General features: G+C 32.0%; 59 protein-coding genes, 6 tRNA genes and 2 riboswitches (2 of these 67 running past the window's edge). Of the genes, 58 read left to right on the plus strand and 7 right to left on the minus strand.

Annotated features, from left to right (window positions below):
* Together EBB51_RS00830 and rho are read left to right on the plus strand one after the other, a co-directional pair.
* A protein-coding gene (locus EBB51_RS00830) for a CTP synthase (protein ID WP_123052708.1) crosses the window boundary here: on the plus strand, positions 1 to 951 show its 3' portion. The gene continues 651 nt to the left of window position 1, outside the view; only the last 951 of its 1,602 coding nucleotides appear in the window; its start codon lies beyond the left edge, outside the window; the stop codon is at positions 949 to 951.
* Between the two features lie 276 nt (positions 952 to 1,227).
* Positions 1,228 to 2,712 (plus strand): transcription termination factor Rho, encoded by a 1,485-nt coding sequence (rho, locus tag EBB51_RS00835; protein WP_123052709.1) that lies wholly within the window; start codon positions 1,228 to 1,230, stop codon positions 2,710 to 2,712.
* Positions 2,713 to 2,778: 66 nt separating this feature from the next.
* On the opposite strand, the gene rpmE is transcribed toward rho, so the two are convergent.
* The gene (gene rpmE / locus EBB51_RS00840; RefSeq protein ID WP_123052710.1) at positions 2,779 to 2,997 is read right to left on the minus strand and encodes a 50S ribosomal protein L31; all 219 of its coding nucleotides are present in this window, start codon (positions 2,995 to 2,997) and stop codon (positions 2,779 to 2,781) included.
* 221 nt (positions 2,998 to 3,218) lie between these two features.
* Between rpmE and EBB51_RS00845 the strand changes: the two genes are divergently transcribed.
* On the plus strand, positions 3,219 to 3,785 hold the full coding sequence (locus EBB51_RS00845; RefSeq protein ID WP_123052711.1) for a ferritin family protein: 567 nt from the start codon (positions 3,219 to 3,221) through the stop codon (positions 3,783 to 3,785).
* Positions 3,786 to 3,874: 89 nt separating this feature from the next.
* On the opposite strand, the gene EBB51_RS00850 is transcribed toward EBB51_RS00845, so the two are convergent.
* The 5 genes from EBB51_RS00850 to EBB51_RS00870 all read right to left on the minus strand — a co-directional run bounded on the left by EBB51_RS00850 (position 3,875) and on the right by EBB51_RS00870 (position 8,130).
* On the minus strand, positions 3,875 to 4,657 hold the full coding sequence (locus EBB51_RS00850) for an ABC transporter permease (RefSeq protein ID WP_123052712.1): 783 nt from the start codon (positions 4,655 to 4,657) through the stop codon (positions 3,875 to 3,877).
* Positions 4,658 to 4,660: 3 nt separating this feature from the next.
* The gene (locus tag EBB51_RS00855) at positions 4,661 to 5,446 is read right to left on the minus strand and encodes an ABC transporter permease (protein WP_123052713.1); all 786 of its coding nucleotides are present in this window, start codon (positions 5,444 to 5,446) and stop codon (positions 4,661 to 4,663) included.
* A complete protein-coding gene (locus EBB51_RS00860; protein ID WP_123052714.1) occupies positions 5,439 to 6,362 on the minus strand; it encodes an ABC transporter ATP-binding protein in 924 nt (307 codons plus the stop codon). Before EBB51_RS00860 ends, EBB51_RS00855 begins: the two co-directional genes overlap by 8 nt.
* 130 nt (positions 6,363 to 6,492) lie before the next feature.
* A complete protein-coding gene (locus EBB51_RS00865) occupies positions 6,493 to 7,425 on the minus strand; it encodes a HAMP domain-containing sensor histidine kinase (RefSeq protein ID WP_123052715.1) in 933 nt (310 codons plus the stop codon).
* 3 nt (positions 7,426 to 7,428) lie between these two features.
* Positions 7,429 to 8,130 (minus strand): response regulator transcription factor, encoded by a 702-nt coding sequence (locus EBB51_RS00870; RefSeq protein ID WP_123052716.1) that lies wholly within the window; start codon positions 8,128 to 8,130, stop codon positions 7,429 to 7,431.
* A 279-nt stretch (positions 8,131 to 8,409) separates the two neighbouring features.
* Between EBB51_RS00870 and EBB51_RS00875 the strand changes: the two genes are divergently transcribed.
* The 29 genes from EBB51_RS00875 to EBB51_RS01015 all read left to right on the plus strand — a co-directional run bounded on the left by EBB51_RS00875 (position 8,410) and on the right by EBB51_RS01015 (position 33,676).
* Positions 8,410 to 9,027 (plus strand): thymidine kinase, encoded by a 618-nt coding sequence (locus EBB51_RS00875; protein WP_123052717.1) that lies wholly within the window; start codon positions 8,410 to 8,412, stop codon positions 9,025 to 9,027.
* A complete protein-coding gene (locus EBB51_RS00880) occupies positions 9,024 to 9,968 on the plus strand; it encodes a DUF1385 domain-containing protein (RefSeq protein WP_123052718.1) in 945 nt (314 codons plus the stop codon). The genes EBB51_RS00875 and EBB51_RS00880 overlap by 4 nt, the downstream gene beginning before the upstream one ends.
* On the plus strand, positions 9,961 to 10,836 hold the full coding sequence (gene prmC / locus EBB51_RS00885) for a peptide chain release factor N(5)-glutamine methyltransferase (protein ID WP_123052719.1): 876 nt from the start codon (positions 9,961 to 9,963) through the stop codon (positions 10,834 to 10,836). Before EBB51_RS00880 ends, prmC begins: the two co-directional genes overlap by 8 nt.
* A gap of 98 nt (positions 10,837 to 10,934) precedes the next feature.
* Complete coding sequence (gene prfA / locus EBB51_RS00890; RefSeq protein ID WP_123052720.1) at positions 10,935 to 12,008, plus strand: peptide chain release factor 1; 1,074 nt, start codon at positions 10,935 to 10,937, stop codon at positions 12,006 to 12,008.
* Between the two features lie 197 nt (positions 12,009 to 12,205).
* Positions 12,206 to 12,658, plus strand: a complete 453-nt coding sequence (locus EBB51_RS00895) for a hypothetical protein (RefSeq protein WP_347560938.1) — start codon at positions 12,206 to 12,208, stop codon at positions 12,656 to 12,658.
* A gap of 112 nt (positions 12,659 to 12,770) precedes the next feature.
* Positions 12,771 to 13,454 carry a ZIP family metal transporter gene (locus EBB51_RS00900; protein ID WP_123054942.1) on the plus strand — a complete coding sequence of 228 codons (684 nt, stop codon included), beginning with the start codon at positions 12,771 to 12,773 and terminating at the stop codon, positions 13,452 to 13,454.
* Between the two features lie 70 nt (positions 13,455 to 13,524).
* Positions 13,525 to 14,577 carry an L-threonylcarbamoyladenylate synthase gene (locus tag EBB51_RS00905; protein ID WP_123052721.1) on the plus strand — a complete coding sequence of 351 codons (1,053 nt, stop codon included), beginning with the start codon at positions 13,525 to 13,527 and terminating at the stop codon, positions 14,575 to 14,577.
* A gap of 19 nt (positions 14,578 to 14,596) precedes the next feature.
* Positions 14,597 to 15,055: a low molecular weight protein arginine phosphatase gene (locus tag EBB51_RS00910; RefSeq protein WP_123052722.1), complete on the plus strand. Its 459-nt coding sequence runs from the start codon at positions 14,597 to 14,599 to the stop codon at positions 15,053 to 15,055.
* Between the two features lie 73 nt (positions 15,056 to 15,128).
* A complete protein-coding gene (rpiB, locus tag EBB51_RS00915; RefSeq protein WP_123052723.1) occupies positions 15,129 to 15,578 on the plus strand; it encodes a ribose 5-phosphate isomerase B in 450 nt (149 codons plus the stop codon).
* Between the two features lie 16 nt (positions 15,579 to 15,594).
* The gene (gene upp / locus EBB51_RS00920) at positions 15,595 to 16,224 is read left to right on the plus strand and encodes a uracil phosphoribosyltransferase (protein ID WP_123054943.1); all 630 of its coding nucleotides are present in this window, start codon (positions 15,595 to 15,597) and stop codon (positions 16,222 to 16,224) included.
* Between the two features lie 114 nt (positions 16,225 to 16,338).
* Complete coding sequence (locus EBB51_RS00925) at positions 16,339 to 16,827, plus strand: deaminase (protein WP_123052724.1); 489 nt, start codon at positions 16,339 to 16,341, stop codon at positions 16,825 to 16,827.
* A 100-nt stretch (positions 16,828 to 16,927) separates the two neighbouring features.
* A complete protein-coding gene (locus tag EBB51_RS00930; protein WP_123052725.1) occupies positions 16,928 to 17,956 on the plus strand; it encodes an MraY family glycosyltransferase in 1,029 nt (342 codons plus the stop codon).
* A 61-nt stretch (positions 17,957 to 18,017) separates the two neighbouring features.
* Complete coding sequence (wecB, locus tag EBB51_RS00935) at positions 18,018 to 19,166, plus strand: UDP-N-acetylglucosamine 2-epimerase (non-hydrolyzing) (protein ID WP_123052726.1); 1,149 nt, start codon at positions 18,018 to 18,020, stop codon at positions 19,164 to 19,166.
* 174 nt (positions 19,167 to 19,340) lie between these two features.
* Positions 19,341 to 20,519: an acetyl-CoA C-acetyltransferase gene (locus EBB51_RS00940; RefSeq protein WP_123052727.1), complete on the plus strand. Its 1,179-nt coding sequence runs from the start codon at positions 19,341 to 19,343 to the stop codon at positions 20,517 to 20,519.
* A 518-nt stretch (positions 20,520 to 21,037) separates the two neighbouring features.
* A complete protein-coding gene (locus EBB51_RS00945) occupies positions 21,038 to 21,403 on the plus strand; it encodes an ATP synthase subunit I (protein WP_123052728.1) in 366 nt (121 codons plus the stop codon).
* 28 nt (positions 21,404 to 21,431) lie between these two features.
* Positions 21,432 to 22,121, plus strand: coding sequence for a F0F1 ATP synthase subunit A (locus EBB51_RS00950; protein WP_123052729.1), 690 nt, complete (start codon positions 21,432 to 21,434; stop codon positions 22,119 to 22,121).
* Between the two features lie 30 nt (positions 22,122 to 22,151).
* Complete coding sequence (atpE, locus tag EBB51_RS00955) at positions 22,152 to 22,397, plus strand: ATP synthase F0 subunit C (RefSeq protein ID WP_123052730.1); 246 nt, start codon at positions 22,152 to 22,154, stop codon at positions 22,395 to 22,397.
* A 60-nt stretch (positions 22,398 to 22,457) separates the two neighbouring features.
* Positions 22,458 to 22,937, plus strand: a complete 480-nt coding sequence (locus tag EBB51_RS00960) for a F0F1 ATP synthase subunit B (RefSeq protein ID WP_123052731.1) — start codon at positions 22,458 to 22,460, stop codon at positions 22,935 to 22,937.
* A gap of 2 nt (positions 22,938 to 22,939) precedes the next feature.
* The gene (locus EBB51_RS00965; protein WP_123052732.1) at positions 22,940 to 23,473 is read left to right on the plus strand and encodes a F0F1 ATP synthase subunit delta; all 534 of its coding nucleotides are present in this window, start codon (positions 22,940 to 22,942) and stop codon (positions 23,471 to 23,473) included.
* 16 nt (positions 23,474 to 23,489) lie between these two features.
* Positions 23,490 to 25,004 (plus strand): F0F1 ATP synthase subunit alpha, encoded by a 1,515-nt coding sequence (atpA, locus tag EBB51_RS00970; RefSeq protein ID WP_123052733.1) that lies wholly within the window; start codon positions 23,490 to 23,492, stop codon positions 25,002 to 25,004.
* 21 nt (positions 25,005 to 25,025) lie between these two features.
* Entirely contained in the window at positions 25,026 to 25,877 is an 852-nt protein-coding gene (atpG, locus tag EBB51_RS00975; protein ID WP_123052734.1) for an ATP synthase F1 subunit gamma, read from the plus strand.
* A 12-nt stretch (positions 25,878 to 25,889) separates the two neighbouring features.
* A complete protein-coding gene (atpD, locus tag EBB51_RS00980; protein WP_123052735.1) occupies positions 25,890 to 27,281 on the plus strand; it encodes a F0F1 ATP synthase subunit beta in 1,392 nt (463 codons plus the stop codon).
* Positions 27,282 to 27,399: 118 nt separating this feature from the next.
* Complete coding sequence (locus tag EBB51_RS00985; protein WP_123052736.1) at positions 27,400 to 27,798, plus strand: F0F1 ATP synthase subunit epsilon; 399 nt, start codon at positions 27,400 to 27,402, stop codon at positions 27,796 to 27,798.
* Positions 27,799 to 28,065: 267 nt separating this feature from the next.
* The gene (locus tag EBB51_RS00990) at positions 28,066 to 28,776 is read left to right on the plus strand and encodes a YwmB family TATA-box binding protein (RefSeq protein WP_123052737.1); all 711 of its coding nucleotides are present in this window, start codon (positions 28,066 to 28,068) and stop codon (positions 28,774 to 28,776) included.
* Positions 28,777 to 28,808: 32 nt separating this feature from the next.
* A complete protein-coding gene (gene murA / locus EBB51_RS00995; protein ID WP_123052738.1) occupies positions 28,809 to 30,068 on the plus strand; it encodes a UDP-N-acetylglucosamine 1-carboxyvinyltransferase in 1,260 nt (419 codons plus the stop codon).
* A gap of 171 nt (positions 30,069 to 30,239) precedes the next feature.
* Positions 30,240 to 31,295, plus strand: coding sequence for a stage II sporulation protein D (spoIID, locus tag EBB51_RS01000; RefSeq protein ID WP_190285297.1), 1,056 nt, complete (start codon positions 30,240 to 30,242; stop codon positions 31,293 to 31,295).
* 108 nt (positions 31,296 to 31,403) lie between these two features.
* Positions 31,404 to 32,123, plus strand: coding sequence for a M23 family metallopeptidase (locus tag EBB51_RS01005; protein WP_123052739.1), 720 nt, complete (start codon positions 31,404 to 31,406; stop codon positions 32,121 to 32,123).
* Positions 32,124 to 32,295: 172 nt separating this feature from the next.
* Positions 32,296 to 32,550 (plus strand): sporulation transcriptional regulator SpoIIID, encoded by a 255-nt coding sequence (spoIIID, locus tag EBB51_RS01010; RefSeq protein WP_119969920.1) that lies wholly within the window; start codon positions 32,296 to 32,298, stop codon positions 32,548 to 32,550.
* Positions 32,551 to 32,647: 97 nt separating this feature from the next.
* Positions 32,648 to 33,676: a rod shape-determining protein gene (locus tag EBB51_RS01015; protein ID WP_123052740.1), complete on the plus strand. Its 1,029-nt coding sequence runs from the start codon at positions 32,648 to 32,650 to the stop codon at positions 33,674 to 33,676.
* 35 nt (positions 33,677 to 33,711) lie between these two features.
* Here the strand turns inward: EBB51_RS01015 and yyaC are convergent, their stop codons facing one another.
* On the minus strand, positions 33,712 to 34,251 hold the full coding sequence (gene yyaC, locus EBB51_RS01020; protein ID WP_123052741.1) for a spore protease YyaC: 540 nt from the start codon (positions 34,249 to 34,251) through the stop codon (positions 33,712 to 33,714).
* Between the two features lie 184 nt (positions 34,252 to 34,435).
* Here yyaC and EBB51_RS01025 point away from each other — a divergent pair, with 184 nt between their 5' ends.
* The 26 genes from EBB51_RS01025 to grdD all read left to right on the plus strand — a co-directional run.
* Complete coding sequence (locus EBB51_RS01025; RefSeq protein ID WP_123052742.1) at positions 34,436 to 35,035, plus strand: hypothetical protein; 600 nt, start codon at positions 34,436 to 34,438, stop codon at positions 35,033 to 35,035.
* A gap of 161 nt (positions 35,036 to 35,196) precedes the next feature.
* Positions 35,197 to 35,272, plus strand: a tRNA-Thr gene (locus EBB51_RS01030).
* Between the two features lie 5 nt (positions 35,273 to 35,277).
* Positions 35,278 to 35,363: transfer RNA gene (locus EBB51_RS01035), tRNA-Tyr, on the plus strand.
* Between the two features lie 8 nt (positions 35,364 to 35,371).
* Positions 35,372 to 35,447 (plus strand) — tRNA-Val (locus EBB51_RS01040).
* Between the two features lie 85 nt (positions 35,448 to 35,532).
* Positions 35,533 to 35,618: transfer RNA gene (locus EBB51_RS01045), tRNA-Tyr, on the plus strand.
* A gap of 80 nt (positions 35,619 to 35,698) precedes the next feature.
* Positions 35,699 to 35,802: riboswitch (SAM riboswitch) on the plus strand.
* A 69-nt stretch (positions 35,803 to 35,871) separates the two neighbouring features.
* A complete protein-coding gene (gene metK / locus EBB51_RS01050; protein WP_123052743.1) occupies positions 35,872 to 37,047 on the plus strand; it encodes a methionine adenosyltransferase in 1,176 nt (391 codons plus the stop codon).
* 145 nt (positions 37,048 to 37,192) lie between these two features.
* Positions 37,193 to 39,451: an ATP-dependent RecD-like DNA helicase gene (locus EBB51_RS01055; RefSeq protein ID WP_123052744.1), complete on the plus strand. Its 2,259-nt coding sequence runs from the start codon at positions 37,193 to 37,195 to the stop codon at positions 39,449 to 39,451.
* Positions 39,420 to 40,412: a hypothetical protein gene (locus EBB51_RS01060; protein ID WP_123052745.1), complete on the plus strand. Its 993-nt coding sequence runs from the start codon at positions 39,420 to 39,422 to the stop codon at positions 40,410 to 40,412. The genes EBB51_RS01055 and EBB51_RS01060 overlap by 32 nt, the downstream gene beginning before the upstream one ends.
* Positions 40,385 to 41,065 carry a ComF family protein gene (locus EBB51_RS01065; RefSeq protein ID WP_123052746.1) on the plus strand — a complete coding sequence of 227 codons (681 nt, stop codon included), beginning with the start codon at positions 40,385 to 40,387 and terminating at the stop codon, positions 41,063 to 41,065. Before EBB51_RS01060 ends, EBB51_RS01065 begins: the two co-directional genes overlap by 28 nt.
* Before the next feature lie 1,047 nt (positions 41,066 to 42,112).
* The gene (locus EBB51_RS01070; protein ID WP_123052747.1) at positions 42,113 to 42,325 is read left to right on the plus strand and encodes a DNA-binding protein; all 213 of its coding nucleotides are present in this window, start codon (positions 42,113 to 42,115) and stop codon (positions 42,323 to 42,325) included.
* A gap of 263 nt (positions 42,326 to 42,588) precedes the next feature.
* Positions 42,589 to 42,663, plus strand: a tRNA-Asn gene (locus EBB51_RS01075).
* Positions 42,664 to 42,937: 274 nt separating this feature from the next.
* Entirely contained in the window at positions 42,938 to 44,329 is a 1,392-nt protein-coding gene (locus EBB51_RS01080; protein ID WP_123052748.1) for a glycine--tRNA ligase, read from the plus strand.
* 470 nt (positions 44,330 to 44,799) lie between these two features.
* A tRNA-Leu gene (locus tag EBB51_RS01085) sits at positions 44,800 to 44,886 on the plus strand.
* Positions 44,887 to 45,141: 255 nt separating this feature from the next.
* Entirely contained in the window at positions 45,142 to 46,056 is a 915-nt protein-coding gene (locus tag EBB51_RS01090) for a MoxR family ATPase (protein WP_123052749.1), read from the plus strand.
* Positions 46,053 to 47,762 carry a hypothetical protein gene (locus EBB51_RS01095; protein WP_150131711.1) on the plus strand — a complete coding sequence of 570 codons (1,710 nt, stop codon included), beginning with the start codon at positions 46,053 to 46,055 and terminating at the stop codon, positions 47,760 to 47,762. Before EBB51_RS01090 ends, EBB51_RS01095 begins: the two co-directional genes overlap by 4 nt.
* 253 nt (positions 47,763 to 48,015) lie before the next feature.
* Positions 48,016 to 48,744 (plus strand): N-acetylmuramoyl-L-alanine amidase, encoded by a 729-nt coding sequence (locus tag EBB51_RS01100; protein ID WP_123052751.1) that lies wholly within the window; start codon positions 48,016 to 48,018, stop codon positions 48,742 to 48,744.
* A gap of 130 nt (positions 48,745 to 48,874) precedes the next feature.
* The gene (locus EBB51_RS01105) at positions 48,875 to 49,342 is read left to right on the plus strand and encodes a tRNA (cytidine(34)-2'-O)-methyltransferase (RefSeq protein WP_123052752.1); all 468 of its coding nucleotides are present in this window, start codon (positions 48,875 to 48,877) and stop codon (positions 49,340 to 49,342) included.
* 15 nt (positions 49,343 to 49,357) lie between these two features.
* Complete coding sequence (locus tag EBB51_RS01110; RefSeq protein WP_123052753.1) at positions 49,358 to 50,197, plus strand: DegV family protein; 840 nt, start codon at positions 49,358 to 49,360, stop codon at positions 50,195 to 50,197.
* 183 nt (positions 50,198 to 50,380) lie between these two features.
* A riboswitch (glycine riboswitch) is annotated at positions 50,381 to 50,546 on the plus strand.
* Between the two features lie 133 nt (positions 50,547 to 50,679).
* Positions 50,680 to 51,057: a GrdX family protein gene (locus EBB51_RS01115; protein ID WP_123052754.1), complete on the plus strand. Its 378-nt coding sequence runs from the start codon at positions 50,680 to 50,682 to the stop codon at positions 51,055 to 51,057.
* Between the two features lie 46 nt (positions 51,058 to 51,103).
* Positions 51,104 to 52,036 (plus strand): thioredoxin-disulfide reductase, encoded by a 933-nt coding sequence (gene trxB / locus EBB51_RS01120; protein ID WP_123052755.1) that lies wholly within the window; start codon positions 51,104 to 51,106, stop codon positions 52,034 to 52,036.
* Positions 52,037 to 52,046: 10 nt separating this feature from the next.
* Positions 52,047 to 52,379, plus strand: a complete 333-nt coding sequence (locus EBB51_RS01125) for a thioredoxin family protein (protein WP_123052756.1) — start codon at positions 52,047 to 52,049, stop codon at positions 52,377 to 52,379.
* Between the two features lie 20 nt (positions 52,380 to 52,399).
* Positions 52,400 to 53,686: a glycine/sarcosine/betaine reductase component B subunit gene (locus tag EBB51_RS01130; protein ID WP_123052757.1), complete on the plus strand. Its 1,287-nt coding sequence runs from the start codon at positions 52,400 to 52,402 to the stop codon at positions 53,684 to 53,686.
* A gap of 171 nt (positions 53,687 to 53,857) precedes the next feature.
* Entirely contained in the window at positions 53,858 to 54,328 is a 471-nt protein-coding gene (gene grdA, locus EBB51_RS01135; protein WP_123054945.1) for a glycine/sarcosine/betaine reductase complex selenoprotein A, read from the plus strand.
* Between the two features lie 21 nt (positions 54,329 to 54,349).
* On the plus strand, positions 54,350 to 55,654 hold the full coding sequence (gene grdB / locus EBB51_RS01140) for a glycine reductase complex selenoprotein B (protein ID WP_123052758.1): 1,305 nt from the start codon (positions 54,350 to 54,352) through the stop codon (positions 55,652 to 55,654).
* An 82-nt stretch (positions 55,655 to 55,736) separates the two neighbouring features.
* Positions 55,737 to 57,269: a glycine/sarcosine/betaine reductase complex component C subunit beta gene (grdC, locus tag EBB51_RS01145; protein ID WP_123052759.1), complete on the plus strand. Its 1,533-nt coding sequence runs from the start codon at positions 55,737 to 55,739 to the stop codon at positions 57,267 to 57,269.
* Positions 57,270 to 57,317: 48 nt separating this feature from the next.
* On the plus strand, positions 57,318 to 57,671 hold the beginning of the coding sequence (grdD, locus tag EBB51_RS01150; RefSeq protein WP_123052760.1) for a glycine/sarcosine/betaine reductase complex component C subunit alpha. Its footprint extends 804 nt past the window's final position; only the first 354 of its 1,158 coding nucleotides appear in the window; it begins with the start codon at positions 57,318 to 57,320; the stop codon falls past the right edge of the window.

The following is a 57,671-nucleotide window of genomic DNA, read 5'->3' on the forward strand; positions in this document are numbered from 1 at the left end:
CTTTCTGATGAACTTAAGGGCAAAATAGGATTATTTTGTAATGTAGATGGTGATTCTGTAATTCAAAATTTAGATGCAGAAAATTTATATGAAGTACCTCTAATGTTACACAAAGAAGGATTAGATGACTTGGTTTGTAAAAAATTAAGTTTAGTTTGCGGTGAAAGTGATAATACAGAATGGTCCAGTATGGTAAGTAAGATAAAAAATTTATCTAAAACTGTAACCATAGGATTGGTTGGAAAATATGTTGAACTTCATGATGCATATATTTCTGTAGTAGAGGCATTAAACCACGGTGGATATGCAAATGATGCAAATGTCAAAATAAAATGGATAAATGCTGTTGAAATTACAAAAGATAATGTAGGCGAATATCTTAAGGATGTAGATGGAGTACTAGTTCCAGGTGGATTTGGTGATAGGGGAATAGAAGGTAAAATAGAAGCAGTTAGATGGGTTAGGGAGAATAAAGTACCATTCTTTGGAATATGCCTTGGAATGCAGTGTGCTGTAATTGAATTTGCAAGAAATGTACTTGGCTATAAGGGTGCACATAGTTCGGAAATAGATCCAGATACTAAATTTCCTGTAATAGATTTAATGCCAGATCAAAAGGATATAGATGAAAAAGGTGGAACTATGAGACTTGGACTATATCCATGTAAATTATCTAAAGATACAAACGCATATAATGCATATAATGAAGAAATAATATACGAAAGACATAGACATAGATATGAATTTAATAACGAATATAGAAAAGCACTTACCGATGCTGGACTCATTTTAACCGGTATAAGTCCTGATTCAAAGCTTGTTGAAATAGTTGAAGTAAAGGATCATCCATGGTTTGTAGGTGTACAATTTCATCCAGAATTAAAATCAAGACCTAATAGACCTCATCCACTATTTAGAGATTTTATAAAGTCATCTTTGAATAATAAATAAATTAATTTTTAGTATATGGTGCTTAAATATGCACCATATACTTGTTTTAAATGTCCTTTCATAAAGTCTGCTCTCTTTGGTTCAAGCTGTTTAATTTTAAAATCATGAAGCATCTTATATGCGAACTGCATGCTATAAATTAAAGAATTTTAATAAATTTTATGGATTAAATTAAAAAAAAGAGGTATAATGTATTTTAATAATGTAGCCTTTCAAAAAAATTCTTTAAATATTCCCCAAAAGGTTATATAAACTAAATAATGTGAGGTGTTATTGTTGAGTAATAACGATATTGAAAGTATGACGTTGGTGCAATTAAGACAAATTGCCAAAGGCTTAGGGGTTAAGAATATTTCTAAATATAGAAAATCGGAATTGATTGATGAGATAAAGAAAGTTTCTCCAGCTTACATAGAAAAAGATGGTGTAGTACTTAGAGAGAAGATAATTTCTAAAGCGGATACCGAAGATACTAATAAGGAAAGTGTGAACGTTTCAAAAAATAAAACACATATTGTAAAAAATAATAATAATCAAGAAAAAGTCAGACATCAGCGAGAAGATGAGCATAATAGGAGCAGTGATGAAGACAAAAAAGAAAAGCTCAAGGAAATGATAAATGAATCAGATTCAGCTAAAGGGGTATTAGAGATAATAGAAAATAATAATTATGGTTTTCTAAGGGGTAAAAATTATCTCACAGGACCTGATGATATATATGTATCTCCTTCTCAAATAAGAAGATTTAATTTAAAAACAGGAGATGAAGTTCAAGGAAAAGTCAGAACACCAAAAGAAGGCGAAAAGTTCAAGGCTCTATTGTATGTTGAAAAAGTTAATGATGAAAATCCAGAAAAAGCAGTAGGAAGAAAGCCTTTTGAAACGCTTGTTCCAATTTATCCAAATCAGAGATTAAATCTAGAAACTAATCAATCAGACTTATCTACAAGGCTTATGGATATAATATCTCCTATAGGAAAAGGACAGAGGGGAATTATAGTTGCACCACCTAAGGCCGGTAAAACAACTCTTCTAAAGAAGATAGCCCAGAGTATATCTAGAAATCATTCTCAAGTAAAATTAATAGTCGTTTTGATAGATGAAAGACCGGAAGAAGTTACTGATATGCAAAGATCAATCAAGGGAGAAGTAATCTATTCTACATTTGATGAGGAACCTGAACACCATACTAAAGTTGCGTACATGGTTCTTGAGAGAGCTAAAAGAATGGTTGAGCAGGGACAAGACGTAATTATATTGCTGGACAGTTTGACTAGATTATCTAGAGCATATAATTTGACAATAAATCCTACAGGAAGAACTCTTTCCGGCGGACTAGATCCTGGAGCTTTAATAATGCCAAAGAAGTTTTTTGGAGCTGCAAGAAACATAGAACAAGGTGGAAGTCTTACTATACTAGCTACAGCACTTATTGAAACTGGAAGCAGAATGGATGATATGATATTTGAAGAATTTAAAGGTACTGGAAACATGGAAGTACATTTAAATAGAAAACTTCAAGAGAGAAGAATCTTCCCGGCTATAGATATATATAAGTCTGGAACTAGAAGAGATGATTTATTGTTTAAAGATCAAATGGAAAAAGATGCAGCATTTAATATAAGAAAAGTATTATATGATGAAAACAATACTCAAAACGTTACAGAACAACTTATAAATCTCTTGTCAAAAACCAAAAATAATGAAGAACTTGTAAGTTTAATTAGTAAGATGGATATGAACAAGTCCGACAATAAATAAAAAAATAAAACCTGCCCTTGATAAAGGACAGGTTTTAAAATAGAATTAAAAGATATAATTTTAATCCTATTTTGTGTCTTCAGTAGTTAAATTAAACTTCTTCATAAATCTATCAACTCTTCCACCAGCGTCTAAGATCTTCTGTTTACCAGTGAAGAATGGATGGCATTTAGAACATATTTCCACCTTTAACTCCTTTTGTGTAGAACCAGTTGTAAAAGTGTTTCCACATGCACACTTAACTACCGCATCATGATAGTATTTTGGATGTATGCCTTCTTTCATGTTTTTCACCTCTTTCAGATAAGAACAAATAATTTTTTTATACTTATTGATTAACTATTGTATTATAGCATAATGTAAAATATTAAGTCAATTTAATAATAAATTTTTAAAAATTTATTATTAAATTTGATGCAGGCTTTTATAAGGTTAGTTATAATATAGTTAAGGAAAATATTGAAAATGAGGAGTGAAACTCATGTATAGATTTTAAGGAGGCTATCATGAAGACATTAGTATGTGTAATATGCGGTATGCAAATAAATGATAAGAATTATAGTTTGAATAAAGAAGCATTTCTTAGTTCAAATACTAAGGAAAATATAAAATTTTGCCCATTTTGTGGGGCACCTATAGAGTATTTAAAAGAAGATGGAGAAGAACTTCAATACGATAGAAATAAACTTGATGACAATGCACTTAAAATAATAGACCATGCAGTTAAGCTGGAGATATTTAACGGGGACTTTTATAAGAAAGCTTCAAAGTTAGCTAAGGACAGCAAAGTAAGAGATATGTTTAATGACTTGAGCAAAATAGAGTACATGCATGCTAGAATACATAAAGCCATAGGAGGGTTTAAAGAAGAGCCTGTACTTAGAGATATGGATTATTCTAAATATGATACAGATGAAATACTTTTAGAAATGGCCTGTAAAAGAGAAAAGCATGCTGTAGAATATTATGAAAAGTATTCAAAGGAAATTAACGATGATATCATAAAACAAGTATTTAAAGCGTTATCCAAAGTTGAAAAGGGGCATATAGAACTTACAGAAATGGGTTCATAGACTAGCTTACAACTTGCAAGTGAAGTTGTAATAGCCTGGTGAGTTCCTTTAAAAGAGGAACTTATCAGACCATTCTTTATTATGTTTTATCACCAGCCTTTCTTATGAACCGTCTTTTTCGATTTTTGAACTATCTTTTTCGACTCTATATTGCTGTTCATCAAGGTAGCTAGAGCAATCGAAATGGCAAGCACCAGTACCATACTCAAGAGGCATACGGGGATATTCCAATGAACGGCAGCGTCATAGCTTCGATAGCCTACCAAGCCAAGGCTTGCTGTTATAGGGTATAGATTAGCCAAAGTCATATTGCCAGCAGCAAACATACCGCCGTAGCCATAAACAAATGCTACAATTACGCCAGCTAAAAAGTTACTAGAAGCACGACTGGTCAAAATTATGATTGGCAAAACAGAAATATAAAGGAAAAGGTTTGCCAGCGTGATTTGACACAATCCCTGTGTTGCCAATCCTACAGAGAAGCCAGGAAAGCCTGCAAGAAGCTCGCCGGCGATGGTAAAAACCGTACAGACCACACCGAAAAACAAAGACAGTAAGCCACAGACCACCAATTTTCCAGCAATCAGTTGATTAAAGGAAATGGGAATTGTCAGGATATTTTTCAGCGTATCATCTTTCTGTTCACGGGTGATTATATATCCTGAAATTAAGGTAATGCACGTCGGGAAAATCATAGACATATTATTCTTAATGACCTGTTCAATCAAATAGGTAAAATTCCATACCGAGCCGTCATTTGCTATAGAAGTAAAAAGGGTGAGTAAAACCGAGAGTAACATTAGGGCAACACCCGCCCAAAAAATATGATATCGTTTTAACTTGATAAATTCTGTTTTGATAATTCTCCACATGATTTATTCACTCCTTTTGTTATAGAGATAGTCAATCAACAGCACAGATACGACGGCCATAATGCCTAGAGTAATAAGAACGTGTAAAGTTGATGGAATCAGACCGGTCATCTGCTCTAAATTCATATTGATACCGTGGGAAGCCATATTCCCGGCACTCCAAAATGTTGTAAGTGGCGTAGGCAAAAGCCATAGAATTGTTTTAGGCAATGTATCAAAAAGAGCCGTTGCACTCATATTTAGTACACTGTAAAAAACGCACAGCAAAATTGAAAAGATGTAGTTACGGCTGAAAAAGACCACTAGCACAATTAGTGGCAGTGTTCCAGCAGTGATGAAAACGCCTGTTTCCACTGCTAGAAACAACTTATACATTAAACCCTTCACTTCAAGTGTTGCCATTCCGCACAATACAGTGGCAAGCGTGGAAGCAACACAGAAAATTACTCCAAGCAGGAATAGTACCGAAACTTTAGCCAAAATCATTTGTGTACTGGTAACGGGAATTGTCCTTAGATTCTTGAAAGTATCATTATCACGCTCCATAAAAAAGAGTATGGCGGCAATCACGCCGACAATGCAGGGCAGCAGGAATTGTATTCCATATCCTAACATCATGTTGAACAAGCCGTCAAAAGCATCTGCTGGGCTGGTGCAGCGTTCCATCATAGATGGAGTTGTCGTTAAGTAGGTCAGCGGAATGGGAAATAAAAATGCCGCAATAATGATAAAAGGAATAAATTTTTTCCGTTTTAGCTTCCAAAATTCGCATTTGATAAGCTTAAGCAATGCCCTCACCTCCAGTTACTTTTTTGAAGTAGTCCTCTAAGGTATCTTCGCAAAGATGGACTTCCGAAACATCCAATCCGTTCTGCATAAAAGCACGGTTGATAGCGGCTACGGACAGGTTGGTATCATAAAGCTGGATATTGTGATCGTCGCACACCTGGAAATCTTTCACCTGAAAAGCAGTTTCTAGAATACGAGCAGCCTGCGCAGTATCCGAAACGATGAAATGAATGTATTTACTGTTTTTTTGCTCCAGCTCTGCAAGACTTTCTTCTTCTAGAAGTATGCCGTGGTCGATAATACCGATGTCGTCGGCTAGCAGAGAGATTTCCGAAAGTATGTGGCTAGAAATCAGAATGGTTTTCCCCATTTTGTCGCAAAGCCCCCGGATAAAGGAACGGACTTCTGCAATACCAATAGGGTCAAGTCCGTTGATGGGTTCGTCCAAAATCAGCAGTTCAGGGTCGTGCATAATGGAAAGGGCAATGGCCAGACGCTGCTTCATACCAAGTGAGTATTGGGAAAAGAGCTTTTTGTCTTTATAAGGTAGCCCAACCAAATCTAGAGCATCTTTGATGGCATTTTTCCTTGGAACGCCCCGAAGTTCTGCGAAGATTTTAAGATTTTCTGTGCCGGTCAGGTTCGGGTAAAAGCCCGGCGACTCAATCAGGCAGCCGATACGGGGTAGGATTTTCTTTCCGTTTGTCTGAATATCCTTGCCGAAGATTTTGACTTCACCAGAAGTGGGCTGGGTAAGCCCTAGTAGCATTTTCATGGTTGTAGTTTTACCAGCTCCGTTTCTTCCGAGTAGACCATAAATGCTGCCTTTTCGTACATGGATATTCAGGTCGGCAACGCTTTTTTGAGTGCCGTACTGTTTTGTCAGGTTCTTTGTTTCAATGATATAATCACTCAAGTCTAAGACCTCCTTTTGTCTTTCTAGAGATAAGTCTATCACGACAACCTTGCATTAACCTTGCCGCAACCTTGCATTAATCTTGCATTTTCACAAAAGAGAAAAACCCTGCGTGTGAGCAGGGATTCTCTCAACTGGCTAACGGCAATCGAATAGTAAAGGCAGTATATTTATTCAGTTCGCTTTCGACAGCAATCCTGCCGCCCATTTTTTCAACCATCTGGCGTACAATGGACAGACCAAGACCGCTGCCTTTTTCTAACCGTGCCTTATCACATTTATATAGCCTTTCAAAAATATGCTGTAAATCCTCTTTTTCAATTCCTACACCATTATCGACCACACAGATTTCAATTTCACTGGATTTTTTGAAAACAGTAATATCAATTCGAGTAGCTCCGCTATGGGCAATTACATTCTGCACAAGGTTATTGATAACGCGGGAATAGCCATCCAAGTCTACCTTTGCCATCAAACGCTGTTCCGGGATTTCAATTTCATATTCTAGTGCTTTTTCTTCAAAAATAGGTACCCAGTCTTTCAGAATATTTCGCGTCAGCTCTGCAATCTCTAAAGGTTCTATTAATAGGGTAAGTTCATTAGAATTTAGCTTGAACCAATCAAATAGTACATCAATGTAATCTTTCAGATCGTGCGCCTTATGTCGGGCGGTTTCCACATAATTGTCACGTTCTTTTCCGGTGACAATTCCTTTATGGGCTGCGTCCAGATATCCAATCAGGGTTGTAAGGGGTGTTCGAACATCATGGGAAAGGCTGGTCATAAGCTGTCGGTTAGTTTCATCGGCTTTTCGCAGACGTAGAAGCTGTTCTTCATAGGCGTAGACAATTTCATTCATTTTGTAGGACAGTGGAGCCACAAGGTCATTTTCTGAAGCAAGGATTTTACGGTTCCCGTTTCCAGCTTGAATATCGTCCAAGGCTTCACCCATATCCTGCAGCTGTTTTTTCACACGGTGCAGCTTTTCAAGTAAAGCTATCGTTGTTATAGTGGAAATCAAAGTAAATCCTATTAGGAGCAGAATCAAACTATTTGAAACCATACGCTACACCTCCTTGCTGAAGCGGTATCCAATTCCTTTTACTGTCTGAATAAATTTGGGTGAACTGGAATCTGGCTCAATTTTCTTACGAAGCCTGCTGATGATTGCCATAATATTGCTGTCATCATAGACATAAGGTTCTCCCCAGACTTTTTCATAAATTTGTTGCTTCGTCAAAATCTTCCCCTGATTTTTGGCACAGTAGAGAAGCAGGTCAAATTCTTTTGGGGGCAATTCAAAAGTTCCATTGTCCGTGATAACGCTTCGGTTGTCTACATCTATGGTAAGACCGTTATATACGAGATGATAAGGTTCCTCAACGCTTTGGTTAAAACGGGTATAACGCCGGATTAGGGAAATGACACGAGCAATCAGTTCGCCCATATCAAAAGGTTTCGTTAGATAATCGTCCGCACCGGAGCGAAGTCCCAGAACTTTCGAGGTGTTATCATTTTTCGAAGTAAGCATAAAGATTGGAATACTGCTTTCTTTCCGTATCTTTTCCAGCGTTTCAAAGCCGTCAATTCCTGGCATCATCACATCTAATATAATAAGTTGGTATTCTTTTTTCTTTAACATGGACAGACCAGTTGCACCGGAATAGCAAAAGTCAGCCTCTATTTCTTCATCTGATACGCTTCGTTGAATTAAAACACATAATTCTTTATCGTCATCTATAATCAAAATTCTATTATTCAAGTTCATAACACCATACCTTTCTTACTATTTTTATTATATTTCGAAATTATGAAATAGACAAGGAAGAAATTATGAACTATTTAGTGATGTGTTGTGGAAGCTTTGCACTGGTGATTTGGAGACTTAGAAAGGAAACTGCAAGCTAATTAAGGACAGATTAAAATAAGGGGGCAAAGGAAAAAAATTATATGCGTTTGCACTAAATAATTGTCCAATAAGTCTTTAATATATACTTATTGTTTGCTAAAATATATTTGTTTAATTTATGTGTAAAGAGGTGATGATATGAGTAAATTATATTTTAGATATGGTGCTATGAACTGCGGTAAATCCACTAATTTACTTCAGGTTGCTCATAATTATAAGGAAAGAGGCATGAAGGTAATTATAATGAAACCTAAAACTGATACAAAAGGTGGAGACAAAATAGTTTCAAGATTAGGATTAGCTAATAGTGTAGATATGCTTGTTGAAAATACTGAAGATATTTATGACAAAGTGGAAAAGTGGATTTGTAAAAATGGAAGCATTGATTGTATTTTAGTAGATGAAGTTCAATTTTTTAAGAAGGAGCAAATTGATCAGCTGTTTAAGGTAGCTGTCATTAAGGATATACCAACAATATGTTATGGGCTTAGGACAGATTTTCAGATGAATGGTTTTGAGGGAAGTGAAAGACTGTTACTTATAGCTCATAGTATAGAGGAGCTTAAAACAATATGCAAGTGCGGCAAGAAGGCACTGGTTAATGGCAGAAAGATAAATGGAAAATTTGTGTTTGAAGGAGAACAAATAGCCGTAGATAATGAAAATTATGTTGAATATGAATCACTGTGTCCTAAATGTTATTTTGAATATAAGGCTCAATATGAGTCTCAAAAGAAAGCTAAGGTGATTGAATGAGTAGAAAAACTTCAGTTGGCGGTCAAGCAGTAATTGAAGGTGTAATGATGAGGGGTATGAGTGGAATAGCAGTTGCTGTAAGAAAAGTAGATGGAGAAATAGAGATAAAAAAACAGCCGAGTATTCCATGGATAAAAAAGAATAAGTTTCTTAGTTTACCTATAATAAGAGGTTTTGTATCTTTGATAGAGTCACTTGTTATAGGCATAAATACTTTGAATTATTCAGCTTCGTTCTTTGAGGAAGATGATGAAGAACCAAGTAAATTTGAAATATGGTTTAAAAATACATTTGGAGATAAAAGCGATAGTGTAATTATGGGAGTAATGATTCTAATATCTTTGGCTGCAGCTGTCTCTATATTTTTTATATTTCCAACATTCGCAGCTGACATTTTTAAAAAAGTACATGTTTATAATCCTATTTCCCTTAATATAATAGAAGGAATTATTAGAGTAATTATATTCATAATATATATTTACTTAATAGGTAAAATGAAGGATATAAATAGAATCTTTGAGTATCATGGAGCTGAACATAAGACTATATTTTGTTATGAAAATGAAGAAGAACTTATTCCGAAAAATGCAAAAAAGTTTGAGAGATTTCATCCAAGGTGCGGAACTAATTTTTTATTTTTGGTTATGATAGTAAGTATAATATTGTTTTCCTTAACGGGGTGGAGTTCACTTTGGCAGAGAATACTTTATAGATTACTGCTTTTACCTGTGGTTTCAGGAGTAACTTATGAAATAATAAAATGGATGGCAAAAAGTGATAGTTTTTTATCTCATATAACTTCTTATCCTGGACTAATGCTTCAAAGACTTACAACAAGGGAACCAGATTTATCTCAACTTGAAGTTGCAATAGCAGCTTTAAAAGCTGCAGAAGGAATAGAAGATGATTTAGAAAAAAAGACTGGAGAAAATTATGAATAAGGAAACAATTACTATAGCAGAATTATTAAAGTATGGTTATGAGACTTTGAAAAAGAGTAAAATTGATACATATTCTTTAGATACGGAACTTTTACTTGGAAAGGTTTTAAATAAGGATAGGCTCTTTATATTATTAAATAGAAGTTATAAAGTTGACTATAATACTGCTAAAGAATATTTTAAGCTTATAAATATTAGAAAAGAAAAGATGCCTGTTAAGTATATACTTGGCAGATGTGAATTTATGGGACTTGATTTTTATATAAGAGAAGGAGTTTTAATTCCAAGACCCGATACAGAAACTTTAGTTGAGTATGCGATAAAAGAAATAAAAGAGAATAATTTTAAAAATATATGTGATGTGTGCTGTGGAAGTGGTATAATTGGCATATCTATTGGCAAATTTATAAATGATGTGCATGTTATATGTACTGATATATCAGATATTGCCTATGAAGTTGCGACAAAGAATATTGAATTATTTAATCTTGAACACAAAGCAGCTGTAGAAAAGGGGGATTTACTTGAAAACTTCATAGAACAAAATGATAAACTTGATTTGATAGTTTCAAATCCACCATATATAAAGACAGATGTTATACCTAGTCTCATGAAGGATGTAAGAGAATACGAACCTTATAATGCCCTTTGTGGTGGAAATGATGGTCTCGATTTTTATAGAAAAATAACAGCACAAAGTACCAAAATCTTAAATGATTCTGGGATGCTTATATATGAAATAGGATATGATCAAAGATTAGATGTTCAAGATATACTTATAAAAAATGGATTTAAAAATGTGAAATGCATAAAAGACCTGGCAGGTAAAGATAGAGTAATAAGTGCTCAATATATAGGAGCAAATTAAAGTTTTAAAGTGTAAATATATAGTAAATTGTTTGTTTCTTAAAAGTATTATGATATAATTATCTATTGTGAATATATTGATACGGAGTGATAAATAGTATGTTAGAAAGACTTAATTTTATAGAAAACAAGTATGAAGAATTATCTGTAAAAATAAGTGATCCTGCAGTGATAGCAGATCAAAAAGAATGGCAAAAGTTATGCAAAGAACATGCTGAAATGGAAGTAATTGTGACTGAGTTTAGAGCATATAAAAAAGCACAGCAGGATTTAGAAGCAGATAAAGAAATGTTAAGAGATGACATAGATAGAGAACTAAGAGAAATGTGTCAAGAAGAGATAAAAGAGCTTGAAAGTACAATTGCAGAAAAAGAAGATTCACTTAAGATATTATTGCTGCCTAAAGACCCTAATGATGATAAAAATGTTTTTGTTGAAATAAGAGCAGGTGCAGGCGGCGAAGAAGCAGCTTTGTTTGCAGCAAATCTTACTAGAATGTACACAAGATATGCTGAACGTAAAGGGTTCAAGATAGAAACTATAAGCATAAATGCAACTGATCTTGGAGGGTTTAAGGAAATTGTATTCATGATAAAAGGAGACGGAGCTTATAGCAGATTAAAGTATGAAAGTGGAGTACATAGGGTTCAAAGAGTTCCAGATACTGAATCAAGCGGACGAATTCATACATCAACTGCTACAGTAGCAGTTTTGCCAGAAGTTGATGATGTAGATATAGAAGTGAGTCCAAATGATGTAAGAATAGATGTATTTAGAGCATCGGGACATGGTGGACAATGTGTTAATACAACTGACTCAGCTGTAAGAATTACGCACCTAGCTACAGGTATAGTTGTATCTTGTCAGGATGAAAAATCCCAACTTAAAAATAAAGAAAAAGCTATGAAAGTTCTTAAATCAAGATTATATGAAAAAGCAGAAGCTGAAAGAAGTGCAAGTATAGCACAAGATAGAAAAAGTCAAGTTGGAACTGGAGATAGAAGTGAAAGAATAAGAACTTACAATTATCCTCAGGGAAGAATAACAGATCATAGAATAGGATTAACACTGTATAAGTTAGATTCATTTTTAGATGGTGATATAGATGAGGTAATAGATGCACTTATCACTACAGATCAAGCAGAAAAAATGAAAAATATAGGTAGTGAATAATTATTTAACCTTTATATATTAGAATAAGAAAAGGAGGAAATCATGGATATAAATAAAGCTATCAAGAAACAAAAAAAATCGTATGAGAGATTTATGATATCTATGTGTTTAATTTTTTTTTTATTTTACCTGCTGTCTTTATAATATCTAAAAAGTTTTATATCTTTTATATAATATATCTAGCAGTTTTAGAAATAATGATACTTTTATATATAATTATAAGAACTAGTAAAGAAGCACTAAAATATAGGTATGATGGATATAAGCTAAAAGTTATACTTGGTATAACTTCAAAGACTATAAATATAATTTGTGACAAAGTTGTATTTGTACATGTAGAAAATGATACATCGCAGGACAAAAATGATTTTAAAATAATTTTAATTGCTTCATCTAAATTTAGAAGTGATAGAATGTTAGTTATTAACAGGAAGTTTTTGAAAAATCATGCTTATTTAGCTCAACAGTATTATAAAATTAAAACACAATTTCCCGAAAACAGTTATTACTATACTATTATAAAAAGAGGAGGATTAAAAAAGTATCCTCTTTTAGATCTTATTTATAGATCATGTGTTTATGCTGCTTTTAGTGAAGAATCGATAGATACAATAAAATATTATCGTGATAATTCCCAAAGTCGCAACTAAATGTCATATATTATAATCTACGGAAATACATATGTTATATGGGTTTGTACAGTAATTATAATAAGGTGGTTTTTTGGAGAAGAATATTGGAAGTATAGTACTTATAGGTAGTATGGTTTCTTTAGTTGGTACAATGGTTGGAGCTTCTTTGGGTGTTATAATAAAGGAACCTTCAAAAAAGATGCTTGGTACCATTATTGGTTTTGCAGCTGGACTTATGATGTCGGTAGTAGTTTTTGATTTGATACCAGAAGCTTTAACTAAGTGGAATTTTGTTCAGACATTAGCTTGTTGTATTTTTGGCATTGTAATTATTATAATAATTGACAGTAAAGTGAATATGGATAATGTAAATACACATGTTAAAGTTGCATTTATGGCTGGATTAGGTCTTATGATTCATAATCTGCCAGAAGGTATGATAATGGGATGTGGATTTGCAGCTGGAGGAAGTCTTGGAATAAGGATGAGCCTTATAATTGCGATACATGATATCCCAGAGGGTATTGCTGTAGCTGCACCACTTATTGCATCTAGAGTAAAGGCACCAAAAGTATTATTATATGCATTTATAACAGCTTTTCCAACTGCTATAGGGGCATGCATTGGAGCGTACATAGCTAATATATCACTAAATGTATTAGGAGCATGTTTGTCCTTAGCATCGGGTATAATGCTTTATGTAGTATGTTGTGAGATGATTCCGGAATCATCAAGATTGTGGAATGGAAGGACAAGTACCATAGGAACATTGACTGGAATTATAGTAGGACTTATAATAGTTAAAATGTTTTAATATACCCATTGTGATGAATATCACAATGGGTTATTTCAAATTCATATAAAATCAAAAGGTGGGGATAGTAATGAACACAAAGATAATTATACTTGAGGAAGAAAAATTAGATAAAGGTGCAATAAAGGAAGCAGCAGGAGCTATAAGAGAAGGGAAACTCGTAATTTTTCCTACGGAAACTGTTTATGGTCTTGGAGCAAATGCACTGAATTCTAATGCAGTAAAAAAGATATTTGAAGCAAAGGGCAGACCACAAGATAATCCACTTATAGTTCACATATCTGATTTTGATGAAATAAAGCCGTTAGTTAAACAAGTACCAGATGCTGCTAAAAAGTTAATGAATAAATTTTGGCCGGGACCAATGACTTTGATTTTACCAAAGGCTGATATAATACCAAATACTACAAGCGCATTTTTGCCAACTATTGGAATAAGAATGCCATCAAATATAATTGCAAGAGAATTAATAAGGGAAGCAGGAGTTCCTATAGCAGCGCCATCTGCAAACATATCTGGAAGACCAAGTCCAACAGATGTTGAAAGATGTATAGAGGATATGGACGGCAAGGTTGATTACATACTTGGAGGAAGAATGTGTGATATAGGAGTAGAATCAACTATAATAGATTGTACGGTAGATCCTATATGTGTATTGAGACCCGGCGGAATAACTATTGAGATGCTGAGGAAGATAGACCCAAAAGCGTATATTGATCCAGCTATTATGAAAAAACCTGATAAGGATTTCAAGCCTAAAGCACCGGGAATGAAGTATAGACATTATGCTCCAAAGGCACATGTTAAAATTATTAATGGAGATTTGCAAAAAACTATTGCAAAAATTAACGAAATGGTGCAAAATTATATAGATGAAAATAAAAAAGTAGGAATTATGGCTACTGATGAAACAAAATCATTATATATTAATGGATTAATTAAGTCCTTAGGAAGTAGAAAAAATATGATAAGTATATCTAAAAACTTATTTGAAACTTTGAGAAGTTTTGATGATGAAAAGGTGGATATAATATTATCTGAAGGTTTTGAAGAAAATGGTGTGGGTGTTGCCATAATGAATAGGCTAAAAAAGTCAGCAGGGTTTGATATAATTACAGTATAATTTTAAAAGGAGGTATACGATGAAAAATATACTATTTGTTTGTACAGGTAATACTTGTAGAAGTTGTATGGCAGAAGCTATATTTAACCATTTTTGTGATATAGGTGGATTTACTGCTATTTCTGCTGGAGTATCCGTTATAAACGGTAGTAAGACCTCTAATAATGCTGCTAAAGTTATCAAACAAAGTCTAAATCAGGATATAAGTAATAGGAAAGCAGTTAAGATTAATCAAAGTTTAATAGAAAACTCTGAAATTGTTCTTACCATGACATTATATATAAAGAATATATTACAGCAAAAGTTTGCTAAACTTAAGTACAAAATATTTACATTAAATGAATATGTTTCAATAGATAATGATATTATAGATCCATTTGGAAGTGATATAGAGACATATACTCAAACTTACAATCAGTTGGTTTATAGTATAAAGGTATTATTACAAAAATTGAAGGAAGATACAAGCATTTGTTAATGTTACTATCTTCTTTTTTTGTGGATTTATAAAAATTATTATAAATATATAATTTTATTTGGAGGTGTTTCATATGAAAATCGCATTAGGTAGTGATCATGCAGGATTACCATTAAAAAAGGAAATAATTGACCACTTACATGATATAGAAGTTGAATTTGAGGACTTTGGTACTTTTACAAGTGAGTCATGTGATTATCCTGATTTTGCATTAAAGGTAGCAGAAGAAGTTTCAAAGAAAAATTATGACTTTGGAATTTTAGTGTGTGGAACTGGTATAGGTATAAGCATATCTGCAAATAAAGTTCCTGGTATAAGAGCAGCACTGTGCAGTGATACTTTTAGTGCACATGCATGTAGGGAACATAATGATGCTAATATACTTGCTCTTGGACAGAGAGTAATAGGTCCAGGATTAGCCTTGGATATAGTTGATATCTTCTTAAATACTAAATTCCAAGGTGGAAGACATAAAAGGAGAATAAATAAGATAACTGATATTGAAAGTAAATATTCTAAATAAAGTGGAGGAAGTAGAAATGAGTAAATTAACACAAATATCACATCCTTTAATATTACATAAATTAGCCTTGATAAGAGATAAGAATACAGGATCTAAAGATTTTAGAGAACTTGTAGAAGAAGTTGCAATGCTTATGGCATATGAGGTAACTCGTGATTTACAACTTGAAGAAGTTGAAATAGAAACTCCTATATGCAAAACTAAATGTAAGACGCTTGCTGGCAAAAAAGTTGCTATAGTTCCAATATTAAGAGCAGGTTTAGGAATGGTTGGTGGAATGATAAAGTTAATTCCGGCAGCTAAGGTTGGACATATTGGATTATACAGAGATGAAAAGACATTGAAACCAGTAGAATACTTTTGTAAACTTCCACAGGATATAGAGGAAAGGGAGATAATAGTTACAGATCCTATGCTTGCAACAGGTGGATCGGCAGCAGATGCTATAACATTACTTAAAAAAAGAGGGGCTAGAAATATAAGGTTAATGTGTCTCATAGCAGCACCTGAAGGTGTAAAGTATGTAATGGATGCTCATCCAGATGTTGACATATATGTAGCTTCTGTAGATGAAAAGTTAAATGAAAATGGATATATAGTTCCTGGTCTTGGTGATGCTGGAGATAGATTGTTTGGAACCAAATAAAAACAGCGAATTTTCGCTGTTTTTATTTGGTTAGTTTTATAATCGGTCTTTTAATTGTATAATTTTTGGTATAGAATAAGAAAAGGATTATAGTGTTAGTTTGTGGAGGATATTATGCAAAGGATCGATAAAGAAAATTATTACTTAGATATATGTGAAACTATATTAGAAAGAGGTACTTGCCTTAGAAGAAATTTTGCGGCTATAATAGTAAAACATGATGAAATCATATCTACAGGATACACTGGAGCACCTAGAGGAAGAAAAAATTGCTGCGACCTTGGCTATTGCAAGAGGGAAGAATTAAAAATTCCAAGAGGTACGAGATACGAACTTTGTAGATCTGTTCATGCAGAGCAAAATGCCATCATATCTGCAAGACGTCAGGATATGTTAGAATCAACACTTTATCTTGTTGGTAAAGAAAGAAAAACTCAAGAGTATGTACATGATGCATCACCTTGTTCATTATGCAAGAGATTTATAATAAATGCGGGAATTAAAAAGGTTATAATAAGAGATTCAAAATTGAGTTATAGAGAAATATGTGTTAATGAATGGATTAATAATGATGAATCACTCACAGAAGAATCATCGTATTAAAAGTTTTAATTATTTATGGCACTTACTATCAAAAATTAATATAAAGAGATATTAATTTTTGATAGCTGCAATTTCTAGTTTAGTTAGAAGGATGGTTTGTATGAAAAATTTATACGTTTTGTCAGTCATTGCAATAGCACTTTCTGCAATTCTTACCCCTATAGTTAAAAAATTTGCTGTATCAATTAAGGTTATGGATATACCTAAAGATAACAGGAGAGTACATAAAAAACCAATGCCCTTGCTTGGTGGATTGGCAATTTATTTTTCTTTTATTTTAACTTTGATTTTAAAAACAGGACCGCTTACTTCTTCAGAAAAGGGAACAATTATAGGAGCTACGATAATAGTTATTGGCGGTTTTTTAGACGATAAATTTGATATAAAACCATGGCAAAAATTGTTGTTTCAACTTGCAGCAGCCATATCACTCATGCTCTATGGGGTGATGATATTTCGTATAACTAATCCTGCAGCAAGTTCAAATTTGTATATAGACGTAAAGGCTTTTTCTATACCATTAACTATCATATGGGTAGTTGGGATTACTAATGCTTTAAATCTTATTGATGGTTTGGATGGATTAGCTGCTGGAGTTGCCTTTATATCATGCATAACTATGCTCATAATATCATTGTTAAATTCGAGAGTAGAAGCTGCAGTACTTACAAGTATATTAGCAGGTTCAATTTTAGGATTCCTACCTTATAATTTCAATCCAGCATCTATATTTATGGGTGATACCGGAGCTCAACTATTAGGATTTTTGCTTGCAGCAATATCAATAGAGGGAGCTATAAAATCTGCAGCAGCCTTTGCTATAGCAGTACCTATTCTTGCACTTGGAATACCTATATATGATACACTTTTTGCTGTCATAAGAAGAAAAATAAATGGTAAGCCAATAATGCAAGCTGACAAAGGTCATCTTCATCATAGATTATTAGATATGGGACTTAGTCAAAAACAAGTTGTAATGATAATGTATCTTATAAGTGCTGTGCTTGGAACATTTGCAATAATAGCAATGCAAATAAATAGTCAAAAGTCTTATTTTTTGCTTGCAATAGTTATGCTTATCTTAATAATTATTGCGTGGAAGTGTGGATTTTTTAAGCATAGAGGATAATAGATGAAAGTAATTTTTTTAAGTTAACGATTGCATTTAAACATAAGATGGAGGTAATTGTATGGATAAAATTAAGATTATAACAATATTCGGTACCAGACCTGAAGCTATAAAAATGGCACCGTTAGTAAAGAAAATGGAAAAGGAACCTTTTATAGAAAGCAAGATTTGTGTAACTGCTCAGCATAGGCAGATGCTTGATCAAGTACTAGATTTGTTTGATATAAAGCCAGATTTTGATCTGAACATAATGAAAAATAAGCAAAGTCTTACAGGTATAACTAACAGGGTATTAGATGGATTAGAAGAAATCTTTAAAGCAGAAAAACCAAATTTAGTTTTAGTTCATGGTGATACTACAACAACATTTGCAGGAGCATTAGCTGCTTTTTACCAGAAGATAAAAGTTGGTCATGTAGAGGCAGGGCTTAGAACCTATGATAAGTACTTCCCATTCCCTGAAGAAATGAATAGAAAACTTACAGGAGCTATAGCAGATATGCATTTTGCGCCTACTATGGGGTCTAAACAAAATCTTTTAAGAGAGGGGGTAAATGAAAAGGATATATATATTACTGGAAATACAGTAATAGATGCTATGGAATTTACAGTAGATGATAATTATACATTTAACAACTCAGAATTAAATAACATCTCATATGATGATAAGAAAGTTATAATGGTAACAGCTCATAGGAGAGAGAACTGGGGTAATGGTATAGATAATATATGCAAAGCACTTAAGAATATTGTGGAACAAAATAAAGATGTAGAAATAATATACTTAGTCCATTTAAATCCTGTTGTTAGAGATGCTGTTTATAAAATACTTGGAAATACAGATAGAGTACATTTACTTCCACCACTTGATACAAAGGAAACACATAATTTAATGAATAAGTGCTATATGATTATGACCGATTCAGGCGGACTTCAAGAAGAAGCACCGCACCTTGGGAAACCTGTATTAGTTCTTAGAAATGTTACGGAAAGACCTGAAGCAGTAAAGGCAGGGACTGTAAGACTTGTTGGCACGGACTTTGATAAAATAGTTGATGAAGCAAATAGTCTTATAAGAGATGAAGATGAATACCAAGAAATGAGTAAATCAATAAATCCATATGGTGACGGAAAGGCCTCCGGACGAATAATAAATGCTATACTAGAGTACTTTAATATTGAACATGGTAAATTTGAAAAGTTTAACTAGAAGCAAATGCTTCTAGTTCTTTTAAAATAAAGTTTGTGTTTTTTTTAACAAAAACATTGATAAAAATTTAATTATCATGTATAATTAAACTAAAGACAGAAAAGTTTGCCGATTATTTGTATATTTATGATGTAAAGCAATGTAAAAAAATTTTATTTTTGGGAGGATTTTTTTATGAAAGATGTAGTTATAGTAAGTGCTGTTAGAACAGCTATAGGTAAATTTGGAGGAACTTTAAAAGGTACTCCAGCAACAGAACTTGGATCAATAGTAATAAAAGAAGCTATAAAAAGAGCAGGAATTAAACCAGAAGTTATAGATGAAGTAATAATGGGAAATGTACTTCAAGCAGGACTTGGACAAAATCCAGCTAGAATAGCTTCATTAAGAGCAGGTGTACCTGACACAGTACCAGCATTTACAGTTAATAAATTGTGTGGATCAGGAATGAGAACAGTTATATTAGCAGCTCAACAAATAAAAGCAGGAGATGGAGACGTCTTTGTAGTAGGTGGAATGGAAAATATGTCAAGAGCACCATATCTCCTAACAGGAGCTAGATGGGGATATAGAATGGGCGAAGCAAAGGTATATGACCATATGTTAGCAGATGGATTGTTTGATTCAATTAATAATTACCACATGGGTATGACAGCAGAGAATATAGCAGAAAGATGGCATATAACTAGAGAAGAACAAGATCAGTTTGGATTAGAATCTCAGAGAAAATCAAAAGCAGCAGTACAATCAGGAAGGTTTAAGGATGAAATAGTTCCAGTTACAGTAAAAACTAAAAAGGGAGAAGTTGTATTTGATACAGATGAATTCCCTAGGTTTGGAACAACATTGGAAGGCTTATCAAAATTGAAACCAGCATTTAAAAAAGGTGGAACAGTTACAGCAGGAAATGCATCAGGTATAAATGATGCAGCAGCAGCTTTAGTTGTAATGAGTGCAGATAAAGCAAAAGAATTGGGAATAAAACCACTTGCAAAGATAGTATCTTATGGAACAGCAGGATTGGATCCAACAATAATGGGATATGGTCCATATTATGCAACTAAAAAGGCACTTGCTAAGACAGACTATACAGTAGATGACATGGACTTAATAGAATTAAATGAAGCATTTGCATCACAAAGTATAGCAGTATCAAGAGATTTGAAACTTGATATGAGCAAAGTAAATGTAAATGGAGGAGCAATATCTCTTGGACATCCTGTAGGAGCATCAGGTGCAAGAATATTAACTACATTACTTTATGAAATGGAAAAGAGAGATGTTAAGAGAGGCTTAGCAACACTTTGCATAGGTGGTGGAATGGGTGCTGCTACTATAATTGAAAGATTATAAAATAACATCATAAACATATAATACAATAGTAAAAGATGAGGTAGACTCGCATTATTTATTGAAAGAGTCTGCTTCATCTTTTATTTGCATTTAAAATATATACAAAGTATATAATATATATGTTATACTTTGTATATTAAAGCAGAATGTAGCAAGCTAAAATGTAGAATATTATTCATAAGTTAACTTTATATAGATTGTTTAGTATCATAAAATAATGTAAATATAAAACATAAAAAATGTTTTAATAAGAGTGCAAAAATATGTAAAACTTGCTATAATATAATAAGGTTAATACAAATATAATAAAGTTTTATGATAATCTAACCTTTTTTGCTTAATAAATAGATTTGCTAAGAATTTACGATAAAATACTGTAATAAAGTCACTAAAATAAAGAAAAATAAATATTTTAAGAAAAAATTGGGCTTTTAGATTATATTTTAAAGATATATAATTATTATCAACCTTTTCTTCTAAGTTACAATCAAACAAACTTCTTTGTGGAGGAACTAAATTTGGATAAAGATGTTTTAACTATGGTAAAAAAAGTTTCTATTGTAAATCTTATAATAGGACTTATACTAACAGTATTAATACAGTTAATATTTAGAAAGTATGGATTATCTGTACTTGTTGGAATGCTTACAGCAATACTTAACTTTTTTATAAATTGCGTATTTAGTGATTTAGTGACAACAAAATTTCGACATGCTTCAATATCTTTTAACATTTTAAGTTTTATTTTGAGAGTTGTGCTAGCTGCTGGAATAGGATATGTCATATTTGAATACAATAAATACGGTGCAATAGCATATCTATTTGGATATACTTCTCACTTAGTGGGGATATATATATATATTCAATTTTTGAAAGATAGTTAAAAATAATATTAAGAAGGGATGTGATGAATTGGAAAGTTTTGAGCCGTTGTTTACAATAGCTATTGGAGGAATTAAGGTCGGTATAACTTCTAGTATAATTGTGCAATGGGTTATTATTGCTGCTTTATTGATATTGGCGAAATTCTTTACTGCGGATATGAAAAAACTACCTAATAAAAAGCAGGGAAGTGTTGAAGTACTTGTTGAAGCAGTAACTAATTTTGTCAAGGAAAACATGGGGCCAGAATATGTAAATTACATGCCGTATGTAGGAACTCTTGCTATATACCTTTTGGTCATGAATATTGTTCCAGCATCATTGGGCGTAAGAGCTCCAACGGAAGACTTGAGTGTTGCAATAGGTTTGGCAATCATAAGTTTTATATTAATTCAAGCTAATGGTATTCAAAAAGGTGGAATTAAAGGTTACATAACGAAATATGCCGAGCCGGCTGTGCCATTATTACCACTTAATATTTTAGAAAGATTAGTTCTTCCAGTTTCGCTGAGTCTAAGACTTTTTGGTAATATGACCGCAGGAGCTGTAATTGTTTCTATGGTATATGGAGGATTGAGCCATTTAGCATGGTTTAGTGAATTAATAATACCTATTCCTTTACATGCTTTCTTTGATTTGTTTGATGGCTCAATACAGATGATAGTATTTGTTATGCTAACAATGATGAATATAAAAGTTACAGCCGAACATGAAATCTAATATTATTTTATTTAAGGAGGATTTTTTATTATGAGTTTAGATGCACAAGCATTTGTAAAAGGTATGGCAGCAATAGGTGCAGGCCTAACTGCTATTGGATGTTTAGGTGGAGGTATTGGAGTTGGTATTGCTTCTGGTAAGGCAGTTGAGGGAGTTTCAAGACAGCCAGAAGCAAGTGGTAAAATATTGAGTACATTCTTTGTAAGTGCAGCTTTATCAGAAGTAACAGCTATCTATGCCTTACTAATAGGTCTTATCTTAGTGTTTAAAGTTTGATTTGAATCAATATGCCCTCATCGGTTTACATATATTTAGAGGGGAGGAACTGAAGCTTAAATGAAAATCGATTTAGTAACAGTTATTATAACCATAATCAATTTTTGCATATTATACCTTATTTTGGCACACTTTTTCTTTAAACCTGTTAATAATGCATTAACTACTAGGAATGAGGAAGTTGCTTCAAAAATAAAGAATGCTGACGAAAATGAAAAAAAATCGAAAAAAATGTTATTTCAGCATCAAGAATTATTAAAAAATTCTAAAAAAGAAGGCAAAGATATAGTCGAAGACTATAGAAATAAAGCACAAAAAGTTTCTGATGATATAGTGAAAGATGCTGATAAAGAAGCTCAACTTATAATATCCAGAGCTAAGACAGAAGCTAAAAGGGAAAAAGAAAAAGCAGAAGCTGAGATAAAAGATCAAGTCGTAGATCTAGCTGTGTTGTTGTCTTCAAAAGCATTAGAAGAATCAATAGATGAAAAACAACACAGAAAGCTAATTAAAGATTTTATAGCTAAGGTAGGTATCTAACTATGTATGAATATTTAGATAGAAGATACGCTCTTGCACTTTATAAGGTTGCCGAAGAAAAAGGACAGGTTGATGAATATTTGCAAGAACTAGAAGAAGTTGTAGAAACCATAAATGCAAATAAAGACTTTTTAAAGATTGTAGAGCACCCTCAAGTTAATACCTCAAATAAGAAAAAGTTATTTGAAACGGCTTTTAAGGGGAGGATAAGTGATGATGTATTATCATTTTTATTGCTTCTAATAGAGAAAGGAAGGATTTCTCAACTTGATGGTAAGCTTAATGAGTTCAAGAAGATTCATCTTGAAAAGAATAATACTGTGGTAGCTAAGGTTAAAACTGTTGTTCCTCTATTAGAAGATGAAAAAAGTAATTTGATTGATAAACTTCAAAATAAGTATTCAAAAAAAGTCATTTTACAAGAAGAAATTGACAAGAATATAATTGGTGGAGTTTATGTTCAAGTGGATAATGAAGTAATAGATGGAACAATAAGGTCAAAAATTGAAGAAATGAAAAAATTAATGCTTAAATGAGGATAGAGGTGAGCCTATGAACATAAAACCTGAAGAAATAACTTCAATCATAAAAGAAGAAATACAAAAATATGAGAAGAAAATAGAAACTGTTGATTCAGGTACAATAATACAAGTTGGTGATGGTATAGCCAGGGTTTATGGCTTAAATGAATGTATGTCTGGAGAACTTCTAGAGTTTCCAAACAATGTTTACGGTATGGCTCTAAATCTCGAACAGGATAATGTAGGTTGTGTTATATTGGGTTCGGAAAAGGGCATAAAAGAAGGAGATATAGTCAAGAGAACTGGTAAGGTTGTTGAGGTACCAGTAGGAGATAATATCATAGGTAGAGTTGTAAATTCACTTGGAGAACCTATAGATGGTAAGGGACCTATCAAAACTGAAGAAACAAGACCAGTTGAAATAAAGGCTCCAGGTGTTATAGAAAGACAATCAGTTAAACAGCCGCTGCAAACAGGATTAAAAGCAATAGATTCAATGATACCTATTGGAAAAGGTCAAAGAGAATTAATAATAGGTGATAGGCAGACAGGTAAAACTGCCATAGCTATTGATACGATTATTAATCAAAAAGGAAAAAATGTAATTTGTATATATGTTGCTATAGCACAAAAACAATCTACTGTAGCTAATATAGTAAATAATCTTACAGAAGCTGGAGCTATGGATTATACAATAGTTTTATCATCTTCTGCTTCAGAGACGGCACCGCTCCAGTACATAGCGCCATATTCAGGCTGTACAATGGGTGAGTACTTTATGCATCAAGGAAAAGATGTACTAATTATATATGATGATTTGTCTAAGCATGCTGTTGCTTATAGAACAATGTCATTATTACTCCGCAGACCACCAGGAAGAGAAGCTTATCCTGGAGATGTTTTCTATTTACATTCAAGACTTCTTGAAAGAGCAGCAAAACTTTCGGATAAACTTGGAGGAGGATCACTTACAGCTCTTCCTATAATAGAAACACTAGCAGGAGATGTAACAGCTTATATTCCAACTAATGTTATTTCAATAACAGATGGTCAGATATTCCTTGAATCTGAATTATTTAATGCAGGGCAAAGACCTGCTGTTAATGCTGGTATATCTGTATCAAGAGTTGGTGGTAATGCACAAATTAAAGCTATGAAACAAGTTTCAGGAACATTAAGACTTGATCTTGCACAGTATAGAGAACTTGCTTCATTTGCACAATTTGGATCGGATTTAGATAAAGAATCAGTAAGAAGACTTGAAAAAGGTAAGAGATTGGTAGAAATATTGAAGCAAAAACAATATTCTCCAATGCCAGTTGAAGAGCAGGTAATTATTCTCTTTGCAGGTGTAAATAATCATCTTAATGATGTACCTGTCGAGAGAATCAAAGAATTTGAAAAAGAATTCCTAGATTATGTGAATACTCATCATAAAGAGATACCGCAGGAAATAGTTGAAAAGAAAGTTTTATCAGATGAATTAAGTCAAAAGCTTACAGATGTAATAGATGAATTTAAAAAAATATTTTTAGCAGAAGCTTAGAGCTTCTGCGGGAGGTGAAATATGGCCGGGGGAGGACTTGTTGAAATAAAAAGAAGAATAAGATCTATATCTAGTACCCAAAAAATAACAAGAGCCATGGGACTTGTTGCCACCTCTAAAGTCAGAAAAGTTAGGAAAAAGCTAGAGGTAAATCAGAAATATTATGATTCTTTTTCTCAAATCGTAAATGATTTGGTCAGGAATATCGAAGACTATAATATTTACGTGCATGGTAATAAAAGCAAAAAGAAGCTTTATATCACACTAAATTCTGATTCAGGACTCTGCGGTGGATTTAATTCTAATATAGTTAATACAGCTGCCCCTATAATATTGAAAGATAAGAATAATAATCTTCTTATTTCGGTTGGACAAAAAGGAAGAATGTATTTTAATAGGTTGAAGTGTAAAACTATATCAGAATATGTAGATATACCTGATATTCCTACTTTGAAGGAATCAGGAACAATAACTTATAAAGCACTAGATATGTATAGAAAAGGTGAAGTTGGAGAAGTGTATATGATATATACAAGGTTTCATTCAAGTGTAAGGCAAGATGTTACAATTGAAAAGTTACTTCCTTTAGGAAATAAAGATGAGGAATCTCCTAATCACTTCGTAAAATTTGAGCCTTCTATTAACCAAATGATAGAAGATGTAGTAGTTATGCAATTAAAACAACAAGTCTTGAATTTTATGCTTCATTCAAAAGTCAGTGAACAACAATCTAGAATGACAGCTATGGATGGAGCTACGAAGAATGCTAATGATTTGTTGGATGATTTGAATCTTAAGTATAATAGAGAGAGACAAAGTGCAATAACTCAAGAAATAACTGAAATAGTTAGTGGAGCAGAGGCTCTAAAGTAAGGAGGGACACTAATGCCAAATGTAGGCAAAGTTGTTCAGGTTATAGGACCTGTAATAGATATAAAATTTGATACAGAAAACCTTCCTAATATATATAATGCCTTAGAAATAAACATGAGTGATGGTAAAAAACTTATTGCTGAAGTAGAACAGCATATTGGTGACGACATAGTTAGAACTATATCTATGGAAGGAACAGATGGACTAGAAAGAGGAGTAGAGGCAGTTGATACGGGAGCACCAATAACTGTTCCAGTAGGTAAACCAGTTTTAGGAAGACTTTTCAATCTTTTAGGTCAGCCGATTGATGAGGCAGGCGAAGTTAATTCAGATATGCGTTATCCTATTCATAGAGCTGCACCAACATTTGAAGAACAATCTGTTGAGCCGCAGATGTTTGAAACAGGTATAAAGGTTATAGATCTTATAGCCCCATATCAAAGGGGAGGTAAGATAGGACTATTTGGCGGTGCTGGTGTTGGTAAGACAGTTCTCATCCAGGAACTTATAAATAACATAGCTACAGAACACGGGGGACTTTCTGTGTTCACAGGTGTAGGAGAGAGAACAAGAGAAGGAAACGACCTCTATTATGAAATGAAAGAATCAGGTGTTATAGATAAAACTGCCCTAGTATTTGGACAGATGAATGAACCACCTGGAGCTAGAATGAGGGTTGCTCTTACAGGACTTACAATGGCAGAGTATTTTAGAGATCAAGGTCAGGATGTTCTCTTATTTATAGATAATATATTTAGGTTTACTCAAGCTGGTTCTGAGGTTTCAGCATTACTTGGAAGAATTCCTAGTGCTGTTGGATATCAACCAACACTTGCAACTGAAATGGGTGCACTTCAAGAAAGAATTACATCCACAAAGCAGGGATCTATTACATCTGTTCAGGCTGTATATGTACCTGCAGATGACTTGACAGATCCAGCTCCGGCAACTACATTTGCACATCTTGATGCTACAACAGTTTTATCAAGATCTATATCAGAGCTTGGTATATATCCAGCAGTTGATCCGCTGGAATCAAGTTCTAGAATACTTGATCCAAGAGTTGTAGGAGAAGAACATTATGAAGTAGCTTCAAAAGTTAAGCATATACTTGAAAGATATAGAGAACTTCAAGATATAATAGCTATACTTGGTGTTGATGAACTTTCAGAAGCTGATAGATTAGCTGTTGTTAGGGCTAGAAGAATTCAAAGATTCTTATCACAACCATTTACTGTTGCAGAACAATTTACAGGAATGAAGGGTGCATATGTTCCAATAAAAGAAACTATAAGAGGCTTTAAGGAAATACTCGAGGGTAAATATGATAATTTACCTGAAGCAGCTTTCTTATTTGCTGGAAGTATAGATGAAGTTGTACAAAAGGCTAAGACTATGTCATAGAACTAGCCTTTTGATTATGAAGTTAGACATTTAATGTCTAACTTCATAATATATAGAATAACTCATTTTACTTTTTCGGTTAAGTGAAATAATTTAATTTTATAAGAAGGAGATTAATATGGCGGATGCTTTAAAATTAACTATAAATACTCCAGAAAAAAGTTTTTATAGTGGAGAAGTAGTTGAGATATTAACTACTAGTACTCAAGGACGTATAGGAATTTTAAAAAATCATATGTCTTTAGTAACAACTTTAATGCCTAATGTTACGGAAATCATACAAAAAGATGGCAAGAAACTTAAAGCATTCACTTCGACAGGTATATTAGAGGTGAAAGATAATTCGGTGAATTTTTTATGTGATGCCTGCGAATGGCCTGAAGAAATAGATTTTGAGAGAGCTCAGGCATCTAAAGAGAGAGCTGAAGGCAGGCTAAATAAAGAAAAAGATAATATAGACGTAAAAAGAGCAGAGTTAGCCTTGACAAGAGCGCTAGCAAGAATAGGTTTAAAATAATATGAATAAATAAAAGTGACATGAAACTACACATTTCATGTCACTTTTATTTTTCCAAAGCACTCCTAACTGCAGCACATTTTATTCTCATGCTCTATATATTATTAGTAAAGAAAAATAATATATAAAAGTATTTTCTGCGGTGTCAGATAATTATATTTAAGCTTTTCTATACTGAATATTAAAGAAATATGTGGCTATAATTTAAACTAAAGATAATGGGGGTGAGGTTAACTCTATAATAAATTTAAAATAGAGTTATCTATTATGTGGGGAAAAAGTAAATCAATTTTAATTATAGTTTTATCTATTTTTTTAATATTTTCGTTTGATGGATATTGTTCTAAAAGCAAAATCTGCAATAGCAATAGTTTATTTGATGATATTTTAAAGTGCACTAAAAGTACAGTACAAGAGTCTAATGTTACAGCAAGTTTTAATACAAATGTGGATGGCATAAGTTTATGTCAAAGTATTTTCAAAAAAGTAGACTCTAATCAAAATTTTAATGTAAGTACAACTCAAAATACTAATTTTTATCGTATAGAATTTAATAAGAAAAATGTAGGTGGTTACATACAAAGCATAAAATGTGGAAAATATAATGCTATAACTGTAGATATTGATGAATTAGGTAATAAAAATAAACTCAATGATTTAATGATACAGATGAAAGGATATCTAAAAGATAGGAAAGAGAATATAAAGTATTTTGAATGCCTAAAAGCTAAAACTACAAATTCAAATAGCATAAATGAATGTAATTCACAGATATCGAAATTATTAAGATCCTATCATATTTTTGATATAGATACTTTAAATTTAGAAAATGGATATACATCAACTGCTTATACGGGTTTGTATGATAATGTAATTGAGACTAATGGTACATTAGTAGATTTCAATTATAGTGTATGTAGATATTATTCAGGAAATTATATAATCCTTGCTACACCTGAAATAATTAAAACATATTAGCAATTTTAGCAATTGTAGAATGGAGGATAAGTATGGATAAAATATTAATAAGAGGAGGAAAAAAGTTAAAAGGTGAGGTAAATATAAGTAGTGCTAAAAATTCTGTTTTGCCGCTTATTGCGGGAACACTATTAAGTGGGGATAAATGTGTAATAGAGAATGCCCCTATGTTAGATGATGTATTTGTTATAAATGATTTACTTAGAAGTATAAATGCAGAAATAGAAATAGATAAGGATTCTAAGAAAGTAATAGTGGATACTTCTAAAGTAAATAGCTGTGAACCAACTGGTGAGCTAGTTAGGAAAATGCGGGCATCATTTTTAATTATGGGACCTATGATATCAAGGTTTGGAGGTTTTAGATTATCGCTTCCAGGTGGATGTAATATAGGAACTAGACCAATAGATTTACATTTAAAGGGATTCAATGCACTTGGTGCAGAAGTTAATGTAGGTCATGGCTATGTAGAAGCTTACGCTAAGAAACTTAAAGGAAATAAAATATACTTAGATTTTCCGTCTGTTGGTGCTACTGAAAATATAATGATGGCAGCAGTTATGGCGGATGGAGAGACAATCATAGAAAATGCAGCAGAAGAACCTGAAATAGAAGACTTAGGTAATTTTTTGAATAGTATGGGGGCGAATGTAGTAGGAGCAGGAACTGGAAATATTCATATAATAGGGGTAAAAGATTTAAAGGGAACAACACATAAGCCTATATATGATAGAATAGAAGCAGGAACATTTATGGCTGCAGCTGCTGCAACTAGAAGTAAAATTAAGATAAATGGTGTAAAAGAAGAACACTTAAAGCCAATAATAGCTAAACTTGTAGAGTCTGGAGTAGACGTTAATGTTAATGGAGAAAGTTTAGTTGTAGATGCAGATAAAAAATTAAAAGCTATAGATATAAAAACTATGCCATATCCAGGGTTCCCAACAGATATGCAGTCTCAAATGGCAGCAGTATTATCTACGGTAAAGGGTACTAGTATAATTACTGAAACTATATTTGAAAATAGATTTATGTATGCTGCTGAAATGAAGAGAATGGGAGCTAATATAAAAGTAGATGGGAGAAGCGCAATTATAGAAGGAGTTCCAAAGCTTACAGGTGCAGAAGTTAGAGCTACAGATTTGAGGGCTGGTGCAGCACTCATAATTGAAGGACTATCAGCAGAAGGAGAAACTCAAGTTTTAGATATATATCACGTTGATAGAGGGTATGTTTCAATAGAGAAAAAATTAAAAAAGTTAGGTGCTAATATTGAGAGAGTAAAGCAATAATAGCTAGTATACATGATATTAATATATGAAAGAAGAGAGAAGATTATAACAAGTCTTCTCTTTTTTTATTTATAAGTTAGTTAAATATGCTCAGTAATATTTCGATCTAGGTAAAAATAGAATAGAAGTAGATTTTGTATGTAATTAATATATAAGATGGTGGGGATAAATATGAGTAGAGTTTCTCAATCAATACATATAAAAAAGTTTTTAATATTGATACTGATATGTGTAACATTTACGTTGTTAGCATCATTTATTATAATTGGTTTTAGTTCAAATAATACTGGTTTTGTAAAATCTATACCTGATTTCTTTGTAAAATCAAAAGACATAATATTTAATAATAACAATACTTCTATAATAAATGTATACATGGAGAAACAGAAAAAGGTTCAATCAATGAACTTAGAAGATTATGTTACGGGTGTTGTTTGTGCAGAAGTACCAGCTAAATTTGACATTGAGGCATTAAAAGCCCAAGCAGTAGCCGCAAGAACTTTTGGAGCAGCTCATATGGAGAGCTTAGGAGGACATAAGTATAAGAGTAATACAGGAGCGGATGTGTGTGATAGTGTAAAATGCCAGGTATTTATGAATAAAGAAGATAGATTTAAATCCTGGCCAGCAAATAGTAGAGAGGAATACTGGAATAAGGTAACAAAGGCAGTTAAAGAAACTCAAGGAGAGGTATTAACGTATAATGGTAAGCTAGTCATGGAACCATATTATTTTTCTTCAAGTAGTGGAAAAACAGAAGATGCAAAAGAAGTTTTTTCAGAAGATATACCTTATTTAAAAAGTGTTAATAGTCCAGGAGAAGAGAATTCTTATAAATATAGAACCACAGTTAAATTAAATTATTATGATTTTGTAAACAAGATAAATAGTAGATATAGTAAAGCAAATTTATCGGCAGACAATGTTAAAAGCTCTGTATTTATAAAGAGTAGAGATAGCAGCGGATATGTAAAAGAAATAAATGTAGGAAATATAACGTTGAAAGGAAATCAATTTAGAAGCGTACTTGGACTTAATTCAGCTAATTTTATTATATCATTTGAGAATAATTTTATTCAAATAACTTGTACAGGATACGGACATGATGTTGGAATGAGTCAATCTGGAGCAAATGTTATGGCCCAAAGTGGTAAAGACTACAAACAAATATTAACACATTATTATACAGGAGTAAGTATAAGTCAGATTCAGGAGATAAAACCTTAGGGTTTTATTTTTTTTGTCAAAAAATAGGGCAAAAAAACATAAAAAAAATTATATAAAATATGTATTAATTAGCAATCCCTGGACAAACTACAAATAGGAGGTGTTTGTATGGATAAAAATTTTTCAAGTAAAGTAGTAAATTTCTTAAAAAAGGAGGGCTTTTATGTAATATTATTTGTATGCCTGTGTGTAGTTGCTGTAGTAGCAGTTGTAACTGTTAAAGATAATAAACATTCAAATAGTTCAGCCGTTCAACAGAGTAGTGTTTCGAATAACGACAAGTTATCCAGCCAAGCAGCTAATTCTGAAGGAAAATCTTCATTGAATTATGATAATGCTCTTCAAGTTAAAAAAGCTGCTAAACCACAAAATGGATCACCTAAAGATAATTCCCAAAGTGTTTCTAAATCAGTTAAAACTTCTTTTACAAAACCAGTAAGTGGAACACTAGCAAGAGGTTACTCAGAAAATCCTGTGTATTGGGATTCTACTGCAAGTTACAGACCAAATTTAGGATATGACATAAAGTGTGATTTGGGCACACCAGTAATGACTGCTGTGGATGGTAAGGTAGAAGAAATAAATACTGCTAGCCAGGATGGAGTAGAAGTTATAATCAATCATCAAAATGGATTAAAAACTGTTTATTCAAATTTAGATTCTAGAGTCAAGGTTACTGAAGGTCAAAATGTAACTGCAGGTACAATTATAGGGGCAGTTGGAAAAACTACACTTAGATCAGCTTATGAAAAGTATGGTGATCACTTACACTTTGCAGTTTTAAATGGAGATAATTTTGTTGATCCAGGTAAATATATTAAATATTAATGAAATGTTTTATACATCAACTTTAGTTCATAGGTTAACTCCTATGAACTAAAATTAAATTTAATGAAATTCATCTATGTCATGCAAATTAAGCTCAAAATGGATTATAAGATGAATTTAAGAATTCAAAAGAGCATATTTATAAATATAGAAGGTTAAGGAGGTAGCATCTTTGAAAGATTACATTGAAGAAAGAGTTTTAGAAGTTGCTAAGTATATTATAGGCTCAAAAGCTACAATAAGAAAAACGGCCAAAGTTTTTGGAGTAAGTAAAAGTACTATACACAAAGATATGACTGAGAGGTTGCCTAAAATAAATCCACAAATTGCGAAAGAAGCTAAGTCTATTTTAGACTATAATAAAGCAGAAAGGCATATAAGAGGCGGAAAAGCAACAAAAATGAAGTATAAGGCTATTGAAGGTTAAAAACATTCCTATTATAATTATATTTAATAGATTGTAATAAGTTAGACAATTTTTTATTAATATAAAATATCGTCTTAGAGTGGGAGTGAAAAGAGGAATGTTTTTTAGTATGGGAACAGATATGGGTATAGATTTGGGTACAGCTACAGTGCTAGTTTATACTAAAGGAAAGGGAATAATATTAAAAGAACCTTCAGTAGTTGCTATAGACAGAAGCAAAAATAGAGTACTGGCTGTTGGAGAAGAAGCATGGCAGATGATAGGAAGAACTCCTGGAAATATTGTTGCAATTCGTCCATTAAGAGATGGAGTCATATCTGACTATGATATAACAGAAAAAATGTTAAAATATTTTATTTCAAAAGCCTGTGGAGCAAAGAAAATGTCTTCACCAAGAGTAGTTGTTTGTATTCCTTGTGAAGCTACAGGAATTGAAAAAAGGGCTGTTATTGATGCAGCTAAGAATGCAGGAGCTAAAAAAGTATTTTTAATTGAAGAACCGCTGGCAGCAGCTATTGGAGCTGGATTAGATATAACGAAGCCAAGTGGAAGTGTAGTTATAGATATTGGAGGCGGTACTACAGATATAGCAGTTATCTCTTTAGGTGGCATAGTAGTCAGGTCATCTATAAAAATTGCTGGAGATAAATTTGATGAAGCTATCATTAAATTTATAAGGAAAAAGTATAATCTAATGATTGGAGAGAGAACTGCAGAAAATTTAAAAATAAACATAGGGTCTGCATTTAAAAGAGAAAAAGTAACTATGGAGATAAGAGGAAGAAACTTGATTACAGGTCTTCCCAAAAATGTGGTTGTATCATCAGAAGAAATGAGAGAAGCCTTAAAGGATACAGTTAATGCTATATCAGAAACTACTCATGCTGTATTAGAAAGAACTCCTCCAGAACTTGCAGCAGACATAGCTGATAAAGGAATTATTATGACAGGAGGGGGATCTTTACTAAGCGGTTTAAGTGATCTAATACAAGAAAGTACTAAAGTACCAGTACAAGTAGCTGAAGATGCAGTGTCTTGTGTTGCTTTAGGAACAGGAAAGGTGCTGGAGTATTTAGATAAAATGGAAGTTACATTTATAGGTGATGATATAACTTTAATAGATTAAAAAAAAGTAAAATTCTGTGTAAGAATTTTACTTTTTTATATTGCGGATTTAGGATTGTCGTAAAGATAATATGAATGAACAATGGAGTGGCATATAGCTTTAGCAATATTAAATACTAAGTTTAATCGTATATTGTTATTGTTAAACATTTCTTCAGTATTATTAGATCCTACTATACCTATAATTGATGTTTCGCCAACTTCTGGTAAGGATTTGCCAACCCCTTTTCCAGGATGAATAGGATAATCACGTGCCTGAATTTCACCTATATTTGTTTCATCTCCAAGACAGGCATCAATTCCAATTATATTATTGTATGGATGAAGAGATTTAATCTCTTCTAATTTTTTATCAATATTTAAAGCATGTATTGGTTTTTCTATGGTACCATATACTGGCAAAGGGAAACCATTGAATTTTAATAATGTTCCAACTAATGGACCTAAACAATCTCCTATGCACTTATCAGTTCCAATACACATTATTATAGAATTCCTATTAATATAATCTTTTAAAAAATAAGCTATATTATAATAACATAGTGGATTTTTATAATTAGATTTTACCTTGTTCAAAAAAATCACCTCCTGATGGGACAAGTATGCACCTTATAAAGATAATCCCTAAATTATTTATATGACTTAAACTATTTAAATATTAAAGTTCAAGAATAAAAAATACATACTTGACAATAATGAGTAAATGATGAGTAATATAGTGCAGCATACGCTGCACGAGATATAATTGGGAGGAATAAGAATGAATAAGAAAATCTTATCATTTATCATAATTTTATGTACCATTATATCTGTCTTTATAATAAGATATGTTCATAAAGTAAACATTAATGATAATTTTATAAGTAATAAGATAAGTGTCTTTAATAATAAACAAAACAAGCATCAAAATAATAATAACGATAATAATATAAAAAAGTTTTCATATCTCTTTAGTGATATATGCTTTACGAATATAAATAGTGACTATAAAAAAGGTAAATTAGATGAAATAGGTGAAAAATTTAAAGATGATAAGAGAGCGTTCTTTAGTGACAGCAGCGAAGTTGTTAAAAATGATACTTCGAAAAGTATAAATAAATTGCCCAAAAGTGAAGAAGAAAATAAATCCATTTCTAAAATATCTAATTCTAATCCAGAAAAAAGTTTAACTGCTGCAGACATGGAAAAGTTAAATAGCATGGCTAATAAGTTACCTGCAGTCGATTGTGAAAAGGTCAAAAGTTGGCTTAAAAGTGGTAAAACCCAAGATATTGAAAAAGCTCTTAAATTATTGAAACAGAGGCTATCTAACGATGATTATCAAAAAATTAAAACTATATATGACAAGTTTATAAGTTAAAAGTAAACACATGCGTAAAGTAAAGAAATATATTGTAATGTGAAGAAAAATCCATGTAATATTATATAATCACTAAAGCATACAGTTGAATTTAGAATCACAACAATGTATACTATTTGATGTTGGCGTTAGTACAACTTAATAATTTAAATGGTTTTTATGCTGGCATAGCTCAGTTGGTAGAGCAACTGACTTGTAATCAGTAGGTCGAGGGTTCGAGGCCTTCTGCCAGCACCAAATACGGAGGAATTCCCGAGCGGCCAAAGGGGGCAGACTGTAAATCTGTTGTCATTCGACTTCGATGGTTCGAATCCATCTTCCTCCACCATAAATTATGGGCGCATAGCTCAGCTGGGAGAGCATCTGCCTTACAAGCAGAGGGTCACAGGTTCGAGCCCTGTTGTGCCCACCATTTAAATTAAATGTTAGTAGTATTTAAGTAATTAGTTTACTTAAAGTATGAATTTATGTAAAATGATTTTATTAATTAATAATATGGAGGAATTCCCGAGCGGCCAAAGGGGGCAGACTGTAAATCTGTTGTCATTCGACTTCGATGGTTCGAATCCATCTTCCTCCACCATAAAAACACTTTTACGTGTTTTATTTTTATATAACTATATGTTTAAATCTACTAAATTTGTAATTAATTTAATATTTAAACTCTTATCAAGAGAGGTGGAGGGAAAGGGCCCGATGAAACCCGGCAACCAGCTGTGAGCTAAGGTGCCAATTCCTGCAGTATAAATTAACCTGCAAGATAAGAGAGTTGTTAAGTAATTTAACCTCTTCTTATTGAAGAGGTTTTTATTTTATGAAATTGGAGGGGTAAATTTATGAGAAGATTGTTCACATCTGAATCAGTTACAGAAGGACATCCAGATAAAATGTGCGATCAAATTTCAGATGCTATTCTGGATGCTATATTGGAGAAAGATCCTAATGGTAGAGTAGCTTGTGAAACGGCTACAACTACAGGAATGATTCTAGTAATGGGAGAGATATCTACTAATTGTTACATAGATATTCCTAAGATAGTTAGAGAAACTGTAAAGGAAATAGGATATACTAGAGCAAAGTTTGGATTTGATTGTTCTACTTGTTCGGTTATAACATCAATCCATGAACAATCATCAGATATAGCACTTGGTGTAGATGAAGCACTAGAATCAAAAAAAGGTGAAATGGATAAAACTGAAGCTATAGGTGCTGGAGATCAAGGAATGATGTTTGGATTTGCTACGAATGAAACTCCAGAATATATGCCCATGCCTATTTCTTTAGCTCATAAACTTGCAAGAAGATTAGCTAAAGTTAGAAAGGATGGAACTTTAGATTATTTAAGACCTGATGGGAAAACGCAAGTTACTGTTGAATATGATGATAACAAACCGGTTAGAATAGATACTGTGGTTGTGTCAACTCAACATGATTCTGATACAACGCACGATCAAATAGAAAATGACATTATAGAACATGTAATAAAACCAGTTATTTCACCTGAACTTTTAGATGAAAATACTAAGTATTTTATAAATCCAACTGGAAGATTTGTAGTTGGAGGTCCTCAAGGAGATTCAGGACTTACAGGTAGAAAGATAATAGTTGATACCTATGGTGGATGTGGAAGACACGGCGGCGGTGCTTTTTCAGGAAAAGATCCAACGAAGGTTGATAGATCTGCTGCTTATGCTGCAAGATGGGTATCTAAAAATTTAGTTGCAGCTGGAGCTGCTGATAAATTAGAAATACAACTTGCATATGCTATAGGTGTTGCACAGCCAGTTTCTATAACAGTTGATACTTTTGGAACATCAAAGATATCAGAGGATAAGATTGTAGAAATAGTTAAAAAGGTATTTGATCTAAGACCTGCAGCTATAATAAAGGAATTAGATTTAAGAAGACCGATTTACAAACAGATTGCTGCTTATGGACATTTTGGAAGAACTGATATAGACTTGCCTTGGGAAAGACTAGATAAGGTTCAAGAAATAAAGAAATATATCTAAAGTTAATTTTGAAGTTTATTAAGGATTTAGTGTGATTATAAGATTTATCATGCTAAATCTTTTTTTTGATAGTATATATTCTATTTTTATATGATTTAATGATATAATTATTGATAAATAAAATAACATATTTAGGAGAGATTGTATGCAAGAATTACAAGGAAACATTGACAGTATACTTTTTCAAAGTGATAGTGATGGATATGTAGTTGCACGATTTAAAGAAAAATTTAAGCGTCAATGTATCACAATAGTTGGATGTATACCATATATTACAGAGGGCGAAAATTTAAAGTTAGAAGGTGAGTGGACTACTCATCCGCACTTCGGAAAACAATTCAAGGTATCTTCGTGTGAAGAAATTGTTCCAGATTCTACAGCAGGTATAGAAAGATATCTTGCATCTGGAGTAATATCTGGAATAGGACCTGTAACTGCTAGAAAAATTGTTGAAAAGTTTGGAGAAAAAACTTTAGAAATTTTAGATAATGATATAACAAGGCTTCGAGAGATAGAAGGAATAGGAGAAAAAAAGATACAATTGATATGTAATTCTTACTCAAAACAAAATGAAATAAGAAGTCTTATGATTTTTTTTCAAACATATGGGATCACAGCAAATCAATGTGTAAAGATACACAAAAAGTTTGGAAATGATTCTATAAAAGTTATTAAAGAAAATCCTTATGTATTAACTGAAGAAATATCTGGTATAGGATTTAAAACGGCTGACAAAATAGCAAGAAATGCTGGTATACAATTGAATTCTCCTTTTAGAATACAAAGCGGTATAAAATATATAGTAAATAACTTTTGCGGATTAGGCAATACGTATATGCCTTTTGATCTTCTAATAAATAGAGCCATCGAATCTCTAGGTGTGTCTAGAAAAGAAATTGAAGAAAATATATATGATAGTTCTGCAAGCGGAAAGATAAAACTGGAGAATGTTAATAGTAAGATTTGTGTATTTACTCTCCCTTACTATTATTGTGAAATGAATATTACAAGAAAGATACTTCAGTTATCACTTTCGAAGTATGAAGACATTAAAATTGATGTAAATAAGGAAATAGAAAAGTTTGAAGAGAATAATAATGTTAAATTTGCCGATTCACAAAAAGAAGCTATAAATGGAGCTTTTAAAAATGGAATTGAAATAATTACAGGAGGACCTGGTACAGGAAAAACTACAATCATAAATGCGATAACTCAAATATTTGAAGAAATTAACTATAAGGTATTTATGGCTGCTCCAACTGGAAGAGCTGCAAAGAGAATGACTGAAGCTACTGGAAGAGAGGCTAAGACTATTCACAGGCTGCTTGAAATGGGTATAAGTGAAGGGCAAGATAATATATTGTATTCACGCGGTGAGGGAGCACCTCTTGAGTGCGATGTACTAATAATAGATGAAGCATCAATGATAGATGTGATGCTTATGAGTAATTTGTTAAAAGCAATTTCAGTAGGTACTAGGCTTATAATAGTTGGCGATGCTGACCAGCTTCCGTCGGTTGGACCAGGTAACGTCCTTAGAGATTTAATACAAAGCAAATGCGTAAAAATTGTTAGACTTAAAGAAATTTTTAGGCAGTCACGTGAAAGTTTGATTATTGTAAATGCACATAAGATTAATAATGGAGAAATGCCAATTTTAAATAAAAAGGGGAAAGATTTTTATTTTATAAGATGTAATAATCCTGAAAATATATTAGATACGTTAGTGCAGCTTATAGACAAAAGACTTCCTAAATTTAATAAGAATTGGGATAAGATGAGGCATATTCAAATACTATCACCTATGAGAAAAGGCGTATTGGGAATTAATAATTTAAATACCAAACTTCAAGAAATACTAAATGTTAAAAGTAAGGAGAAAAAAGAAAAGGAATTTAGAGATAGTATTTTTAGAGTAGGCGATAAAGTTATGCAAATTAAAAATAATTATTCATTAAAATGGGTTAGAATATCAGGAGATGGCGAAAATGAAGGACTCGGAGTATTCAATGGAGATGTTGGGTATATAGAAGACATAGATAATGATAAAAATACTCTAACTGTGATATTCGACAATGAAAAAAGAGTAGTATATGATAATTTGTATTTGGACGAATTAGAACTTGCTTATGCTATAACTATACACAAAAGTCAAGGGAGTGAATTCCCAGTTGGTATTATGCCTATATTTATGGGACCACCTTTACTTATGAATAGAAATTTATTATATACTGCTATAACTAGGGCAAAACAGATGGTTGTATTAGTTGGAGACTTGAAGGCTTTAAAATTTATGATAAATAATGATAAAAGTTTTGAGAGGTATTCATTATTAAAATACAGAATAATGGATATAATGGAGAGTGGGTTAAATGCTGACATACCAGAAGTTAAAGCTGAGTAAACAGAAAAGTAAGATAAGTCAAGATATATTAAATTGGAGTACTGGAAATCAAAAAATTCTAAATGTAATATCTCCACCGTATAATTCAACTGATGTATTTATAAATGTTATATTATTTCACTTATTTAATGGAAAAAGAGTAGTATATATAACAGATGAAAAGTCTGACAATCTAAATATAGTTAGAAGCGTAAAACCATACTTAAATGTAAAAACTAGAAATAAGTTACTAAAAGTATGTGATTTTAAAAATGCCGAAAATTTATGTGAAAATTATGACTTAGTGATATATGATAACTTAAGTGCATTTCCGCTGTATAATAAGCGTAAAATATTTCATTTATTAGATAAGCTGTCAAATGAAAATGCTAAATTTATAATTTATTCTATAGAAAATATACTCGAAATGGGAGAAGAGATTATTCTTCCAATAAGGGATGATAAAAAGCCTCTAATTGAACCTAGAACTATACTTACGAGAATTGACATAAGTCAGGATATACCATTTGTCATATATGATTATTTACAGTGTTCTATTAAATCAGATAGAAAAGTTATAATATGCGTACCTAATGATCATAACATAGATGAAATATACAGTTATATAAATAGATATTGCAGTAATATGACTCAAAACGTAACATGTGTACATAAAATACACAGTGATAAAGTTATAAGTAATTTTAAAAAGCTGAAAAATGGAGTATGTATAACAGACAGCTTTGATATATTTAATTATAATATTCAAAATGTAGATACTATGGTTTACTTTGCAGATAGTCCTAAATTTGATTATAAAAAATTAGTGTATATTTGTGCAGGCGCAAATAGAAATAGAAAAAACTTGGAGGGAGAGGTTATATTTTTGGCAAATAAGGAAACTTATGATATGGAAAAAGCCAAGGATATAATGAGAAATTTTAATAAAGAAGCATGGGAAGAAGGATTATTAAAAATTTAAAGTTTATAAAAGAATGTATACTGTCAGTAATATATACATCAGATCAAAAATGTATAATATGTAAATCAGAATTATACGACGATGAAGTTATATGTTCCAATTGTAAAGAAAATATTAAGTTTTGTAAAAGTGGTTTTTATATAGGAGAGTTTGGCAAAGAGTACAATGCTTATAGTGCAGCTTATTATTCAAAAACTATAATGGAACTTATAATTGGACTAAAGTATAAAAGTAACTTTGAGGCCGGCAGACTTTTAGCAAAATATATGGTAAATACTATAAACATTAACCATATAGATTTTGATTATATAACGTATGTTCCTATGACAAAAAGTTCTTTAAGAAATAGAGGCTATAATCAAAGTGCATATCTCTCAAAAGTGATTTCCGATAAACTTGATATACCTGTAATTGACTGCTTAAAAAAAGTAAAATCTACGAAAGATCAAATAGGACTTAATGGAAAACAAAGATGGATGAATATGAAAAATAGTTTTAAATATATAAGTGGATACAATATAAATGGCAAGAATATTTTAATAGTTGATGATGTTATAACTACCGGTGCAACAGCATATTATTGTGCAGAAGAATTAAAGAAAAATGGTGCTAGAAAAATTAAGATATTGACTGCAGCAAAAAGTAGAGTATAATTTTATTTGTGAGTCAGTTTTGTGGTTGAAAGTCGATGCCAGTCGCAGGCGAAGCGATCCACGTAAGTTAAATAAAATATTTAATGAGCATGGTGCGGTTTAGATGTAAGTCCTGCCGCCTAGGGGCGAGAGAATTAGTAGTGAGAGACTAAAGTTGGGTAGCGAAAGTTCCAGCAGGCGAGTGTGGGGTCAAAGACCAGGTCAAATGACTTATAAATGCACTAACTGTGCAAATTAGCAGTCTTTTTTAAGGCTGCTATATTTATTTGAAATCAAAAATTTTGGCCTATTCCCGACCTAAAAAAATTGATATAGGATAATTTACATATTAGTTAATACTAGGTGCCTTATTTATAAAATATTAAGATTTATCAGGAAAATAGTTGCTTTTTCAGTAACATTTACGTGTAACATATGTTATTATAGTAGTATAGAAGTTTGGATAAACAGCAGCACTACAGTAAATCCCTGCTGTAGCAAAGGCACTCTTTAAATAGAGTGTCTTTTTAAACTTAAAATTATTTTGTTAGTATAAAGTTATAAAAGAAAAAATCTAAGCATCTACTAAGTAAAAAAATAGTAGGTGCTTTTATTGTGATTAAATTTAATGAATATAACATCTAGTGTTAAATAGCATTAATAACAATAAAATTAGCTATACCTATTAACCTTTTACGTAGGTTTAATATAATATAGTTATAAGCAGGAGGTGAAGAAGTGATATGGATAAGTAAATTAATAGCTTTAGTAATTTCAATACTAACAATTCGTCAAATTCAATTAACCAGTAGAAAGACGAAATTAGAAATTGAAAAACTAAAGCTAGAAATTAAAAAGCTGAGGAAAGGGAAATAACTTTCCTCTCCACAATATTTTATTTACTTATCATTATACCACGGTAATATGAAAATATTAAATTATTTTTTAATAACTTGTGTTGTAGTGATTATTGTTCTTGGGGGCAGACTTATAATACTTAAGATGGAAAAAAATAAATTAGAAGATGAAAAAAATAAATTATTAAAAAAGCAAGATAAGGAGTAAATTATGGATAGAGGGGAGTTAATAAAATTAATTAAAGATAATACTATGGATTCGAGCGAAGTTGCTAAATATTTAGGTATAAGTAAGCAAAGACTTTCTGATATGAATAGGCAGAGTAAACTTGTAGCAATAAAAAAAGGAATTTACTTAAAAGAAGATGTTGAAAAGAGAAAGTTAGAACAAAATGAGCTTAGGAAAAAATACTATAAGAGATAATTTTTAAGCCTAGCGGTGTTAATTCTGCTGGGCTTTATTTTTACATAAGATTGCATTAACCTAGGAATATTATTTTATGATAAAATTAATAGAAAGTCATTAATGGAGACTAATATGCAAATTGATAATATGATAACTTTTTTGAGACTATTATATTAATTTTATTACAAGTTATTTAAAATTATAATAAAAGCAAAAAAATATGTAAAAAATATTGCATTTTTAAAAATACATGATATAATAATATATGTAAATTAAATTGTTCCGCGATAGCTCAACGGTGGAGCATTCGGCTGTTAACCGAAGGGTTGAAGGTTCGAATCCTTTTCGCGGAGCCAATTTTATTTTTTTTTGAATAATTTTGATTGACAATTATAAAAATAATGTTACAATAGATATAATTAAATATTTCATAATGATAAAGAAAAGTAACTATAATGTCTTTAAAGAGAAATTGTGGGTGGTGGAAACAATTAGGGCCTTATTGTGAATGGAGCTTTTGAATGATAAGAAGAGAGTAGGACTTATGTCAAAAAGGGTGGAACCGCGGAAAAAGCTTTCGTCCCTTAAGATTAGGTTCTTTTTTTTATATAATTTAAGGAGGTATTAGTAATGAAAAATGAAAAAAGTATGGATAAAGTAGTAGCCTTATGTAAAAGTAGAGGTTTTGTATACCCTGGGTCAGATATATATGGAGGTCTTGCAAATACATGGGATTATGGTCCTATGGGAGTTGAACTAAAAAATAATGTAAAAAAGGCATGGTGGCAGAAGTTTGTTCATGAAAGCAAATATAATGTTGGAATAGATGCTGCTATTTTAATGAATAAAGAAGTATGGGTTGCATCAGGCCATGTTGGAAACTTTTCAGATCCACTTATGGATTGTAAGGAATGCAAATCAAGATTTAGAGCAGATAAACTAGTAGAAAAACACATGACTGAAAGTGGAATAGAAGAGGCTAGTGCAGATGGCTGGAGTAATGAAAAATTAAAAAAGTATATCGATGATAATAATATCAACTGTCCTAGTTGTGGTAAACACAATTTTACAGATATAAGGCAATTTAATCTTATGTTTAAAACTTTTCAAGGTGTAACGGAAGATTCTAAATCCGAGACATTTTTAAGACCTGAAACTGCACAAGGCATATTTGTAAATTTTAAGAATGTTCAAAGAACAACAAGAAAGAAAATCCCATTTGGTATAGCTCAGATAGGAAAATCTTTTAGAAATGAGATAACTCCAGGAAACTTTACTTTTAGAACTAGGGAATTTGAACAAATGGAATTAGAGTTTTTCTGCAAACCAGGAACAGATTTAGAATGGCATGATTACTGGAAAAAGCATACTTGGAATTTCTTACTAAGGCTTGGAATAGATGAAAAAAATATAAGATTTAGAGATCATAAAAAAGAAGAATTATCTCACTATAGTAAAGCAACTTCTGACATTGAGTATCTGTTCCCATTTGGCTGGGGAGAATTATGGGGAGTTGCAGATAGAACTGATTATGATTTAAGGCAGCATCAAGAGCATTCTGGAAAAGATATGACTTATCTTGATCCAGTTACTAATGAAAGATATATACCATATTGTATAGAGCCATCAGTTGGAGCTGATAGAATTGTTCTTGCATTTTTAGTAGATGCTTATAATGAAGAAGAGTTAGAAAATGGAGATACAAGAACAGTATTACACCTGCATCCAGCTATAGCTCCATTTAAAGCAGCAGTACTTCCTCTTACTAAGAAGTTATCTGAAAAAGCTTCAGAAATTTATGATCAACTTAGACGTGATTTTAGTGTTGACTATGATGAAGCAGGAAGTATAGGTAAAAGATATAGAAGAGAAGATGAAGCAGGAACTCCTTATTGTATAACAGTAGACTTTGATACATTAGAGGATAATACAGTAACAGTTAGAGATAGAGATACTATGGAACAGTTTAGAATAAAAATAGATGAAATTAAAGGATTCTTGAAAGAAAAGGTAGAATTTTAATATTAAAATATAAAAAACAAGACCAGAGTTCAAAATCTGGTCTTGTTTTTTATATAAATTACATAAATTTATACAAAAAACAAAATTACCGGATTTTTATCCGGTAAAATAGGGTTTAATCATGGGGATATGTTATATGTTTAATTAAAACTTGGGGAATTATATTAATGTTTCCTTACGGCACGATTATAGTATAGCATATGTTATCAACAAATTTCAACAATATAATCAAAATTGTTAAATTAAATATTTTCTAACAATTCTGACCTAGCGATATATTGTTAAAATAAGTTCAAATTTAGTTGCATTTTGGATAAATATGTCTTAAAGCTGACTATTATAGCATTTGTAATATATATTAACTTTAAATGTTTCGGTAAAATATCTATAACTTAACAAATATTAAGAAGTAAAGACATAAATTTATTTTGCAATGATAATATAGATTGTGATATAATAATATCGTTCATGCGGATATGGCGGAATTGGCAGACGCGCTAGATTCAGGTTCTAGTGAGGGAAACTTCATGCAGGTTCAAGTCCTGTTATCCGCACCAAGAGCCTTGTGAAATCAACATTTCACGGGGCTTTTATTTTTTTTATAATTTATTAAAAGTACTAAAAACTCTCATAAGATTCTTTAAAAATTTTTTATAGAATTAACGAGGGTTTTTATTAATTAAAAGTAATAATAAAGTATTAAGTTATATTGACGGAAACCAATGTATAGCATAATATGTAAATAGATGTTCAAACGTATATATATTTATATATTAAATTAAAGCAGCTGCGGAAGTGTTGGAGGCGTTAATATGTTAGATTTTTTAAGAAAAGAGGGAATTAGTGAAAATCTAATTACTGAAATAGAACGTTATCAAAATTTTTATAATGTGAATCCCGATATAAGATATAGAATACCAAAACCTAAATATAATTATTACGGAAAAGAAATTTGGGAGGAAGCAATTACAGCTCTTCTCTGTGGTGAAAACCTTCTCCTTGTTGGTCCTAAAGCAAGTGGAAAAAACGTTTTTGCAGAAAACCTAGCAGCTGCGTTTCAAAGACCAAGCTGGGATATTTCCTTTCACGTTAACACAGATTTTTCATCTCTTATTGGTTCTGATACATTTAAAAACGGACAAGTTGTTTGGAGGCATGGTCCTATTTATGAATGTGCAGTACTAGGAGGTTTTGGAGTCCTTGATGAAATTAATATGGCAAGGAATGAATCTATTGCACTTCTTCATGCTGCATTAGATTTTCGAAGAATTATTGATATACCTGGTTATGATAAGATTCCTCTAGAAAATGCAACTAGATTTATTGCTACGATGAATTATGGATATGCAGGTACAAGAGAAGTTAATGAAGCTTTGGTTTCACGTTTTATGGTTATTGAAATGCCAACTATTTCTTCCGAGAATCTTATGAAGTTACTTAAACGAGAATTTCCTAATATGAATAATAAATATATTAAACAATTTGCAGGACTATTTCAGGATCTTCAAGACAAAAGTGAAAATTCGGAGATTTCCACGAAATCCGTGGATCTAAGAGGTCTCATTTCTTCCATTCATCTTATAGATAAGGGTCTTGAAGCATCTAGAGCACTCAAGATGGGCATTACAAATAAATCTTTTGATAACTTTGAAAGAGAGCTTATAGAAGATGTTATTAGTCTCAGGATACCCAAAAATGTGAAAAGAGGTGAAATTTTTATAGATTGACTATGCAAGAAGAAAACAAGGAAATAAAAAAAGCTGATAATATTATATGGAACGCTTCATCTGATTACTCATTTGATTCAGAAATCAAGGTATATGATGAAGATGGAAAGGCTGATCTTTACTTAAATTATATTATCGGAGCTGTTCATAAATATTATGATTATTCACTTCTAAAAAGTTTTTTCAATTACCTTAAAAAAGATACTAATCATGCATTGCTAGAAGAATTAACTTGGATAGGTTTAGAAAACTGCACTTATAAAAAGGCAAAAGATGAACGACTAGTTCTTGAAAATCTGCGAAGAAATTATTCAAAAAAATTTCTTGATAAATGTAATCCAGATTTAGCTGTTGACATTATAGATGAAATCAAGATAGCTTATTTTCAGCGGATATTGGGTCAAAAACCTAAAACAACAAAATTAGTGCTTAACATTTTAAATTATTTAGAGTTTGATGAGAACATGGATACGAAACAGATTATATCTCGTATGAATGAGATTATAAAAGTTTATTTCAAATATAAACCTGCTCACAGTGAGGAAAAAAGTGTACCAAAAAAATTTAAAAAAAACAAAAGCATTTTTCAAATAGATAGTAAGCAGTTGAGCTCCTGGCACAATTCATTTTTTAAACGTTTTAATTCAATGGCTGTTGAATTAAAAAGAGCTTTTAGTTGGTTTAAATCCATGAATCAAAGTAATTCAGATGAGATAAAGTTTATACAAGGATATTATGGGTCATCAATTCTACAAGAACTGCAGGCAAAGGCTTTTGAAGAGGTTCTGTGTGTTGGAAACCATAAAAATTGTCACATCCATTTTACAAGAGGGGATTTTGACGTTAATGTTAGGGTCAATAAGAATGCAGCTGAACATAGAAATGATGTTTTAAAACAGAGAGAAAAAAATAATGCAAATTATAACGAAAACCTTGCGAGAAACAATAATAGTATTTTAAAGCTGACGAACAAAATTAGAAATGTTATGCTTGTCAATCGCGAGTTTTCCTGCAGAGCGGAGACGGGGAAATTTATAGCAGGAAACGTCTGGAGAAATCTTTATCTTTATGATAATAAGATTTTTATAAAAAGTTTTAAAAATGATGCTAAAAATTTAACTGTGGATATAATGTTAGATGCATCGCTATCACAGACAAAGCGTCAGGAAGTTATTGCAGCAGAGGGGTATATTATAGCTGAAAGCCTTACACGCTGTCAAATCCCTGTAAGAGTCTACTCCTTTTGCAGTCTTAAAAATTATACAATTATTAACCTTTTCCGTGATTACAACGAAACTAACAAAAATAGTAAGATTTTTGATTATAATGCTTCAGGATGCAATAGAGACGGTTTATCTGTACGTACTGCACTTTATATGATGAAAAGTTTAAAATGTGAAAATAAAATACTAATAGTCCTATCTGATGGAAGACCTAATGATATGCAGTGCATACAAGACAGCGAAACTAATCGTGCTGAATATGATTATGCAGGTGTCATGGGTGTAAATGATACTGCTTTGGAAGTGAGAAGAGGTCGTCAGGATGGAGTTTCTATCCTTGGTATTTTCACAGGGAGTGATGAGGATTTTCCTGCCGCAAAAAAGATATATGGACACAACTTAGTTCATATAAAATCTTCAGAAAGGTTTGCTGATACAGTAGGAGTTATGTTAGAAAATGAATTAAATAATATGTATGATTGAGTAAAAACTTTACGGAATCATATTAATAGGAGAAGCCTATAATTTTTTTAACATATAGTAAATTGATACGACCAATACATTTATAACAATTGATTATTATTTTATTTCATATTATAATAAGTTTACAGATAACTTTATACAGGTATTTACTTAAATGTAAATAAATTAATAAACATGAGAGTTTTGAGCAGGGTAAATTCCTGCTGATAAATGTATATTAGAAATTGAATAACGATGGATTAGGAGGATTAAAATGAGAATTGCAAACAGAAAAAAGTTTATGCTTTCCTGTATTTTTTTTACTTTATTATCGTTATTGTTTGGGAAAAATCAAGTTTTGTGCAATGGGGGTTCTACTGTAAAAGGACAAGCTGTTATGGCATCAAGTAAAGATAAAGGGGTTTTAATTAAGCATAAACAGGAGAATAATAAATATACTATAGTTCTAGATGCAGGTCATGGTGGTGTTGACAATGGTACTAGCTATGGAAATATGTACGAGAAAAACTTGACTCTAAAAATAGTTAAATATGCACAAGAATATCTTGAAAATGAGGGATATAACGTTGCGCTTACAAGAAATAGTGATGTACTTGTGCCATTAAAAGAAATAGGCAGCAGAGTAAATGCGGCAAATGGAGATGTATTTGTTTCTGTTCATATTAATTCAATTAATGATACAGATTTTAATGGTATTACTACATTATACTATGATCCAAAAGGATATCAAACTAATCAGAGGATAAAATTGTCGGAGATATTAGAAAATCAAGCAGTTAAGTCTGACAATTGGAACAGTAAAGGAATAAAGAAACAAAATGTGGCTGTACTTAGATATAGTAAGATACCTTGTGCTTTAGTTGAGTGTGGTTTTATAACAAATAAGGATGATAGGGACAAGCTATCTAAGGATAGTGTTCTTAAAAATTTAGCACAGAATATCTCTGATGGTATAATAAAATATCTTGATAGTGGTAAGTGACAAGCTGTATAAGTTAGTAAGTTTTCTTTTACCACTTTCTCTTTACTCTTTAGATGTTATGGGGTAATATATTAAGAAGAGTTTTATAAGAATAAATAATTTTATTGGTTATTGAAAAGGAGGACTTGTGGTGAGTTTAAATATAGTATTATTTCAGCCAGAAATACCGCAAAATACTGGCAATATAGCAAGAACTTGTGTTCTTACTGGTAGTAAACTTCATCTTATAAAACCATTGGGCTTTAGTTTAGATGAAAAACATTTAAGGAGAGCAGGACTTGATTATTGGCCTTATCTAGATTTAAGTATATATGAGTCATATGAAGAATTAAGAGAAAAATATAAGAATTCAACATTTTATTTTTCTACAACTCATGGAGAAAATTTTTATCATGAAGCTAATTTTAAAGATGGCGATTTTATTGTTTTTGGTAGAGAATCCTGTGGATTGCCAGATTATATAAGAGAAAGTGATCCTAAAAGATGTATAAGAGTACCAATGATAAATACAACGACACGTTCGCTGAACTTATCAAATACAGTTGCTATAGTGGCATATGAAGCATTAAGACAGATGAACTTTCCGATTATGAAGTAGGAAGGAAGCGAATCAATGGAAAAAATAAAAATAATTACAGATAGTACTTCAGATTTACCAGTTAATATAATAAAAAAATATGATATTGAAGTCCTTCCGCTAATTGTCAATGTTGAAGGTAAAAGCTATAGGGATGAATTGGATATAAATTTAATTGGGCTTTTTAAGAAAATGGATAATAGCAGTGAATTTCCGACTACTTCACAAGTTAATCCTCAAAGGTTTATGGATTGTTATAAAAAGTATTTAGATGAAGGATTTAAGATAATATCAATACATATATCATCAAAGTTTAGCGGTACATATCAATCAGCATGCATAGCTAAAGATACATTGCAAAGCCAAGATATAACTATAATAGATAGTTTAAATGTGACTTCAGGATTGGGTATTTTAGTTATAAAAGCTGCTAAACTTAAGGAAAAGGGTTATGAAGTTAAAAAAATAGAAGAATCTATATTGGAAACTATTCCGCATGTTAAAAGTGCATTAGTATTTGATACTTTGGAGTATCTTGTCAAGGGTGGAAGGCTGTCCAAAACCGCTGGGATCATAGGAAGTATACTTGATATAAAATTGATATTAGAAATAAAAGACGGTGAGCTTGTTGTTATAGATAAAGTTAGAGGAAGCAGAAAAGCTGTGAGAATCATACTTGAATATTTAAGCAAAAAAAATATGAAAAAAGATGATAGTGCTGTACTTGTACATGCTAAAAATAAAGATGTACTTGAAATATTGAGAAGAGAATTGCAGTTAAAAGTTGACGGCCTTATAGAATGTACTGTAGGGTGTGTAGTAGGAATACATGCAGGACCGCGTGCCTGTGCAATATTTTTTGTAGAGGATTATTAATTATTTAAGGTATATTGACTTTAACTGATGTACCTTTTATTTATGTTTTTAGAATGAGTTATATATATGGTAAATTTATAGATGCTATAACAAAACAAAATAAGACATATATTGAAAATGTATAGAAAAGTTTCGATATATGACATATAATATAACTGATACATAAAGTATTAATATATTTGGATGAATTTTTCGGGAGATTAAGTATAAGTACCAAACGCTGTATAATTTGTTTGGGATGACTACTTAGCTATAATTTTTATAGTATCCTTAAGTGGATAGCCGAAGGAACAAGTATTATCTCCTTAAATAATATGAATTTCTCAGGCACAAGGACCGAAAAAGGACATAACTCTGGAAAGTATTGAACACCGAAGGAGTAAATCTCTCAGGTTAAAAGGACAGGGGTAAAAGGGTAGTCTTTTACTTATGTCCTTAATTTTTTATACAAATTTAATTGAAGATTCTGAAAGGAGCGGGATGTGATAGAGCCAGTAATAATTGTTACTAATAATCCATTGAGTAGAGACAGATTCCAAACTAAACATAAGGTTTATTTTATAAATGGAAATGTCATGGATGTATTAAAAATGGTAAGAGATTATGTACACTGCGGACATAAACTTTTAACACATCCACTGGTGGGAAGTGTTAAACCAAATCAAATACCATATAGAACTATTTTACTAAGCAGTGATAAAAAAGAAAATGTAGACTTTCAATCTCTAGGTTATATAGAAAAGAGTATTTATACAACTCAAAAGTTTATAAAAAATTATGACATTCCAATGTGGGATTCTAGTGTTTTAAATGATTTTTCAGTAATAGATTATGACATTATAAAACACGTATTTGAGTAGTATTTTATATTAAAAGTTACATTTTTAATAAAATCGGAGGTGTAATATGTCACATTTGTATGATTGTGTAATAATTGGAGGAGGACCAGCTGGGCTTTCTGCAGGTATTTATGCATCTAGATCCAGAATGAATACATTGTTGATAGAAAGGGCAAAATATGGAGGACAGGCGACTACGACAGATGAACTAGAGAATTATCCAGGATCTATTGAAGATTGCACAGGAACAAGTTTAAGTCAAAGAATGAAGAGTCAAGCAATGAACTTTGGAACAAAGTTTGTTAAAGATGAAATAATTGATGTTGATTTAGATGGTGAAGTAAAAGTTATAAAAGGCAAAAATGACAAATACGAAGCTAGGACAGTTATAATTGCAACTGGAGCAAATCCTAGACTTTCGGGATTTAAGAATGAAAAAGAATTAAGAGGACGTGGAATTTCATACTGCGCAACTTGTGATGCAGACTTTTTTACTGACTTAGATGTTGCAGTAGTAGGTGGAGGAGATTCGGCTATTACTGAAGCAATTTATCTTACAAAGTTTGCTGAACATGTTACAGTTATACACAGAAGAGATGAGCTAAGAGCAGTTAAATCACTGCAAGAAAAGGCATTTGCCAATGATAAAATAAGTTTTATATGGAATTCAACTGTAGAAGAAGCTGTAGGTGATGAAATATTAGAGGAGTTAGTTATAAAAAATAAAATAACAGGTGAAAAAAGTAAATTAAAAGTTAACGGATGTTTTGTATTTGTTGGATATAATCCTATTTCTGAGTTATTTAAAGGTAAGGTTTCTATGGATGGAAGGGAATATATCATAACTGATGAAGACATGAGAACTAACGTACCAGGTGTATTTGCAGCAGGTGATATAAGAAAGAAGTCATTAAGACAAGTTATAACTGCAGCAGCAGATGGTGCAATAGCAGCAACTACTGCTGAAAAATATATAGAAGAAAATAAAATTTTAGGTTAGGAGGGTTAACATGGTTGAACTTACAAAACAAAATTTTGAAGACGAAATTTTAAATTATGCTGATAAGCCTGTATTTGTAGATTTTTGGGGTGATAAATGCGAAGTATGTAAAGAACTTATGCCTGGAGTCCATGAATTGGAGAAAAAGTATGGTGATAAGATTAAGTTTTCAAGCCTTAATATAAGCAAAGCTAGAAGACTTGCAATAGGACAAAAAGTTTTAGGATTACCTACTATGATAATTTACAATAAGGGAGAAAAAGTTAACACGATTACTGCAGATAAAATTACTTCATTGCAAGATGTTGAAAGTTTTATTAAATCATATTATGAGACACTATAAAAAATTTGGAGGTGAGTATATTGCGTTTAGAGATAGGAAAAATTAATATTAATGATCTTCAATTTGGCAGTGAAACAAAGATTGAAAATGAAGTTTTATATGTCAATAAAGATGAATTACTGAATAAAATTAGTAATGATGACAGAATTCAAAGTATTAAATTAGATATTGCTAAGCCAGGCGAAGAAATTAGAATAATACCTGTAAAAGATGTAATTGAGCCTAGGGTTAAAGTTGAAGGTAAAGGGGGTATATTCCCTGGATTTATAAGCAAAGTTGATACTGTTGGTTCTGGAAGAACACATGTTTTAAGTGGTGCTGCAGTAGTTACTACAGGCAAAGTTGTTGGATTTCAAGAAGGTATTATAGACATGAGTGGAGAAGGTGCAAAGTATACACCATTTTCAAAGACAAACAATTTAGTAATAACTTGTGAAGTCAAAGATGGGGTAAACCAGCATGAACATGAAGAAGTTCTTAGAATATTAGGATTTAAAGCAGCAGCTTATCTTGGTGAAGCAGGAAAAAATGTAAAACCAGATGAACTTAAAGTGTATGAAACTTTGCCGCTTTTGGAGCAAGTTAAAAAGTATCCAGATTTGCCTAAAGTAATTTATGTTTATATGCTTCAAAGTCAAGGATTGCTGCATGATACGTATGTATATGGAGTAGATGCAAAAAAGATTATACCAACATTTTTATATCCAACAGAAGTATTTGATGGTGCAGTAGTTAGTGGAAATTGTGTATCAGCTTGTGATAAGAATCCAACTTATGTACATTTGAATCATCCAGTTATTGAAGATTTATATGACAGACATGGTAAAGATATTAACTTTTTAGGCTGTGTTATCACGAATGAAAATGTTTACCTTGCAGATAAAGAAAGATCTTCTAGTTATACTGCTAAATTAGTAAAGTTCCTTGGAGCTGATGCTGTAATAATATCAGAAGAAGGATTTGGAAATCCAGATGCTGATCTTGTTATGAATTGCAATAAAATAAGTGATATGGGTATTAAAACGGTGCTTATAACTGATGAATATGCAGGACAAGATGGAAGTTCACAATCACTTGCAGATTCTACAGCAAAAGGAGATGCTGTTGTTACTGCTGGAAATGCTAATGAAGTAATAGTACTTCCTAAGATGAAAAAAGTAATAGGACACCCTGAAGCTGCTAACATAATTGCCGGCGGCCACAATGGAAGCTTAAGAAAAGATGGTTCCATAGAGGCTGAACTCCAGGTCATAACTGGATCTACCAGCGAAGTTGGATTTAATAATTTAAGTGCTAAAGTATATTAAATCAAAAGTTAGCTTAAAACAAAGTATCCTATTAAATTTTATAAAAATAAAAAGTGTCCAAATTTTATTATAAAGCAAGTTACCTTAAATTATAAGGTTTATTTAAAAGTAGAATGTGTCTATAGATAAATTATAGTTATACAAATGAAATGAAAAGTTTAGAGGAGGATGATTTCTATGTTAAAAGGCAAAAAAGTTATTGCTATAGGAGATAGAGATGGAATACCAGGACCAGCTATTGAAGCTTGTGTAAAATCAGCTGGAGCAGAAGTTATTTTTGCATCAACAGAATGCTTTGTTTGAACGGCCGCAGGTGCTATGGATCTGGAGATCCAACAAAGAGTAAAAGACTTAACAGAAAAATATGGTGCAGAAAATATAGTTGTAATTTTAGGTGGAGCAGAAGCAGAAGCATCAGGACTTTCAGCTGAGACAGTAAGTGCTGGGGATCCAACATTTGCTGGACCACTTGCAGGTGTTGAACTTGGTCTTGCTGTGTATCACATGGTTGAACCAGAAGTAAAAGAAGAATGTGATGCTGCTGTTTACGATGAGCAGTGTGGAATGATGGAAATGGTATTGGATGTAGATGAAATAATTAGTGAAGTTAAAAATGTAAGAAAAGAGTATTCTAAATATTAAAACTTGAAGGGAGGTAATTATATGATTAAGGTTATACATTATATAAATCAATTCTATGCTGGCATAGGTGGAGAAGAAAAAGCCAATGTAGAACCTGAAGTTAGAGAGGGATTTGTAGGACCCGGTATGGCATTGAATAATTTAATAAAAAAAGATGATGCCCAAATAGTTGCTACAATTATATGCGGAGATTCTTATTTTAATGAAAATATGGATAAAGCTAAAGAACAAATAATAGATATGGTAAAAAGGTATAACCCAGATTTGTTTATAGCAGGGCCAGCTTTTAATGCAGGAAGGTATGGTATGGCTTGCGGTGCTATATCAAAGGAAGTTATTGATAAATTATCTATACCAGCAGTTACAGCTATGTATCCTGAAAATCCGGGGGTTGATTTATTTAAAAAGTATGTATATATAGTTGAAACTAAAAATAGTGCAGTTGGAATGAGAAAGGCTCTTCCAAAGCTTGCAGGTTTAGGTTTGAAACTTGTTAAAAATGAAGAAATAGGAGATCCTGAAGAAGAAGGATATATAGAAAGAGGAATAAGAAAAAATTGCTTTAGGGGAGAAAGAGGCTCCAAAAGAGCAGTTGATATGCTCGTAAAAAAATTAAATGGAAAAGAATTTACTACTGAATTTAAAATGCCTGTATTTGACAGAGTAGATCCAAATCCGCCTGTAAAAGATATAACTAAAGCAAAAATTGCCTTAGTTACATCAGGTGGAATAGTTCCTAAAGGCAACCCAGATCATATAGAGTCTTCAAGTGCTTCTAAGTTTGGAAAGTATAATATAGAAGGAATTGATGATTTAACATCTCAAACATATGAGACAGCACACGGCGGATATGATCCAAGTTATGCAAATAGTGATGCTGATAGGGTACTGCCTGTCGATGTATTGAGAAAGATGGAAAAGGAAGGCAAAATAGGTTCACTCCACAAATACTATTATGCTACTGTTGGAAATGGTACAGCAGTGGCTTCAGCTAAAAAGTATGGTGAAGCAATAGTTAAAGAACTTATAGCCGACGGTGTTCAAGCAGTTATACTAACCTCCACCTGAGGAACTTGTACTCGCTGCGGTGCAACGATGGTAAAAGAAATAGAAAGAGGAGGATTGCCAGTAGTTCATATGTGTACAGTAGTTCCTATATCATTAACAGTAGGAGCTAATAGGATAGTACCTACTGTTGCGATACCTCATCCTCTTGGAAATCCTAACCTTAGCTCAGAAGATGAGTTTAAATTAAGGTATAAGTTAGTTGAAAAGGCATTAACTGCACTTTCAACTCCTGTTGATGGACAAAAGGTGTTTGAATAATAATTATATAACCGGGAATTAAAAATTGAAGATATTTAATTTTTAATTCCCAAAGTTTTTAAATGCGAATGGAGGTTTAAAAATGAGTTTCCCAGTTATAAAAAAAGCTTCTTATGTTTTGATAGATGTTCCGGACATGGTAATTAACAATGGCACTACTCAAACATTGGAGAGGAAGACAAATCCAGAATCAGATTATCTGAAGAAAATAAAAAGTCATTTAAGATCTTTTGACGATGTTGTAGCATATCCACCAAATCAAACGTACATAGGAAACTTAACTCCAGAGGAATTATCTCAAATAAAAAGACCATGGCACTTAAATAAAATTGAAGATGCAAAGAGGTTTGGAAAGTTTGGAGAGATAATGACTCAAGAGGAGTTCTATGGACTGTTAAAGATTTGTGATGTATTTGATTTAGTTATTCTTGAAAGTTCATTTACTGAACTTGTGAGAGAAAAGTTTAAGAAACATCCTATTTTAAATACAAAAGTTGATGAACTTAAAGATGGTGAAGATATAGAACATATAAAAAAGCTAGTAGATGACAATATAGCAGATGCAATTTATCAAAATGATAAGTTAGTAGGATGTGTGAGAAGGGCACATGAATTTGATACAAATTTATCTTCACATGTGATGCTTGAAAATTTGTCAGTTAAAGCATCAGGAGTTTTAGCTTTAATGCATCTTGTGGAAAATTCTAAAGTAGATGTAAATGATATAGATTACTTAATAGAATGTTCAGAAGAAGCTATAGGAGATATGAATCAGAGAGGTGGAGGAAATATTGCAAAGGCCTGCGGAGAAATAGCTGGTATAAAAGGTGCTACAGGGGTCGACATGAGAGGATTTTGTGCAGGCCCAACACATGCACTTATAACAGCTTCAGCACTTGTAAAGTCAGGAATTTACAAGAATGTTGTTGTATTTGCAGGTGGATGTACGGCTAAACTTGGAATGAATGGTAAGGATCATGTCAAGAAAAATATACCTATACTTGAAGATTGTCTTGGAGGATTTGCAATACTTGTTTCTCAAAATGATGGGATAAATCCTGTTATTAGAACTGATGTAATTGGCAGACATACTATAGCTGATGGAGCTGCACCACAAGCTGTAATAAAAGCATTGGTACTTGATCCACTTGCTAAAAATGGAATGAAAATTACGGATGTAAATAAGTTTGCACCAGAATTGCAGACACCAGATATAACTGAACCAGCAGGTGCAGGAGATGTACCAACTCAAAACTATAAAATGATAGGTGCTCTTGCTGTTAAAAGCGGTCAGCTTGATAGAAAACAACTGCCTGCTTTTGTAAAAGAACATGGTTATCCTGGATTTGCACCTACTCAAGGTCATATACCATCGGGTGTACCTATAGTTGGTCATGGAATAGAACACATATTAAATGGAAAACTTGATAATTTCATGATAATAGGAAAAGGAAGCTTATTCCTTGGAAGAATGACTAACTTATTTGATGGAGTATCAGTACTTGTTGAAAAGAATAAAGGATTAGAGGAAGAGCCTGCAGGAATTTCAAAGGATGAAATAAAGAAGTTAATAGCAGAAGAAATGAAAAAATTTGCAGAACAATTACTCAAGTAGTGATTATATATACCCAAAAGTTTACTTAATGGGGAGGTATAAAATAGTATGAATCAAGTAAAGAAAATGATAGCAGAATCATTTAACGAAATAGCAGATGGCATAAAGAGCGGAAGTTTTAAGGAAAGATTAAAGATAGGGCTTACACTTTATGGTTCAGAGCATGGGATAAATGAAATGATAAAGGCTGCAAAGCTTGCCAAAAGCAAATATGGAGATTTTGATATAGTGCTCATAGGTCCAAAAGTAGATTGTGGTTTTGAAAATGCAGAAGTAAATGATGCTAAAGACGGCCATGATAAAATGGTAGAACTTCTTGAAAAAGGAGAGATAGATGGATGTGTAACACAGCACTTTGATTTTCCAATAGGAGTTTCTACTGTAGGTAAGTTAATTGCTCCT

The sequence above is a fragment of the Clostridium sp. JN-1 genome (assembly GCF_003718715.1).
Classification (GTDB): domain Bacteria; phylum Bacillota; class Clostridia; order Clostridiales; family Clostridiaceae; genus Clostridium_AV.

What these genes read in the sequence shown, in the direction of transcription:
- rpmE (WP_123052710.1), bottom strand. Translation starts at nt 2,997, where the DNA reads ATGAAAGAAGGCATACATCCAAAATACTATCATGATGCGGTAGTTAAG.
- EBB51_RS00845 (WP_123052711.1), top strand. Translation starts at nt 3,219, where the DNA reads ATGAAGACATTAGTATGTGTAATATGCGGTATGCAAATAAATGATAAG.
- EBB51_RS00850 (WP_123052712.1), bottom strand. Translation starts at nt 4,657, where the DNA reads ATGTGGAGAATTATCAAAACAGAATTTATCAAGTTAAAACGATATCAT.
- EBB51_RS00865 (WP_123052715.1), bottom strand. Translation starts at nt 7,425, where the DNA reads ATGGTTTCAAATAGTTTGATTCTGCTCCTAATAGGATTTACTTTGATT.
- EBB51_RS00870 (WP_123052716.1), bottom strand. Translation starts at nt 8,130, where the DNA reads ATGAACTTGAATAATAGAATTTTGATTATAGATGACGATAAAGAATTA.
- EBB51_RS00875 (WP_123052717.1), top strand. Translation starts at nt 8,410, where the DNA reads ATGAGTAAATTATATTTTAGATATGGTGCTATGAACTGCGGTAAATCC.
- EBB51_RS00880 (WP_123052718.1), top strand. Translation starts at nt 9,024, where the DNA reads ATGAGTAGAAAAACTTCAGTTGGCGGTCAAGCAGTAATTGAAGGTGTA.
- prmC (WP_123052719.1), top strand. Translation starts at nt 9,961, where the DNA reads ATGAATAAGGAAACAATTACTATAGCAGAATTATTAAAGTATGGTTAT.
- prfA (WP_123052720.1), top strand. Translation starts at nt 10,935, where the DNA reads ATGTTAGAAAGACTTAATTTTATAGAAAACAAGTATGAAGAATTATCT.
- EBB51_RS00895 (WP_347560938.1), top strand. Translation starts at nt 12,206, where the DNA reads ATGATACTTTTATATATAATTATAAGAACTAGTAAAGAAGCACTAAAA.
- EBB51_RS00900 (WP_123054942.1), top strand. Translation starts at nt 12,771, where the DNA reads ATGGTTTCTTTAGTTGGTACAATGGTTGGAGCTTCTTTGGGTGTTATA.
- EBB51_RS00905 (WP_123052721.1), top strand. Translation starts at nt 13,525, where the DNA reads ATGAACACAAAGATAATTATACTTGAGGAAGAAAAATTAGATAAAGGT.
- EBB51_RS00910 (WP_123052722.1), top strand. Translation starts at nt 14,597, where the DNA reads ATGAAAAATATACTATTTGTTTGTACAGGTAATACTTGTAGAAGTTGT.
- rpiB (WP_123052723.1), top strand. Translation starts at nt 15,129, where the DNA reads ATGAAAATCGCATTAGGTAGTGATCATGCAGGATTACCATTAAAAAAG.
- upp (WP_123054943.1), top strand. Translation starts at nt 15,595, where the DNA reads ATGAGTAAATTAACACAAATATCACATCCTTTAATATTACATAAATTA.
- EBB51_RS00925 (WP_123052724.1), top strand. Translation starts at nt 16,339, where the DNA reads ATGCAAAGGATCGATAAAGAAAATTATTACTTAGATATATGTGAAACT.
- EBB51_RS00930 (WP_123052725.1), top strand. Translation starts at nt 16,928, where the DNA reads ATGAAAAATTTATACGTTTTGTCAGTCATTGCAATAGCACTTTCTGCA.
- wecB (WP_123052726.1), top strand. Translation starts at nt 18,018, where the DNA reads ATGGATAAAATTAAGATTATAACAATATTCGGTACCAGACCTGAAGCT.
- EBB51_RS00940 (WP_123052727.1), top strand. Translation starts at nt 19,341, where the DNA reads ATGAAAGATGTAGTTATAGTAAGTGCTGTTAGAACAGCTATAGGTAAA.
- atpE (WP_123052730.1), top strand. Translation starts at nt 22,152, where the DNA reads ATGAGTTTAGATGCACAAGCATTTGTAAAAGGTATGGCAGCAATAGGT.
- EBB51_RS00960 (WP_123052731.1), top strand. Translation starts at nt 22,458, where the DNA reads ATGAAAATCGATTTAGTAACAGTTATTATAACCATAATCAATTTTTGC.
- EBB51_RS00965 (WP_123052732.1), top strand. Translation starts at nt 22,940, where the DNA reads ATGTATGAATATTTAGATAGAAGATACGCTCTTGCACTTTATAAGGTT.
- atpA (WP_123052733.1), top strand. Translation starts at nt 23,490, where the DNA reads ATGAACATAAAACCTGAAGAAATAACTTCAATCATAAAAGAAGAAATA.
- atpG (WP_123052734.1), top strand. Translation starts at nt 25,026, where the DNA reads ATGGCCGGGGGAGGACTTGTTGAAATAAAAAGAAGAATAAGATCTATA.
- atpD (WP_123052735.1), top strand. Translation starts at nt 25,890, where the DNA reads ATGCCAAATGTAGGCAAAGTTGTTCAGGTTATAGGACCTGTAATAGAT.
- EBB51_RS00985 (WP_123052736.1), top strand. Translation starts at nt 27,400, where the DNA reads ATGGCGGATGCTTTAAAATTAACTATAAATACTCCAGAAAAAAGTTTT.
- EBB51_RS00990 (WP_123052737.1), top strand. Translation starts at nt 28,066, where the DNA reads ATGTGGGGAAAAAGTAAATCAATTTTAATTATAGTTTTATCTATTTTT.
- murA (WP_123052738.1), top strand. Translation starts at nt 28,809, where the DNA reads ATGGATAAAATATTAATAAGAGGAGGAAAAAAGTTAAAAGGTGAGGTA.
- spoIID (WP_190285297.1), top strand. Translation starts at nt 30,240, where the DNA reads ATGAGTAGAGTTTCTCAATCAATACATATAAAAAAGTTTTTAATATTG.
- EBB51_RS01005 (WP_123052739.1), top strand. Translation starts at nt 31,404, where the DNA reads ATGGATAAAAATTTTTCAAGTAAAGTAGTAAATTTCTTAAAAAAGGAG.
- EBB51_RS01015 (WP_123052740.1), top strand. Translation starts at nt 32,648, where the DNA reads ATGTTTTTTAGTATGGGAACAGATATGGGTATAGATTTGGGTACAGCT.
- EBB51_RS01025 (WP_123052742.1), top strand. Translation starts at nt 34,436, where the DNA reads ATGAATAAGAAAATCTTATCATTTATCATAATTTTATGTACCATTATA.
- metK (WP_123052743.1), top strand. Translation starts at nt 35,872, where the DNA reads ATGAGAAGATTGTTCACATCTGAATCAGTTACAGAAGGACATCCAGAT.
- EBB51_RS01055 (WP_123052744.1), top strand. Translation starts at nt 37,193, where the DNA reads ATGCAAGAATTACAAGGAAACATTGACAGTATACTTTTTCAAAGTGAT.
- EBB51_RS01060 (WP_123052745.1), top strand. Translation starts at nt 39,420, where the DNA reads ATGCTGACATACCAGAAGTTAAAGCTGAGTAAACAGAAAAGTAAGATA.
- EBB51_RS01065 (WP_123052746.1), top strand. Translation starts at nt 40,385, where the DNA reads ATGGGAAGAAGGATTATTAAAAATTTAAAGTTTATAAAAGAATGTATA.
- EBB51_RS01070 (WP_123052747.1), top strand. Translation starts at nt 42,113, where the DNA reads ATGGATAGAGGGGAGTTAATAAAATTAATTAAAGATAATACTATGGAT.
- EBB51_RS01080 (WP_123052748.1), top strand. Translation starts at nt 42,938, where the DNA reads ATGAAAAATGAAAAAAGTATGGATAAAGTAGTAGCCTTATGTAAAAGT.
- EBB51_RS01090 (WP_123052749.1), top strand. Translation starts at nt 45,142, where the DNA reads ATGTTAGATTTTTTAAGAAAAGAGGGAATTAGTGAAAATCTAATTACT.
- EBB51_RS01100 (WP_123052751.1), top strand. Translation starts at nt 48,016, where the DNA reads ATGAGAATTGCAAACAGAAAAAAGTTTATGCTTTCCTGTATTTTTTTT.
- EBB51_RS01110 (WP_123052753.1), top strand. Translation starts at nt 49,358, where the DNA reads ATGGAAAAAATAAAAATAATTACAGATAGTACTTCAGATTTACCAGTT.
- trxB (WP_123052755.1), top strand. Translation starts at nt 51,104, where the DNA reads ATGTCACATTTGTATGATTGTGTAATAATTGGAGGAGGACCAGCTGGG.
- EBB51_RS01125 (WP_123052756.1), top strand. Translation starts at nt 52,047, where the DNA reads ATGGTTGAACTTACAAAACAAAATTTTGAAGACGAAATTTTAAATTAT.
- grdC (WP_123052759.1), top strand. Translation starts at nt 55,737, where the DNA reads ATGAGTTTCCCAGTTATAAAAAAAGCTTCTTATGTTTTGATAGATGTT.